At 34.5% G+C, this 44459-nt stretch carries 41 protein-coding genes and 1 pseudogene; 11 read left to right on the top strand and 31 right to left on the bottom strand.

What is annotated here, in order from left to right:
• The 7 genes and pseudogenes from BDW31_RS10345 to BDW31_RS10315 form a co-directional block, all read right to left on the bottom strand.
• A partial coding sequence (locus BDW31_RS10345) for a poly(glycerol-phosphate) alpha-glucosyltransferase (RefSeq protein ID WP_110709621.1) occupies window positions 1-1067 on the bottom strand: 1067 nt, incomplete at its 3' end.
• Between the two features lie 114 nt (window positions 1068-1181).
• A pseudogene (locus BDW31_RS13015) lies at window positions 1182-4904 on the bottom strand (E domain-containing protein); the annotation flags it as partial.
• A gap of 344 nt (window positions 4905-5248) precedes the next feature.
• On the bottom strand, window positions 5249-5785 hold the full coding sequence (locus BDW31_RS10335; RefSeq protein ID WP_162838998.1) for a YwhD family protein: 537 nt from the start codon (window positions 5783-5785) through the stop codon (window positions 5249-5251).
• Window positions 5786-5825: 40 nt separating this feature from the next.
• Window positions 5826-7142, bottom strand: a complete 1317-nt coding sequence (locus BDW31_RS10330; RefSeq protein WP_172592541.1) for an HD domain-containing protein — start codon at window positions 7140-7142, stop codon at window positions 5826-5828.
• A 19-nt stretch (window positions 7143-7161) separates the two neighbouring features.
• Window positions 7162-7638, bottom strand: a complete 477-nt coding sequence (locus BDW31_RS10325) for a GNAT family N-acetyltransferase (protein ID WP_037552452.1) — start codon at window positions 7636-7638, stop codon at window positions 7162-7164.
• Between the two features lie 115 nt (window positions 7639-7753).
• Window positions 7754-8290: a flavodoxin family protein gene (locus tag BDW31_RS10320; RefSeq protein WP_037537391.1), complete on the bottom strand. Its 537-nt coding sequence runs from the start codon at window positions 8288-8290 to the stop codon at window positions 7754-7756.
• A gap of 244 nt (window positions 8291-8534) precedes the next feature.
• Window positions 8535-9470 carry an aldo/keto reductase gene (locus tag BDW31_RS10315; protein WP_053025363.1) on the bottom strand — a complete coding sequence of 312 codons (936 nt, stop codon included), beginning with the start codon at window positions 9468-9470 and terminating at the stop codon, window positions 8535-8537.
• Window positions 9471-9599: 129 nt separating this feature from the next.
• Here BDW31_RS10315 and hypR point away from each other — a divergent pair, with 129 nt between their 5' ends.
• The 3 genes from hypR (at window position 9600) to BDW31_RS10300 (ending at window position 11785) form a co-directional block, all read left to right on the top strand.
• The gene (gene hypR / locus BDW31_RS10310) at window positions 9600-10040 is read left to right on the top strand and encodes a redox-sensitive transcriptional regulator HypR (protein WP_037537387.1); all 441 of its coding nucleotides are present in this window, start codon (window positions 9600-9602) and stop codon (window positions 10038-10040) included.
• Window positions 10027-11349: a hypothiocyanous acid reductase MerA gene (gene merA, locus BDW31_RS10305; RefSeq protein WP_110709618.1), complete on the top strand. Its 1323-nt coding sequence runs from the start codon at window positions 10027-10029 to the stop codon at window positions 11347-11349. The genes hypR and merA overlap by 14 nt, the downstream gene beginning before the upstream one ends.
• Before the next feature lie 232 nt (window positions 11350-11581).
• On the top strand, window positions 11582-11785 hold the full coding sequence (locus BDW31_RS10300) for a cold-shock protein (RefSeq protein WP_011276653.1): 204 nt from the start codon (window positions 11582-11584) through the stop codon (window positions 11783-11785).
• Window positions 11786-11915: 130 nt separating this feature from the next.
• Here the strand turns inward: BDW31_RS10300 and BDW31_RS10295 are convergent, their stop codons facing one another.
• From BDW31_RS10295 to pta, 6 genes are all read right to left on the bottom strand, one after another.
• The gene (locus BDW31_RS10295; RefSeq protein ID WP_011276654.1) at window positions 11916-12257 is read right to left on the bottom strand and encodes a YuzB family protein; all 342 of its coding nucleotides are present in this window, start codon (window positions 12255-12257) and stop codon (window positions 11916-11918) included.
• Between the two features lie 207 nt (window positions 12258-12464).
• Window positions 12465-13541 (bottom strand): phosphomevalonate kinase, encoded by a 1077-nt coding sequence (locus tag BDW31_RS10290; protein WP_016930864.1) that lies wholly within the window; start codon window positions 13539-13541, stop codon window positions 12465-12467.
• 12 nt (window positions 13542-13553) lie between these two features.
• Window positions 13554-14537: a diphosphomevalonate decarboxylase gene (gene mvaD, locus BDW31_RS10285; protein WP_011276656.1), complete on the bottom strand. Its 984-nt coding sequence runs from the start codon at window positions 14535-14537 to the stop codon at window positions 13554-13556.
• 4 nt (window positions 14538-14541) lie between these two features.
• Entirely contained in the window at window positions 14542-15465 is a 924-nt protein-coding gene (mvk, locus tag BDW31_RS10280; RefSeq protein WP_011276657.1) for a mevalonate kinase, read from the bottom strand.
• Between the two features lie 809 nt (window positions 15466-16274).
• Entirely contained in the window at window positions 16275-17117 is an 843-nt protein-coding gene (locus tag BDW31_RS10275) for a lipoate--protein ligase family protein (protein ID WP_016930863.1), read from the bottom strand.
• Window positions 17117-18106, bottom strand: a complete 990-nt coding sequence (gene pta / locus BDW31_RS10270; RefSeq protein WP_011276659.1) for a phosphate acetyltransferase — start codon at window positions 18104-18106, stop codon at window positions 17117-17119. The genes BDW31_RS10275 and pta overlap by 1 nt, the downstream gene beginning before the upstream one ends.
• Window positions 18107-18279: 173 nt before the next feature.
• On the opposite strand from pta, the gene hemQ reads away from it, so the two are divergent.
• The 3 genes from hemQ (at window position 18280) to BDW31_RS10255 (ending at window position 21011) form a co-directional block, all read left to right on the top strand.
• On the top strand, window positions 18280-19029 hold the full coding sequence (hemQ, locus tag BDW31_RS10265) for a hydrogen peroxide-dependent heme synthase (RefSeq protein WP_016930862.1): 750 nt from the start codon (window positions 18280-18282) through the stop codon (window positions 19027-19029).
• A 749-nt stretch (window positions 19030-19778) separates the two neighbouring features.
• Window positions 19779-20546 (top strand): threonine/serine exporter family protein, encoded by a 768-nt coding sequence (locus BDW31_RS10260; protein WP_011276661.1) that lies wholly within the window; start codon window positions 19779-19781, stop codon window positions 20544-20546.
• A 12-nt stretch (window positions 20547-20558) separates the two neighbouring features.
• Window positions 20559-21011, top strand: coding sequence for a threonine/serine exporter family protein (locus BDW31_RS10255; protein ID WP_011276662.1), 453 nt, complete (start codon window positions 20559-20561; stop codon window positions 21009-21011).
• A gap of 70 nt (window positions 21012-21081) precedes the next feature.
• Here BDW31_RS10255 and BDW31_RS10250 read toward each other — a convergent pair whose 3' ends face one another.
• From BDW31_RS10250 to BDW31_RS10235, 4 genes are all read right to left on the bottom strand, one after another.
• Window positions 21082-22560 (bottom strand): APC family permease, encoded by a 1479-nt coding sequence (locus BDW31_RS10250; protein WP_011276663.1) that lies wholly within the window; start codon window positions 22558-22560, stop codon window positions 21082-21084.
• Between the two features lie 126 nt (window positions 22561-22686).
• Window positions 22687-23055, bottom strand: coding sequence for a DUF423 domain-containing protein (locus BDW31_RS10245; protein WP_160380486.1), 369 nt, complete (start codon window positions 23053-23055; stop codon window positions 22687-22689).
• 27 nt (window positions 23056-23082) lie between these two features.
• Window positions 23083-23466: a DUF5327 family protein gene (locus BDW31_RS10240; protein ID WP_011276665.1), complete on the bottom strand. Its 384-nt coding sequence runs from the start codon at window positions 23464-23466 to the stop codon at window positions 23083-23085.
• Window positions 23467-24126, bottom strand: a complete 660-nt coding sequence (locus BDW31_RS10235; RefSeq protein WP_011276666.1) for a uracil-DNA glycosylase — start codon at window positions 24124-24126, stop codon at window positions 23467-23469.
• Between the two features lie 141 nt (window positions 24127-24267).
• Between BDW31_RS10235 and thiD the strand changes: the two genes are divergently transcribed.
• Window positions 24268-25098 (top strand): bifunctional hydroxymethylpyrimidine kinase/phosphomethylpyrimidine kinase, encoded by an 831-nt coding sequence (thiD, locus tag BDW31_RS10230; protein WP_053026379.1) that lies wholly within the window; start codon window positions 24268-24270, stop codon window positions 25096-25098.
• Between the two features lie 859 nt (window positions 25099-25957).
• Window positions 25958-26119, top strand: a complete 162-nt coding sequence (vraX, locus tag BDW31_RS12530; RefSeq protein WP_016931404.1) for a C1q-binding complement inhibitor VraX — start codon at window positions 25958-25960, stop codon at window positions 26117-26119.
• A gap of 292 nt (window positions 26120-26411) precedes the next feature.
• Here vraX and BDW31_RS10225 read toward each other — a convergent pair whose 3' ends face one another.
• The 12 genes from BDW31_RS10225 to hxlA all read right to left on the bottom strand — a co-directional run bounded on the left by BDW31_RS10225 (window position 26412) and on the right by hxlA (window position 37703).
• Window positions 26412-26690 carry a hypothetical protein gene (locus tag BDW31_RS10225; RefSeq protein WP_002488040.1) on the bottom strand — a complete coding sequence of 93 codons (279 nt, stop codon included), beginning with the start codon at window positions 26688-26690 and terminating at the stop codon, window positions 26412-26414.
• 338 nt (window positions 26691-27028) lie between these two features.
• Window positions 27029-28174: a thiolase family protein gene (locus tag BDW31_RS10215; RefSeq protein ID WP_069723781.1), complete on the bottom strand. Its 1146-nt coding sequence runs from the start codon at window positions 28172-28174 to the stop codon at window positions 27029-27031.
• Window positions 28171-29556: an AMP-binding protein gene (locus BDW31_RS10210; protein ID WP_110709617.1), complete on the bottom strand. Its 1386-nt coding sequence runs from the start codon at window positions 29554-29556 to the stop codon at window positions 28171-28173. The genes BDW31_RS10215 and BDW31_RS10210 overlap by 4 nt, the downstream gene beginning before the upstream one ends.
• A 119-nt stretch (window positions 29557-29675) precedes the next feature.
• Window positions 29676-32966, bottom strand: coding sequence for a CapA family protein (locus BDW31_RS10205; protein WP_019834872.1), 3291 nt, complete (start codon window positions 32964-32966; stop codon window positions 29676-29678).
• 557 nt (window positions 32967-33523) lie between these two features.
• Window positions 33524-33718: a hypothetical protein gene (locus tag BDW31_RS12960; protein WP_353956384.1), complete on the bottom strand. Its 195-nt coding sequence runs from the start codon at window positions 33716-33718 to the stop codon at window positions 33524-33526.
• Between the two features lie 44 nt (window positions 33719-33762).
• Entirely contained in the window at window positions 33763-34542 is a 780-nt protein-coding gene (locus tag BDW31_RS10195; protein ID WP_053026382.1) for a hypothetical protein, read from the bottom strand.
• Window positions 34491-35297 carry a hypothetical protein gene (locus tag BDW31_RS12785; protein WP_240557274.1) on the bottom strand — a complete coding sequence of 269 codons (807 nt, stop codon included), beginning with the start codon at window positions 35295-35297 and terminating at the stop codon, window positions 34491-34493. The genes BDW31_RS10195 and BDW31_RS12785 overlap by 52 nt, the downstream gene beginning before the upstream one ends.
• A gap of 77 nt (window positions 35298-35374) precedes the next feature.
• Entirely contained in the window at window positions 35375-35593 is a 219-nt protein-coding gene (locus BDW31_RS10180; RefSeq protein ID WP_053026383.1) for a hypothetical protein, read from the bottom strand.
• Window positions 35594-35605: 12 nt separating this feature from the next.
• A complete protein-coding gene (locus BDW31_RS10175; protein ID WP_131566080.1) occupies window positions 35606-35980 on the bottom strand; it encodes a hypothetical protein in 375 nt (124 codons plus the stop codon).
• Window positions 35981-36079: 99 nt separating this feature from the next.
• Entirely contained in the window at window positions 36080-36280 is a 201-nt protein-coding gene (locus tag BDW31_RS10170; RefSeq protein ID WP_053026385.1) for a hypothetical protein, read from the bottom strand.
• Between the two features lie 240 nt (window positions 36281-36520).
• On the bottom strand, window positions 36521-37069 hold the full coding sequence (gene hxlB, locus BDW31_RS10165; RefSeq protein WP_066032103.1) for a 6-phospho-3-hexuloisomerase: 549 nt from the start codon (window positions 37067-37069) through the stop codon (window positions 36521-36523).
• A gap of 1 nt (window position 37070) precedes the next feature.
• A complete protein-coding gene (gene hxlA / locus BDW31_RS10160; protein WP_019834869.1) occupies window positions 37071-37703 on the bottom strand; it encodes a 3-hexulose-6-phosphate synthase in 633 nt (210 codons plus the stop codon).
• A gap of 185 nt (window positions 37704-37888) precedes the next feature.
• On the opposite strand from hxlA, the gene BDW31_RS10155 reads away from it, so the two are divergent.
• The 3 genes from BDW31_RS10155 to folE2 are packed head-to-tail and all read left to right on the top strand — an operon-like array spanning window position 37889 to window position 39836.
• Complete coding sequence (locus BDW31_RS10155; protein WP_002488035.1) at window positions 37889-38251, top strand: YojF family protein; 363 nt, start codon at window positions 37889-37891, stop codon at window positions 38249-38251.
• Between the two features lie 13 nt (window positions 38252-38264).
• Window positions 38265-38930, top strand: a complete 666-nt coding sequence (gene bshB2, locus BDW31_RS10150) for a bacillithiol biosynthesis deacetylase BshB2 (RefSeq protein WP_066032102.1) — start codon at window positions 38265-38267, stop codon at window positions 38928-38930.
• A gap of 27 nt (window positions 38931-38957) precedes the next feature.
• Window positions 38958-39836, top strand: a complete 879-nt coding sequence (gene folE2, locus BDW31_RS10145) for a GTP cyclohydrolase FolE2 (RefSeq protein WP_019834867.1) — start codon at window positions 38958-38960, stop codon at window positions 39834-39836.
• Window positions 39837-39888: 52 nt separating this feature from the next.
• Here the strand turns inward: folE2 and BDW31_RS10140 are convergent, their stop codons facing one another.
• Together BDW31_RS10140 and BDW31_RS12780 are read right to left on the bottom strand one after the other, a co-directional pair.
• Entirely contained in the window at window positions 39889-41505 is a 1617-nt protein-coding gene (locus BDW31_RS10140; protein WP_053026388.1) for a hypothetical protein, read from the bottom strand.
• Window positions 41506-41629: 124 nt separating this feature from the next.
• Window positions 41630-44459, bottom strand: a 2830-nt coding sequence (locus BDW31_RS12780) for an E domain-containing protein (RefSeq protein WP_181414824.1), incomplete at its 5' end; no start/stop codon positions are given.

Below are 44459 nucleotides of genomic sequence, written 5' to 3'. Positions count from 1 at the left end.
TAAATAATTCTGAATTTCTCTTTTACGCTTAAATCAGGATAATTCAATAAGTGCGTCGTTTCATACGTATCTTCATCAATCATTGAAAGAATACCGTTCGCCACTTTTTGAGCAGCTTCAAGATATTTAGGATTATTCTCATGTTTTAAATATTCACATATAGCGAATATAAATGAAGCATTTTGTCCTAATTTAATTTCATTAGCATCTTCCGTATCATCATAGATATATGCTTTATCTTCAACTTCAAGTAATTGATTTGAAATAACATAATCAATTGCCTTTTCAACAGGTTGTAAACTTGTGCCTAAATAGGCTAATCCTTCTATTAAAGCATATGTAGAAGATGAATGTCTTAAAATATTATAAAATCCAATTTCATTATCAAAATGTGGGAAATATCCATAAATATACTTACCATTATCTAACAACATATTCTGTAAAAAATGAGTGCTACTTTCAATTAATTGATCAATTTCATTCTCTAAATGAGCTACTTTTCTTAAACCTTTTCTATAACCATTACTATATAGTTCATATACTTTCTCATTACCTATGAAGAAACCATGTGTATAAAATTTAACAACTTCTTTTTCATTATAAAATTCACTAGAAAATGCCTTTTTATTAGTCGTATATTTACGTAAATAATTATTAATATTTTTTTCAGAAAGAAATAATTCTTTAGTAGAATTATCTGGTCGAACAAAAGCATTCGCATTAATTTCTTCAGGTAACACTGCTAAATTCCATTGACTATCAAATGCTATACCAAAATCCACATAATTACGTCTTGTATTAATCAATTCTTTTCTTAATTCTTTAAATAGAACTTTTTCTGTTGACGTAATAATATCTAATTTAATCCACTCTGGAAACTGACCTGTCTTCTTTTTAAATTTAAGTGCTAATTTCGAAATATCTTGCTTAAGATAATTAGTTTTTTTGATTAATTTAACTTGGGCTTTGATATTAGGTTTACCCAAACTTATAAAAACATAATTATTAATTTCGGATTTATTGTTTACTTCGGTTAATAATTTATCTAATTTATAGTCAAAATCCATAGTTTTCTCCTTATTAATTCTATTTATATCAATCTATATCATAGTATTTAAAAGAAAACCAGGCCTTTCATGGCCTGGTTTTAAATTTCATTGAGCAAATATAAAGACTACCTATTATTTTTCTTCATTATTTTTGTTTTTACGACGGCTGCCCACTAAGAATAGTCCTCCAAGTGCAGCAAATAATGAACCAAATAATGTGCCATTATTTTGAGTGTTATTACCAGTATCAGGTAATTCGTTATCATTTGATTTATCTGCTGTGTCATTATGATATTTGTCAGCATCTGCGTCAGCATCTGCGTCTGCGTCTGCATCTGAATCAGCATCTGAATCAGCATCTGAGTCTGCATCTGAATCAGCATCTGAATCAGCATCTGAGTCTGCATCTGCATCTGCGTCTGAGTCTGCATCTGAGTCAGCATCTGCGTCTGAGTCTGCATCTGCGTCTGCGTCTGCATCTGAATCAGCATCTGAATCAGCATCTGCGTCTGAGTCAGCATCTGCGTCTGAGTCAGCATCTGCGTCTGCATCTGCGTCTGCGTCTGCATCTGCGTCTGAGTCTGCATCTGCGTCTGAGTCTGCATCTGAATCAGCATCTGAGTCTGCATCTGAATCAGCATCTGCGTCTGCATCTGCGTCTGCATCTGAATCAGCATCTGAGTCTGCATCTGCGTCTGCATCTGAATCAGCATCTGCGTCTGCATCTGCGTCTGCATCTGAATCAGCATCTGCGTCTGCATCTGCGTCTGCATCTGAATCAGCATCTGAGTCTGCATCTGAGTCTGCATCTGAATCAGCATCTGCGTCTGCATCTGCGTCTGCATCTGCGTCTGCATCTGCGTCTGCGTCTGCATCTGCGTCTGAGTCTGCATCTGCGTCTGCGTCTGCATCTGCATCTGCGTCTGCATCTGAATCAGCATCTGCGTCTGAGTCTGCATCTGAATCAGCATCTGAATCAGCATCTGAGTCTGCATCTGCGTCTGCATCTGCGTCTGCGTCTGCATCTGCGTCTGCATCTGAATCAGCATCTGCGTCTGCGTCTGCATCTGAATCAGCATCTGAATCAGCATCTGCGTCTGAGTCTGCATCTGAGTCAGCATCTGAGTCTGCATCTGCGTCTGCGTCTGCATCTGAATCAGCATCTGAGTCAGCATCTGCGTCTGCATCTGAGTCAGCATCTGCGTCTGCATCTGCGTCTGCATCTGAATCAGCATCTGCGTCTGCATCTGCGTCTGCGTCTGCATCTGCGTCTGAGTCTGCATCTGCGTCTGCGTCAGCATCTGCATCTGCGTCTGCATCTGAATCAGCATCTGCGTCTGAGTCTGCATCTGAATCAGCATCTGAGTCTGCATCTGAATCAGCATCTGAGTCTGCATCTGAGTCTGCATCTGAATCAGCATCTGAATCAGCATCTGCGTCTGAGTCTGCATCTGAGTCAGCATCTGAATCTGCGTCTGCATCTGCGTCTGAGTCTGCATCTGCGTCTGAGTCTGCATCTGCGTCTGCATCTGAATCAGCATCTGAGTCAGCATCTGCATCTGCGTCTGAGTCTGCATCTGAATCAGCATCTGCGTCTGCATCTGCGTCTGAGTCTGCATCTGCGTCTGCATCTGCGTCTGCATCTGAATCAGCATCTGCGTCTGCATCTGCGTCTGCGTCTGCATCTGCGTCTGCATCTGCGTCTGCATCTGAATCAGCATCTGAATCAGCATCTGAATCAGCATCTGCGTCTGCGTCTGCATCTGCGTCTGCATCTGCGTCTGCGTCTGCATCTGCGTCTGCATCTGCGTCTGAGTCTGCATCTGCGTCTGCGTCTGCATCTGCATCTGCGTCTGCGTCTGCATCTGCGTCTGCATCTGCGTCTGCATCTGCGTCTGCGTCTGCATCTGAATCAGCATCTGAATCTGAATCAGCATCTGAGTCAGCATCTGCATCTGCATCTGCGTCTGCATCTGAATCTGCATCTGCATCTGAATCAGCATCTGCGTCTGCATCTGAGTCAGCATCTGCATCTGCGTCTGCATCTGAGTCAGCATCTGCGTCTGCATCTGCGTCTGCGTCAGCATCTGCATCTGAATCTGAATCTGCGTCTGCATCTGAATCTGAATCAGCATCTGCGTCTGAGTCTGCGTCTGAGTCTGCATCTGAGTCTGCATCTGAATCTGCGTCTGCATCTGAATCAGCATCTGAGTCTGCATCTGCGTCTGCATCTGACTCTGCGTCTGCATCTGCGTCTGCATCTGAATCAGCATCTGAGTCAGCATCTGCATCTGCGTCTGCGTCTGCATCTGCGTCTGCGTCTGCATCTGAATCAGCATCTGCGTCTGCATCTGCATCTGCGTCTGCATCTGCGTCTGCATCTGAATCAGCATCTGAGTCTGCATCTGCATCTGCGTCTGCGTCTGCATCTGAGTCAGCATCTGCATCTGAATCTGAGTCATCTTTAGCACCATGGATGATTACTTCATCTTGTGGTTCTTCAATGATTTCTCCAGTTTCAGGATCTTTCAAGCCATCTTTACCTGGGATAACTTTAGTTTCACCTTCTGGTAAGTTTGGATCAATTTCTTCACGAGTACCATGAGGAATAATTTCAGGTGCATAGTTAACAATTTCGTCTGTTGGTTCTTTCGTTACTTCCGCTGTTGGATCGCCTTCGCCTACTTTTTCTCCTGTTAATGGATTAATTGTAGTTGGTGTTGTTGTTGTTTTTTCACCATTTTCACCTTTTTGAGCTACTTTATCAGGGCTACCAGGTTCCATTGTTGGATCTAATACACGCTTAGTTTCATATGGAATTTCTTCTTTAGTAACCTCTGGTTCACCTGCTTTTGGTCCATGTTTTGTGACATCGTCAACTGGCGGTGTTACCACTTCACCTGTTTCTGGGTTCTTAATTCCTGGTTTACCTGGTACTTCTTCTGTACCATCGATTGGTAAGTTTGGATCGAACTCATCTTTATGACCTTGTGGTACTTCTTCTCCACCGAATTCAATAATTTCATCTGTAGGTGGTGTAGTAATTTCAGTTGTTGGCTTACCTTCACTTACTTTTTCACCTGTTAATGGATTTTTCGTTGTTGGTGTAGTTGTCGTTTTCTCTCCTGGTTTACCTGGTTGTTTCACATTCTCTGTACCTGGTGGTAAATCTGGATTGAATTCACGTTTTGTTTCATAAGGTATTTCTTCTTTTGTTACTTCAGGGTCTCCAGCTACTGGACCATGTTTCGTTACATCGTCTACTGGTGGTGTTACTACTTCACCTGTTTCAGGGTTCTTGATTCCTGGTTTACCTGGCACTTCTTCTGTACTATCAATTGGTAAGTTTGGATCGAATTCATCTTGGTGTCCTTGAGGCACTGCTTCAGGTGCAAAGTGTACAATCTCATCAACTGGATTTTTTGTTACTTCTGTTGTTGGTTCACCACGTTCAACTACATCTCCTGTATCAGGGTCAACTTTAGTTGGTGTAGTTGTTGTTGATTCTCCATCTTCACCTTTTTGTACAATAACGTCAGGTGATCCTGGTTCTAGAGTTGGATCAAACTCACGAATAGTTTTATGAGAAATTGGTTCTTTCGTTACTTCCACATCATCAATTAAATCAGCTTGAGGCGTTGTAATTGTTACACCTTCAAGATTTGTTCTCATAATTCCATCAGAATATCTATTTTGCATATGACTTGAAGTAATTGAAAAATTATATTTTTGAGATTTATCGATTCCTAAATCATCTGTAGTAGCTGTCCAAGTCTTACCTGCATATGTAGCATTTATTGTACTTGTTGCTGCATCATAATTTAATACTACATCATTTAATCTTTGGCCATGGAAATTACGGTTCTGTTGCAAAATTAAAAATCATGTAATATTTATACTGAAAAAAGAAAAATAATTAATACTAACAAAACTCTTTACTGTTAAAACAATATTTGCTTTTATAGTTTTGTATAGATGTGCATATAATTTTAACTTTGCAACAGAATCGTAATGAGCATGATAGATAGTGAATATCATATTGGTGAACCTTTAAAATAATTACTGAGTATTCATAGCCAGATTTGATTGGAACAAAAGATTTTAATACTATTGAAATTAAATAAGCCATTAAGTGTATTTATACAAATGCACTTAATGGCTGTTTTAAGCGTAGTGTCCTACTCCTAATACTGTTTATATTATTCAAAAGCTTTGAATAATTCCTCACTAGAATTATTCCACATCTCTTCATTATGAGATTTTAAAAAGTCTGCTAAAACTTTTTTATTTTCCTCACCAATGTGGTCAATGATAATTTTATGTTTCATAGATTTATCCATCATATTAACATGTTCAGGCATACTTTTATAACCACGTCGTATACTTTTGTTAACTAATAAATAACATGCAGTAACACCAGCATAATATGGGCCACTCTCACTACGTTCAGTAGTCACCCAGCAAAGCCAATATTCTTTAGCTTCTTCGCCTTCAACTTCCGATTTGTCATTTATCCATTTAACACCTTTTTCAACTTGAGCACGTGCATGCATACCACCTATATCTATAAACGCCTCTTTATTCGCAACATCTATAAATACTGGTGCAATATTATCTAAACTAATTGAGCCAATATTCGTCCCTTTATGCCCATCAAGCGGGTCATTCTTGATAATATTAAATTTAAAACCTTTGTTCTCAGACACACATGACACCTCCGAAAAACTTGAATTCATAATCTCTATATTATGCGTTATATATTAAAGTTTCAATGGCTTAATTCAATTCATTAAGTAGATTAATAATAGAACCCTTAGTTTGTGGATTCTCAATATTAAGAATCATTTCTTTAGGATAGTATAATTTATAATCTTCACGATTAATACCTGTAATACTTGAAATAACGAGTGATTGACTACTAATTTCTCTAATACTACCATTACGTCTTAATAAATGTATTGGTTGTCTATTAGAACCAGGTCGATCATAATCATATGGTAAATCAGAGAAAGCCTCACTAACAAAATAATAGTTCGGATCAATATTACCTTCTATGAACAACTCTTGTAGCTCAGTAATAGTAATAATTGAACCATCAAATGGAATATATTTAAATAAGTCTCTATTTATAAAACGACGTGCTAAATCACTGAGAATTGCATCATCTTCTTGTATCCATTTCTTCAAATAATAAAGTACGACGACTTCATCTAAATCAACGTATTGCTCAATTGTAACCTTCTCTTCAAAAAAAGGAACAAAATCTTCTGGGTACATCTTAAAATGGTACCCCTCATTGTACAATTGTTTAACACGTTTCAAACAATTATTTAACAATACTTCTCCGCCTCTACTAACAGGATGAAAGTATATTTGCCAATACATTTGATAGCGACTCATTATAAAGTTCTCAACGGCATGCATTCCACTCTCTTTAATAAGAACTTCATCTTTAGATGGTCTCATTAAACGTAAAATACGTTCCATATCAAATGTGCCATAAGAGACGCCCGTAAAATAAGCATCTCTTTGTAAATAGTCCATTCGATCAGCATCAATTTGCGATGAAATCATAGAAATTACAAGTTTATTTTGATGCGTTTTGTTAATTACTTCTGCAACTTCTTTAGGAAAAGTACTCGATACGCGACTTAAAACTTCATTAACTTCAGTAGGTCCAGTAATAATTGCTTGCGTAAAGGCTTCATGGTCTGTATTGAATATCTTTTCAAAACTATGTGAAAATGGACCATGACCTAAATCATGTAATAATGCTGCACATAATGCCAATGGTCTATCTTCATTGTTCCAAGCGTCTCGTCCCACAAATGATTCGTCAATCATGCGTCGCACGATTTCATATACACCTAAAGAATGGCCAAAACGACTATGCTCTGCAGTATGAAAAGAAAGATATAATGTGCCTAGTTGCTTAATACGACGTAAACGTTGAAACTCTTTTGTCTTAATAAGATCCCAAATAAGTTGATCTTTGACGTGAATATATTTATGAATAGGGTCTTTGAATACCTTCTCTTCAGCTAATTTCTGTTCAACATAAGGTGTTTGCGTCAAATAAATCCTTCCTCTCATTACAGTATAGTCATAGCGTTTATATACTTCTCTTCATTAAAGCTAAATCCATTTGTTCTCCATACATTTCTGGTTGATAAGAACGTACGATTTCAAAATCATTATTTTGATAGTATTGAATTGCATCTTTATTTTTATTATCAACTTCTAAAAATACTGCATCATATTTACCGTCAAATTGTTCTAATCCTTTCTTAAGTAAACTAGAACCATAACCTTTATGTTGAGATTCTGGATGTACATAATGCGCAGACAAATACAATTCTTTACCATAAATGAAATTAGCAAAGCCAATAATTTCATCATTATCTTCGGCTACTAAAAATAGTTGTTCTTCTAAACGTTTCTTTAAATGTTGCTCATTATAAGAAGCAGCTAATAACTCATTTATTGTTGATGCTGCATAAATATTTAAATATGTGTTATACCATGCCTTAGTAGCAACATCTCTAATTGCTACGACGTCATTTGGTGTAGCTTCTCTGACTTTAAACATACTTGATTCTCCTGACTTTACTATGGAATTAATAATGAAATTATATCACAGTACTTATACAATCGCTTAATATAGAATATTTATCGGCGTAGTTTAATATACTTTTGAATTAGGCTTACGCTAATGTTTCATTCCATTCTTTAGCTCTTTCTAGTGCAAACGTATCTTTCGAAATATCACCTGGACGTTCAGCGGTACCAATTATATATCCATTAAGTTCAGCACCAATAAAATCTAATGTATATTTCATTTGAGTAATACCTGGCTTAGCTTTCACTTTAGGGCAATCTCCACCAACTAAAATAAGTCGAAAATCTTTCTTTGCCATTTTTTCTTTAAAGTCCTTGTAGTTGTTGTCTATTAAAGTTTCAGACCAATGATCGATAAATGCCTTTAAAGATGCAGAAACACTATACCAATACACCGGTGATGCAAATATGACTGTATCACTTTCTAAAACTTGATCAATGACCTGTTTATAATCATCGTTATAGCTTGTAATATCTCTATTATCGTGACGAAAGTCTCTTACAGGATTGAATTGATAATCGGTTAAGTCAATCCATTTATAATCTAATCCCTCAACTGCTAACTTAGTAAGTTGTGCTGTATTCCCCTCTGGACGACTTCCTCCAAATAAAACTGTAATCATTTTTATCACTCTCTCTTAATTTATATAAAAAAACTATTTCCTTTTTCATTGTTAACAACATAAACACTTCATACTTACTTAATATTTTACATATTTGCACAGTACCCTTATTTCACGTAATATATGTGTATTTTTAAAAATAAAAAAGAATAATTACTATTTATTTCAGTTATAAAAAACTCTTACACACATATAAACGGTGTAAGAGCATCAATTACTTTATTTAATTTTACCTTAACTTATTTTATTCAATCGGAAATAATTCATCAATTTTGTTCAGTTCATCATCTGTTAATTGAATATTTGCCGCTTCAATATTTTGCACAACTTGTTTAGCACGTTTCGCACCAGGAATCACCACATCTAACGCTGGACGCGTTAAGTAGAATGCTAGAACCACATTAGCAATAGATGTGTTATGAGCTTCCGCAATGCCTTGTAATTGTTTCACTCGTCGAACATTATCATTAAATACTTCCGGTTGGAAATCACGACGAGGTGCACGATGATCATCAAACGTTTGATTTTCCTCATACTTACCAGCTAAGATGCCTGATGCTAATGGGAAGTATGGTATAAATGTAATATTGTTTTCAGCTGCATATTTCATGACTTCTTCATTTTCACGATGTAATAAGTTGTATTCTAATTGCACTACATCGACATAACCATCTTTATTCGCTTCCTTAAGTTGTTCTAATGAGAAGTTAGACACGCCTATCGCTTTAATCTTGCCTTCATCTTTAAGTTCTTTTAATGCAGCAACTGCTTTATCTTTCGGTGTATTTTCATCTGGAAAATGAATATAGTATAAATCAATATAATCTACTTGAAGGCGTTTCAAGCTATTCTCAACTTGCTGTTTTAAATAATCTGGATCATTATTTTGTACGACTTCATCATTTTCTTTAATAACATGTGAACCTTTCGTTGCAATTTGAACTTGTTCACGAGGATACTCTTGAACTACTTGGCCAACTAATTCTTCAGAACGTTCAGGTCCATAAATATAAGCTGTATCTAGTAACGTAATACCGTTGTCAATTGCTTTACGTACAACATCTTTACCCTGTTCTTCATCTAAATTTGGGTATAAATTGTGACCACCTACTGCGTTTGTACCTAATGCAATTGGAAATACGTGAACATCTGATTTACCTAATTGTACTAAATCTGCCATCTATAATCGCTCCTTTATTCTATATAACTACATATAGTTTACCCATTTCTTATTATGACATTCATATTGACTTTTGATGAGCAATGCATTTTAATGTAACTAATCAAGTTACATTAAAGGCGGTATCCTATGAATTTAGAATTCAACATTGCAGTACACGTGCTAAGCTTTCTTACTAAGCATTCCGAAGAACAATTCAATAGCCAGGATTTAGCAGAACTTACCTGTCTTAATCCTGTGCAACTAAGGCGCGTTACCACTACACTTAATAATCAACAATATATAGATTCAATTCGTGGAAAAGGTGGTGGCTATCGAGCTAATGCGCACACTCCAACCATTACCTTAGATACACTGTATCAACTTTTCGTGTTAGATAAATTACCAACACAACGTATTTTTACTGGTAGCGAAGAAAGCCATTGTACAATCTCTAGAAATATCGCAATCACTATGAATAAATACAAAGAGCAAGAAACTGCACTAGCGCTCAACTTTTATCGTAACTTGACAATTAACGACGTAATTAAAGAAACACTTCAGGAGGACACATCAAATGACACATTTTAATTTATTAGTTATTGGTTTCGGTAAAGCAGGAAAAACACTTGCCAAGTACGTGGCATCACAAGGTCAACACGTCGCTTTAGTAGAACAATCCTCAGACAACTTTGGCGGCACATGCATAAACCACGGCTGTATACCCTCTAAAGTACTCGTACATGATGGGATTGACAGCATCGATTTTGACACTGCCTTTTCAAGAAAAAAAGACGTAGTCAGCGCACTAAATAAGAAAAACTATGATAACTTAGCAAATGATACAAACATTGAAGTATTCAATTACAAAGCGCAATTCAAATCTAATACTGAAGTTAATCTACTAGACGAGGATGGTGCTATTGTACATACTTTAACTGCGGATAGAATTGTTATTAATACAGGCGCAAAATCGAATATTCCATCTATCCCGGGTATCGAAAGTGCTAAACATTTATTTGATTCACAAGGTTTATTGAATATTTCATATCAACCTAAGTATTTAGTAATCATTGGTGGAGGCTATATCGCCTTAGAATTTGCTTCAATGTTTGCTAATTTTGGCTCAAAAGTCACAGTTATAGAACACGGCGAACATATCATGCCACGTGAAGATCAAGACGTGGTTGCACATGCAATTAAAGATTTAGAGGACAAAGGGATTACCTTTGTCACAAATGCAGATACGCTAGAATTTAAAAATAACAACAACCAAACGACAATTGTAACTTCTAAAGGCAATTTCTCAGCTGACGCTGTATTGATAGCTACAGGTCGTATACCTAATACTGATTTAGCGCTTGAAGAAACTGGTGTTGAACTTGGTGAACGTGGTGAAATCAAAGTGAATGAGCATCTTCAAACTTCAGTCGAACATATTTATGCTGTTGGAGATGTCAAAGGCGGGCTACAATTCACTTATATCTCTCTGGACGACTTTAGAATTCTAAAATCTACACTATATGGTGACCAATCGCGTACTACACTTAACCGCGGTACAATTCCTTACACTGTCTTTATTGATCCACCATTTTCTCGAGTAGGTTTAACAGCGAAAGAAGCTCAATCTCAAGGCTATAATTATAATGAAAATACATTACTTGTCGCTCAAATTCCGAGACATAAGATTAATAATGACGCTCGCGGCATTTTCAAAGTTGTTATCGATAAAGATACTGATTTGATTTTAGGTGCTACACTTTATGGAAAAGAATCAGAAGAAATTATTAATTTAATTAAGTTAGCAATTGATCAACATATACCTTACCAAGTTCTAAGAGATACTATTTATACTCACCCAACTATAGTAGAATCCTTTAATGATTTGTTTAATATTTAAAAAATTTTAATTTATTAAAATACTGTCATACTAGTACTTCAAGAGATATAAATTCAACTTATCAATATTTTTAAAAATAAAAAGCTTTACTTATTAATAAATAACAGTTATAGTTAATCTAACGTAATAAAAGCTCGTGAATTTAAATGTAGTGTGTTTGTTTAGAATACTCTCTTTTTTATAAATGAATTTGTTACAAATATTCGTGCAAAAGCACATGGAGGTATTCTATATGAATAACGGTACAGTAAAATGGTTTAACGCAGAAAAAGGTTTTGGTTTCATCGAAAGAGAAGACGGAAGTGACGTATTCGTACACTTCAGCGGTATAGCTGGTGAAGGTTACAAAACTTTAGAAGAAGGTCAAAAAGTTGACTTCGATATTACTGAAGGTCAACGCGGCGAACAAGCAACTAACGTTGTTGTACTGTCATAGGATTAGACCTAATTAAGCGCTTAGAAGATAAATATCTTCTAAGTGCTTTTTTTATTACAATAAAAAAGCTACGACAATATTCAGGTTAGAATACACTCATAGCTTAAGTTTATAATATAACTTGATTCCTCTATTTTATCGCCTTACGTTTAGCTAATTTCTCTTTTAGCTTTCGATCTTGTTCTTCTTTACGGCGTTTACGTTCCTCATTACGCTTTCTTAATCGTTCTTCTTCTTCCGGATCTCTTGGTTTTTTTAGCTGAGCTGTGACTTTTTCTAACAATTCGTCTTCAGTAAGCGCAGCAAGTGGTCGATTATTGACGAAGGCAAACGTTTTTCGACGTCCAGGGCCACAATAAGATTGACAGCCGATTTCAATTTCTGCTTCTGGATCTAATTTTTCTAATTTTCTTTTCAAAGTTTTGATATTTACCGCCTGACATTCATCACATATTAAAAATTTATTTTTCACCTTGCCACCTACCTTTCTATATTGTCGTTTCTATCCTAAATTTTGAAGCATATTAATACGAATCAATGAATTTAACTCTAATTATTTTACTCCTTTTACAAGAAAATTCAAGCCTATCATTAAAAGTCATTCTCTTCCATAATAAAAAAGAGCAAGACGCTGATTCAACATTTGAATTTAGTCCTACTCATTTATTAGTTTATATTATTATTGTCCATGATAAATTTTAAATTTTAACGGTTTAATACCATGTGATGCCCATTCATTATAAATACGATTTTTATCAATGCGATTATCAATAATGGCGATTCCGCAATCACCACCGCCAGCACCTGATGTCTTGGCAGCAGCACCATAACGTTCTCCAATATCACATAACATTTTTAAATTTTCAGTTTCAATGTCGACTGTCGCTTCATTATCCATTTGTTGAATAATCATACGATTTTGTCGAATCATTTTCTGAACACCTTTAATATTATTTGTTTTAAACGCATAGATAAGATTTTCAACACATGTATGAGATTGATCAAGGAATCTTCCATAAAAAGAAGGATCTGATTTTAAGCGCTTCACTTCACTGACTAAATGAGGTGATGAAGCAGGCGAACCTGTCCAACCGATTAAGACTTCCATATTCTCTGGGGCCTGTAAAGGTTCAATATGAAGACCCGGCCAATTTTTTTCTAATACTTCATTAACTGATGTTTCTTCCATCTGTTGTTTGACCCAATCGTGATCGAAAGTACTATAAGCTAGCCAGCCACTGTATACACTTACAGCTATATCACCACATGAGCTTAAACTTTGTAATCGCATATTAGAAATGACTGCAAGTTTATAAATATATAGGTTAGATAATTGCATATCGTAAAACTCATTTAATGCTTTGACGACTGACACTAAAACTGCCGCACTAGAACCAAGCCCATATTTATTACCTGAAGCATCATCTAAATTACTATCGATTTCTAAATGAAAATGCTTCAATTTGACGTTGCAACTTCTCGCATATTGTTCGAAAACTTCAATTGCAGTTACAACATACTTTAATTGACTAGCAGCATTAGCATCGGAGATATCAATTTTATCTTCATTGCGATTAAACGTTACAGGTTCATAATGTAATGTCTTGGAATGAATCGTACTTGTTACTGCATTAGAAGCTTCAATTGAAGCTGTAACAAATCGATCGACCGCAATTAAGACAGACTTATATCCTGGCTCAGTCACTGCATATTCACCTGCTACATAAAGCTTTCCTGGTGCTTTCACCTGAATCATTATATCTCTTCCTTACTTAATTATTTCGACTCCTGATTGGGTAATGTCACTTGTGATGATTTGTGATTGATCAAATTCTTGTAAGAATTTATCTACGATAGCTTGTTGATTTTTCTTTTCAATCAATACTTTAACGTTAGGACCCGCGTCCATTGTAAAGTAGCAAGGTAACCCCGCTTCTCTACATTCATGAACGATGCGCATAGCATCATAACTTTCTGGTACTAAATATGTAAATGGAGGTTGTGCTCCCAAATTAGTTGCATGCATGCGTAAACCATTAGCTTCAATAACTTCACCCATACGCTTGAAATCTTTTTGAGCAATGGCTTCTTTAATCTCTTTCAAATCTGGTTCAACGTTATCTAACCAATATTGATAAAAACGTGATGTATCACGTGTAAGTGACATGCCTGAACGACTGGATACCTTTTTAGATTTGTTATTAATAACAACAAAAACCATAGCCAATTCATTTTCCCAGCCATCCGCTTCAACACGGTGTGCAAAGGAAGTTTCATCGTCATTTCCTTTTTCCCATTCAGCAAATCCACCATAAATACTGCGAGATGCTGAACCAGACCCACGACGCGCTAATCGTGAAAGATCTTTATCAGACAAACCTAATTGTAGAGCTTCATTACACGCACCGGCTAATGCAGCATATGCACTTGCTGACGAAGCTAAACCTGCAGCTGTTGGAACAAAATTCTCACTTTCAATAAGCGCATGTTCTGAAATCCCAGCTTCTTTACGAATCATTTCCATATAACGTTGAATCTTAGCGCTTTCCTTAGCATTTACAGCTTCCCCGTTAAGAATTAACTGATCTTCTGTTAATGTTTCATCAAATGTTACACGTGTTTCAGTGTAAAAACGGTCTAGTGTAACTGACAAACTATTATTCATTGGTATGATTAATGCCTCATCGGCTTTACCCCAATATTTAATCAGTGCAATATTCGTATGTGCGCGTGCTTTACCATTCTTTTTCAATGGTTTATCCTCCTAACTTCTCAATCCATGTATGTTGTGCACCAGCTTTTTCAACTGCAGCGACAATATTCTTAGCTGTTTGCAATTCTTTAGCTAAGATAAGCATACTACCACCACGGCCGCCACCTGTTAATTTGCCAGCGACTGAACCATTCTCTTCTCCTAAGCGAAGAAACATTTCTATTTTGTCGTGACTCACCGTCAATGTTCTTAAGTCATCTTGACATTGATTAAAGATTGTAGCTAATTGATCAAAACTATGATGCTCAATCGCTTCACTAGCTGAATACACTAAAGAACCAATATGTTTAACAACTTGCATATAATTCTTATCATTATCACACAATTGATGCACATCTTCGACTGCTTGTTTAGTAGAACCTTTAACACCTGTATCGATAACTACCATATAACCATCTAAATCTAAGGTCTTTAATATTTCAACTTCGCCCTTTTGATACCAAACAGGTTGATTCGTAACGATAGTCTTAGTATCTATACCACTTGGTTTACCATGAGCTATACGTTCTGCCCAGTCTGCATTTTCTAATAATTCTTTATCAGTTAGTGGTAAACCTAAATAATCATAGCTTGCTCTTATGAAAGCGACAGCAACGGCTGCACTTGATCCTAAACCTCTAGATGGTGGTAAATTTGCTTGAATTTTTATTAATAATGGCTCTTCTACCTTTTTATTCTCTACGAAATGGCCAATTAAAGATTTCAAATGTTCTGGCGCATCATAAAGTGGTCCATCATAGACATCACTTTGTATCGCTGAGTAATTACCTTTTTCTAAACTTTCGATTAAGACTTTTACTTTTCCTGAAGTAAACGGAATCGCAATTGCAGGTTCACCAAATGTTACCGCATGCTCCCCGATTAATATTATTTTGCCGTTAGACTCCCCATAGCCACGTTGTACCATGATATCTCACCTTTAATATTCTTTCTGAAAAATTATTTTCGAGGTCAGTGGATATACTTATCATGCATATATCCTAAATCTTTCAACTCTATAAATGCCTATGTCAATTTGTATTTAAATTACTGACCTTTTATCGTAGCGTGTACGCAAATTAACTTTATAATTGCATGTCATAGTCTATCCACATTTTTGTAACCTTCTTCGACTTGAATAAAAGATAGACTCAGTTAATTTAACTTTAAAACTTAAAAATATTTATACCCTAAAATTAAAATCTCTAACATACTGTCATGTTAGTCTTTTAATTAAGATGGCCTTCGTTCTTGATTAATCTCCACCATCAATATATTAAAATGATACACAATCTACATCGTTTTTATATTAATCCACCTAAACTATATTACTATAAAAAGTAATAGGAATATAGCAATTTATAATAAATTTGATATATAATTCCACCTAAAATTACATTATTCCAAATGAAAAGGGAGTAGAACAGAAATAATATTTTCTCAGAATTTATTTCGTTGTATCCCCAGCTTGCTTAGCCTGTAGAATTTCTTTAGGAAATTCTCTTTGCTGGGGCCCCGAACCCCAACTTGCTTATCTTGTAGTATTTCTTTAGGAAATTCTCTTTGTTAGCGCCCCGCTTACGAGGCAAGGATGACTAGGTTTGAAAAAACGCTTGACGCAAGCGCATTTTCAAACCAGTCAGCTACTGACAACATGATAAAGTAGGCTGAGACATTTTATTTTGTCCCAGCCTATTTAACTGTATCAAATTTTCAATTTTAAAAGTTGTTTCACGCTTAATCAGCTTCTATTGAACGATTCATCTTCTCATTACGATCTATCATCTTGTCGAAGTAACCTTCATAACGTGTCCATTCATCTTCAGTGATTGGATCCATATTCAGATTACCACCTAAATCTTTAATAGCGTGTAATAATTGGAACATCACATCTTGGACTTTAATCTCTCGCCCAAACAACGTTTCCAGTGATGCCATACATTCAGGTTGTATATCCGGATATTTAAATTTAGTCACTTCGCCTTTAAGTGCATGTTCATAGAAGACACGCATCATTTCCGCGCGTTCTGAACCTGATCCTTCAACACAAAGATATATTTGCACTGCAATACCACCACGTACACGACGTTGTGAAATGCCGGCAAACTTTTTACCATCAATGCTTAAATCAAATTTTCCTGGGCAATATGAGTGCTCAATCTCTCGTGTATCAATCTCTACATCTTCATTTTCAAACATTTTGCAAATCAATAAATACATTACTGTAAATGCTTCATCAATTGTCGTTTCCGTTTGACCTTTGAAAATAAGTGAGATATTTAATACTCCTTGATCTAACACGACACCAAGACCACCCGAATTCCTCACAATTGCGTTATAACCTATTTCATCAGTTAAATATCGAATACCATCTTTAAGGAATGGTAAGCGCGAATCATGAATACCGAGAATAACGGTATGTTGGTGAATCCATGTTCTGACCACATTGCATGATAAATCTTTACCTACGCTTTCTGAAAACGTATCGTCAAAAGCAAATGATTGCATTGGCGCTAAACCAGACGAATGGTCTACATAGCGCCAATCGATATCATTAAAGTATTTACTCGCTAAGTCCATTATTGTAATGTTTGAGCAGCTGTAATGATTGATAATTTATAAACGTCTTCAGTTGAGCAACCGCGTGATAAGTCGTTAACAGGTGAGTTTAAACCTTGTAATACAGGACCAACTGCGTCAAAACCACCTAAACGTTGAGCAATTTTGTATCCAATATTACCTGCTTCTAAACTTGGGAATACAAAGACATTTGCATTACCTTGAATTTTAGCGCCTGGCGCTTTTTTCTCAGCTACTGAAGGTACAATAGCAGCATCAAATTGGAATTCACCATCAATTACAACGTCTGTTAAGCCTTCAGATTCTACTTTTTCTTGAGCTAATTTAACTGCATTTGCTACTTTATCAACATCGTCAGATTTAGCTGAACCTTTAGTTGAGAAGCTTAACATAGCAACACGTGGGTCCATGCCGAAGCTTTTAGCTGATTTCGCACTTTCAACTGCGATTTCTGCTAAATCAGATGATTCTAATGTTGGGTTAATTGCACAGTCACCGAATACATATTGTTGATCATCTTTAATCATAAAGAAGATACCAGAAGTTTTAGATACGCCTGGTTTCGTTTTAATGATTTGTAATGCAGGGCGAACAGTATCTCCAGTTGAATGTGCTGCACCACTTACTAACCCGTCAGCATGACCAGCGTAAACTAACATCGTACCGAAATAGTTAACGTTATTTAATAATTCATCAGCTTGTTCTTCAGTTGCTTTACCTTTACGGCGTTCAACGAATGATTTAACTAATTCTGGTTTTAATTCGCTTGTAGATGGATTAATGATTTCGATGTCTGAAACATCTAATCCTTTATCTTTAGCTAATAAGTTAATTTTGTCATAGTCACCTAAAACTACAGGTGTTACATAGTCAGTTGCTTGTAATTGTGTAGCAGCTGTTAACACACGCTCATCTTCACCCTCAGGTAATACGATTTTGACATTTTTTCCTGAAAGTTTTTCTTGTAATACATCTAATAAACTAGACATAATGCCCTCCTAAATAATTTCATAATAATATTTTGCACTCTAATTATACTGTATTTATAGTGATATTTCCATTTCACTAATTTGTAATCATTTAAGTATGTTTACTAATTCTCTTTATGATAAAATTTAATCTGTAATAAATAATAATAATCAATTTTGAAGGAGCGATCCACATGAGTGAAGCAGCTGAAACTTTAGATGGTTGGTACAGTCTTCATTTATTTTATGCTGTAGATTGGACAACATTTAGACTAGTACCTGAGGATGAACGTGAAGCTATGATCAATGAATTCAAGACATTCATTAACGATAAAGCTAGTGCTAGAGAACAACAAGCTGGCGACTATGCGCTATATAATATTACAGGTCAAAAAGCTGACATTCTATTATGGTACTTACGTCCAGAAATGAAAGAACTTAATGAAATTGAAAATGAACTCAATAAACTTCGTATTGCTGATTTCTTTATTCAAACATACTCATACGTATCAGTGATTGAATTAGGTAATTACTTAGCAGGTAAGTCTGATGAAGATCCATATCAAAACCCACATGTTAGAGTGAGACTATATCCTGAATTACCTAGAACAGAGTATATTTGTTTCTATCCAATGGATAAACGTCGTAATGAGACTTATAACTGGTATATGTTACCAATGGAAGAACGTAAGAAATTAATGTATAACCATGGTATGATTGGTCGACAATATGCAGGTAAGATCAAACAATTCATCACAGGGTCAGTTGGTTTTGATGACTTTGAATGGGGCGTAACTTTATTCTCTGATGATGTACTACAATTCAAGAAAATTGTATACGAAATGCGTTTTGATGAGACAACTGCTAGATATGGAGAATTTGGTGGTTTCTATATTGGTCACATCTTAAAAACAGATGATTTCGAACACTTTTTTGCTATCTAAACTTGTTATTATATAAATCTATTTTGTGATATTCATAACTTGTTCCCTTCTAAGCTTGCTTGAACATGGCTTTGAAGGGAACTTTTTATTTATAGAAATAAATTGATAATGGAACTCTAATGTATCTCTAACAAAGATGACGTGCCAAACTTTATAAATGCCCACAATATCTTATTTTGATAATAGTTTAATAGACGAATATTTAGGGAATAGCTATTAATCGCCACATTTAAATAGGTTTTAAAACAACGATAACCTGAGGCACTTACTATGCCTCAGGCTATTATAGTGTAGTATATGTTTTGGGAGAACTTAATTACTACTCTGAACATTAACAACTATGAAAATATTGTCGCTACTCAATATTATTCATAAATTGCTAACTAATTATTATTTAACCAAATTGTAATATTTTGAAACATTATAGAATGAGTTTGTATATATTTTTTATTTTAAATGTATTGCAACATTATACTATAACGATTAATGTACACTCTTTTTAATTTTTTAACATTTAATTGTTATATTTTCTTCATTTTAAAGCGCGAATTTTCTAGGCATTTGTTATAAACAAACATACTTAATGTGTGAGATTCTTTTTATAAGAGTGAATCAGAGCTTAGAAACTTTTAATATAAGCGTGCTTACTTCAATTAGCTACTTTAATTTTGTATCATAAACCTAAAAGGCTTTTATATCTTAGACTCATTGACTATAATTATGAGTACATCTTAACGAATGGTGATGAAATGGATAATACACAAATACACGAAAATGCAGATGAAAAATTAATTAAAGACGTTGTCATGATGGCTGGACGCATATTATTGGAGTCCGGTGCTGAAGGTACACGTGTTGAAGATACAATGACACGTATTGCACGTAAATTAGGCTATCCTGAGAGTAATAGCTTTGTTACCAATACTGTTATTCAATTTACATTACATAATGAATCTTATCCTCGAATTTTTAGAATTAATTCACGTGATACGAATCTCATTAAAATTTCTCAAACCAATGAAATCTCACGCTTAATCACAAAAGGTGCAATTACGCTAGAAGAAGCTAAATTAAAACTTGAGAATATATATGTCGCTAAACGTGATAGTAGTTTACTATTCAAGGGAATTGCTGCTGCCATTATTGCCATTAGTTTCCTATATTTACAGGATGGCAAACTTGTCGATGTTATCACCGCATTGTTAGCGGGTGGCTTAGGTTATCTTGTAGTTGAAATACTAGATAGACGTTTACATGCGCAATTTATTCCAGAATTTTTAGGGTCACTCGTTATAGGAATTATTTCAGTACTTGGTCATTATTTATTACCCACAGGTGATCTTGCAACAATTATTATTGCCTCTGTAATGCCTATTGTTCCTGGAGTACTTATAACAAATGCCATTCAAGATCTATTTGGTGGACACATGCTTATGTTTACAACGAAGTCCTTAGAAGCACTCGTCACTGCTTTTGGTATTGGCGCTGGCGTTGGTTCAGTTTTAATCTTAGTTTAGGAGTGGGAATGAATGTTTTGGATATTAAACTTAATTTTTAGTTATACCGCTTCACTTTTTTTCTGTGTGATCTTCGATGCGCCTAGGAAACTCTATCTCTCTTGTGGATTTGTAGGAGCATGTGGTTGGATGGTTTACATTCTTTTTTATCAAGGTTTAAACACACATACGATCTACTCAAGCTTCTTCGGAAGTTTAGCGTTAGGTTTAATTAGTCACTATATGGCTCGTACAAAGAGGGAACCAGCAATTATCTTCATGGTACCTGGAATTATTCCTCTTGTACCTGGTGGTCTAGCGTTCGATGCTACTAAGAATTTAGTACTATTAGACTTCAGTAAAGCGATTAATACAATGCTTGAAGTAACACTCATTGCTGGCGCCATTGCGCTCGGCTTATTATTTGCAGACCAAATTTCTAAAATTATATTATCTGGTTTTGCAAGAACACGAAAAAGAATATAACATCATTTATACTATTGTTGATAATAGAAAAGCGCGTGGCTCCCTAGAGCCCGCGCTTTTTAAAGTTAAACTATTTATAAGTATCATCTACCATATCTTCAACTTCTTTTTCAGAACGATTTAAAATTAATCGACTTAATTCATCATTATCCATTCGCTTCAATTTAGGATAACGGATAACGAAGAAAATCAGTCCAATTACTAACCATCCACCTAAAGCAATATATGACGGCATTGAGAGCGATGCTGGTGATCCAGGCACTAACAATAACAGAAGGAAAATAAATGATACAATCGAACCAAAAATGGCAAATGTCTTATAAACAGGTCCGTACGTATTACTTTCTTTATTAAAACTGAACAACTTAGCTGCAGATAAACATGTAATAAAATAAGCAATTGATACGCCAGTTGATGACATATCAACAATCCATGTTAATGCAGTACGACCTAACCAAGGCGCAATTAATGTAACAGCTACTAAAAAGATAATTGCTACATACGGTGTTTTATATTTAGAATGCAATTTACTAAACGCAGTTGGCATAATGCCTGAACGACCCATCGAGAATAACAATCGACTTGCACTCATTAAAAATCCATTTAAACCTGTAAATATACCCATAATAATTGCTATGGCTAATACACCTAAACCAATATAACCGAATGCTGACTGTGTTTCAGCACCTGTTACCCATAAGTTACCATTTAAACTTGCATTATTAGTACTTAACCAACCTGCGTATAAAATCATTACGACATACGTCAGTGACGCTGCCAACAAACTATACACTATCAATTTAAATGTCTTATTAGGTGAAAAGTTAAATTCTTCTGCAGTTTGAGGAATGTTGTCAAAGCCAACATACGCCCAAGGCGCTACTGCCACAATCATAATTATAGATGTGAACCAACCTGATTTAGGATTAGCTAATGGTTGTAAATTCTCAAATGCAAAATTATTTCCAAAGAACGAACCGAAAAACATAAGCAACACAACAATAACCATAGCTACGCAAAAGTAATATTGCAATGAACCTGATACACTTGCACCACGGATTGCTACTAGCATAAAGACAAGCAATAATACAGTGGCAATAATGATTTCAGTTATATAAACGTCCCATCCTGCAATCGTGTATAACTTCCCATTATTCAACAAATCTGGAAGTAGGAATTTTACTAATAAACTAAATGCCGTTGCATTAAGTGCAACAACACATACATAACCAAATGTTAAAAACCATGATGAGAAAAAACTAACGTATCTACCAAAACTTAAGTAACTAAATGCAAAGGCGCCACCTGAAACTGGAAATTTTTCTACCAAGGCCCCATAACTTACTGCAATGAGTATCATTAATAATGCACCAATTACGATACCTATAGAAGCAGCAATTGGACCAGATTGCTTAATCCAATCTCCAGGTAAAATAAAAGCACCCCAACCTATACATGAGCCATAAGCAATAGCCCAAACAAACTTTTCAGAGAGGTTCTGTTTCAAATCGCCTCTATCTATATCCTGATTTTGATTATTTTTACTCATAAAATAAACTCACCTCAAGTATGCTATATACCCAAAAGGTGAGTTGTTTAATCTATACTATTGGCACAATATAAGTGCTTTACAATTTTAAATAAAACTAATAAATTTGATAAATTATGTTAAAATTTATCCTACAAATTTAAATGTAGAGATAATAAGCATTAACCAACCCGCGATGAATAATAAACCACCAATTGGCGTAATCGCTCCTAAGATACGGATTTGTGTTAAAGCTAATATATATAACGAACCACTAAAAAACACCACACCTAGGAAGAGGAGCCAACCTGCCCAATTCACATTAATAGATGTTGTACCACTAATAACACCAATAATGATTAATCCTAATCCATGGTACATTTGATAATTCACTGCTTTTTCCCATACTGACATATATTTGTCCGATAGTTTACCTTCAAGACCATGTGCACCAAATGCCCCAGTACCAACTGACATCATTGTACATAGCGCACCTAGTATTATAAATAATTTCATCATATACATTCATTCTCCTCATTCAGTTTAAAAATCAAATATTGATTCTCCATTACCAATTTCATCATCCGTTACCATTGTATTAGATGGCAAACTATTATTCTGTGACGATTTCATTGAATCTGGAACTTTTCCACCCATCGCCTCAATTTCTGCAGCAGTCACTTTGGATTTACCTTGTAACGATGATATGTTTGAACTTTGATTTACTTTTGAAAATGACGTAGCCACAGTATTTGTGAAATCCTGACCTTGTGATTTTGATGACGCTGTCTTACTTTCGTTATTAGCATATATCGATGTTAATGTATGAATCGCATACATATGTTTTTCGAATTGTTGCTCGTTAGTGGCTTCATCAGCTTGCACTAACTCATGTTCAATTAGTTGAATCACTTGCGCTCTATTCATTTAATCCTCCCCATTCTCGCACCAATTGATAGGTGATTTACCTTTAGATACTAAATAATCATTAGTTTTAGAATATGGTTTAGAACCAAAGAACCCACGATAAGCCGATAACGGACTTGGATGTGGCGATTTAATAATATAGTGTTTTGATGTATCAATTAATTTAATTTTCTGTTGTGCAGGCTTACCCCATAATATGAATACAACATCATCACGATATTTCGAAATAGCTTGGATCACTTCATCTGTAAATGTTTCCCATCCAATATCCTTATGCGAGTGTGCTTGTCCTTGTCGAACCGTCAGAACAGTATTTAATAACAAGACACCTTCACGAGCCCAATCTTGTAAATGTGGTGATGTCCGATGACACCCGATATCATCTTCCAATTCCTGATACATATTTCTCAAAGAAGGTGGAAATTTAGCACTAGGTTGCACAGAAAACGCTAAACCATGAGCTTGATTCGGTCCATGATAAGGGTCTTGACCTAATATAACCACTTTCACATCTTCAAAAGGTGTTAAATCAAAGGCTTGATAAATATTGTCTCTATCTGGATAAATGGTTTGTGTTGTATATTCTTTTTCTAAAAAATCGTGCATCTCTTTGAAATCGTGTCGTTCCGTTATATCATGAAATATTTCTGACCATTCCATCGTTTTCACCTCACTTCTATTTTAACATAGGACCCCTCTGGAACGTGATATAAATCGCCTTACCATCTTCATGCTAGAACAATAGTTGAGTTACATGATATGATAAATAAAGATGTAAATAATTGACAGGAGTGATAATACATGGCATTAAAAAAAGTATTAACAATTGCCGGTTCTGATACAAGTGCTGGGGCAGGTATGCAAGCCGACCTTAAAACATTTCAAGAACTAAACACTTACGGTATGGTAGCTTTAACAGCTGTTGTAACAATGGATAAAGAAACTTGGTCCCATGATGTGACACCACTTCCAATGGATGTATTCGAAAAACAATTAGAAACAGTCATTTCAATTGGTCCAGATGCTGTTAAAACTGGCATGCTAGGTACTCAAGAAATCATTAAACGTGCTGGAGAAGCATTTGAAGAGTCAGGCGCACAATATTTCGTAGTAGATCCTGTTATGGTATGTAAGGGTGAAGATGAAGTACTTAACCCAGGAAATACTGATGCAATGATTGAATATTTATTACCAAAAGCAACTGTTGTGACACCTAACTTATTTGAAGCAGGCCAACTTTCTGGTTTAGGTAAATTAACTTCAATCGAAAACATGAAGAAAGCAGCAGACATCATCTTTAATCAAGGCGCTCAAAACGTCATTATTAAAGGTGGTAAAGCGTTAGATCAAGATAAATCTTACGACTTATACTATGACGGTAATACGTTCTACCAATTAACAACAGATATGTTCCAACAAAGCTACAACCACGGTGCCGGTTGTACATTCGCAGCCGCTACAACAGCATACTTAGCTAATGGTAAATCACCTAAAGAAGCTGTTATTAGTGCCAAAGCATTTGTGGCATCAGCAATTAAAAATGGTTGGAAAATGAATGACTTTGTAGGCCCAGTTGATCACGGCGCATACAACCGCGTAGAACACATCGACGTCGACGTCAAAGAAGTTTAAAGAAGTACTGCATTTTTGAAAAAAATGCTAGTACTTCTTATGCAAAAGACACTAGTCTTTTGTAATCCTTAATTAGATTTCATTGTCCTTCCCCGACGCCCCAACTCGCGTTCATCGTTGACTTTCTTTTTGAAAGTCTCTTTGTCGGGGCCCCAGCATTAGAGTTGAAAGAAGCTAATCAGCGCACTTTCAATTCAATCAGCTACTGTCTGTACTGCATTTTTGAAAAAAATGCTAGTACTTCTTATGCAAAAGACACTAGTCTTTTGTAATCCTTAATTAGATTTCATTGTCCTTCCCCGACGCCCCAACTCGCGTTCATCGTTGACTTTCTTTTTGAAAGTCTCTTTGTCGGGGCCCTAGCATTAGAGTTGAAAGAAGCTCATCAGCGCACTTTCAATTCAATCAGCTACTGTCTGTACTGCATTTTTGAAAAAAATGCTAGTACTTCTTATGCAAAAGACACTAGTCTTTTGTAGTCCTTAATTAGACGTCATTGTCCTTCCCCGACACCCCAACTCGCGTTGATCGTTGACTTTCTTTTTGAAAGTCTCTTTGTCGGGGCCCCAGCATTAGAGTTGAAAGAAACTCATCAGCATACTTTCAATTCAATCAGCTACTGTCTGTACTGCATTTTTAAAGAAATATAAGCACTTCTAAAGCTTTTAATCTTGTGTATGATAGTTTGGTCACACTAGGATTAAAAGCTTTTCTTATATCTTCATTATCTTCTAGGTATTTAGTCGTAGTATGCTCTACACAGTCCGTTGCAGTAAAAGTTAGTACCATAGACTCATGTTTTTTATAATCAAATCCATTACTATATTAAGTGTAGAGAGACAAAGGAGGAATTAACAACATGATTATCTACAAGCAAAATATAGAAAACGGTATCCCAATATACGAAATCATTACAAAGACCTTCAAGACGATTACGGTAAAATTCGATGAAACGTTTAGTAAAAATGACATCTATAAATTTCTCTCTCTACTAGAAAGTGACGTTGATAACATGAATTAAGTTATTCATCACATTTCAAAAATTAAAAAGTGTTTTTCGTAATTGAATACGAAAACAAACGAATATTTCAAAATCTTTTTTAAAGTTAAGATGCCCCTAATACTCAAAACTTTAAAAAGTCATTAATTATTCAAAAGCTCACCCTAATAAAATAGCGTTAATGTTAGCCAAGAATGTCCCCTTTTGGAAACTTAGAGAGAAACTTTAAGTTATACTAACATTAATGCTATATCTTTATAATATTGTTTCTTTTTTAACACCTATGATGGGTTATCAACGATTAAATAAATAATTATAAATCAGTATGATTACTTTTTTTAGTAATAACTATTTTTTCTTCACCATTTAAACCAAAGACGTTTATTTCATTATGACTCACTTTTTTGAAGGTCACTTCTTCATCTATATCTATAGTCCTTTTATACTTAACATTAAATTGTGTCCACTCTATTTGAAAATACGCTAATACACAATCCACTACCAGTTGACCAGGAACAATGGTTGAATGAAGCTCATTTTTATCATTAACAAGTCGAAGGTAATGACTTACTTTATCATGACTAAACTTCATCATTTACCTCCTTTTTTATAAACGTTTGCCTAATAAATATACATTGTCTATTATCTTTATATATTTTTAACTCGTAGATATATTGGATATATGTTTTAAACTTTTTCGTACTTTTATGTGTTAAGTACGCCTCGTATTTTAGCCTACATTTTAATGGTTCAAATTCTTCACATGTTGTTCGCACAAGAAGAATATGTTCTTGTTCAAACTTTTGAAACAACTTAAATTTTGGCCAGACGTTTGCACACATGAGTAAAGGCACCACACCTTTATACGTTCTTTCAACTACTTCGCAATACGCTCTTACTTCTTGTTCATTAAAATATATTTCTATTTTCTCACAAGCTCCATCGTTCGAAGAGTATCGCATTCCCCATTCCTCCTCCAATCCCCATCGTAGCAACTCCCCGCTTCCAATGTGTCATATTTAATAACCTAGTGATTAACGCTACGCCACTTGCGCTATAAGGATGACCAGACGCAATGGCTCCACCCCACTGATTGACTTGATTAATATTTAATTTTAACTCTTGAATTGAAGCTAAAACTTGTGAACTAAATGCCTCATTAAGTTCTATTGCATCAATGTCACTTATTTTTAAATTTTGTTTTTTAAGTAATTTTGTTACGGCAGGCACTGGTCCAATACCGAGTCGTTTCGGATTGACACCTATTGTCACTGCATCTGTAAACATCATTCCCTCTGATATTCCGTATTGTAATGCCGTTTCTTGATTCATAACGAGTGCAAGCGCAGCGCCGTCATTTTTCATGCAACTATTTCCAACCGTTACTGTTCCGTTAGCTAGTATAGGACGTAATCGATTTAATCGTTGTTCAGTAAGTGTTGGCTTAATACTTTCATCTTTATCAAATAAATGACCTTTGATGTTTAAAGGTACGATTTCATCACTTATACTTCCATTCTCATAATATTGATGTGTGAGATGATGACTACGTATCGCAAAGGCATCTTGTTGTTTACGCGTAATATGATAATATTGCGCAACATTTTCAGCCGCCTCTATCATACTTGGATCTTGACCTTTTGGTGCAAAAGAGGCACGCTCATAAAATTCTGGTAATTGGGTATCATACACTGATTGAGGGCGTTTAATCTTCCAAGGAGCACGACTTGTACTTTCTACTCCTCCAGCTATATAAATATGACCTGCACCCGCTTGAATCATTCGACATGCATATATAATACTTTCTAACCCTGAGCCACATTGACGGTCCATTGTAACACCTGGAATGCTCTCAGCTAGACCTGCTTCTAATAAGGCTTTACGGGCAATATTTCCACCATTGCCTACGATATTTCCAATCACTACATCATCTATATGAGGTATTATTTTAGGAAAAATTGAATTCATTTCTTCAAATAAGGGCATGAGTAATGTTTCGGGTTCTAAATGTTTCAATTTCCCACCGTATTTGCCAAAAGGTGTACGCTTCGCCCATACAATAACCGGTTGGTTCATAATTTAAAGTCTCCTTTTACATAGGCAGTACACATCTTATTTCGAGCAACTTTGCCACTTTGGGTATATTTCATCCTGTCTACTTTTATCAATTTGGAAGGTACATCATATCGTGATAGAACTTTCATAATATGTTGTCGCACAGTTTGGTACTTAAGTTCTATCGATCCTGTATATAGTAAAACCGCTATTTCACCAAAACGTGGATGCGGTTCTCCTATAACAATTACTTCTTCTACTCCATCAATATTTTTTATCATTTGTTCAATAACTTGAGGATAAACATTTTTACCTCCAATAATTAATCGTTCATTTTGACGACTTACTAAATACAATTGATTATCTTTTATATAAGCGTAATCACCTGTTTTAATCCATGTTTCAGGTAATATGACAGATTGATTTACATACCCAGAGAATATCATATTACTTTTTACATTTAATAACCCTATATGATTATTGTCTTTTTCCTCTAAACCAATCGTTACATTTTGAAATATGTATCCCACTGAATCAACAGAAGCTTTACGGTTAATGTTATAACTAATAAAACTTGCTTCTGACGTTCCAAAAAATTCAATAATATTAGCATGCTGAAATGTTTCGGCTATACGCTTAAACAACGAAGAAGAAAGTTTCGCGCCACTACTTAAAATAGTTGTTAAATGTAGGTGATCGTGATTTATTTTTGTTATTGCATGTAGCATTGTTGGAACGAGAAATAATGCGCTATTTGTTGTTTGTTGTTTCATTTTGCTAACGAGCTTAGTCGCATTAAAACGGGTTTGTCCAATAAATGTTCTCCCTGTATATAACGCATAAATACAAGTGTATAAAGACAATGAATGTGCAAGTGGTCCCGGTGCTACAAGTATGTTTTCTTTATGACGAAGTAGCTTTTCATTTTCTTTGTATGACGCAAGCCAAGATGGCTCATTTCGATAATATGCTTTAGGTAACCCTGTTGTCCCAGATGTAAAACCAATATGTAATAGTTGATGGACTTGTGACTGCTCATTTAAATATGTTGGATATGTTTCAGAAGACTTTGTCTTTGTCAGTCTATGCTGTTCATCAATAAGATAGTCAATATGATACGTTTCAATCAGTTGATGAATTGTTACTTCAGACCATTGGTCATCTAGAAAACATGGAATACTTCCTTGTTCTAATATTGCAAAATAATTCAACATATTATGTAAAGGACTTTTACTTAACAATCCTACTCGGGACCCTTTCGGTAAATGCATGAAGACTGATTTTAATTGCTGTATTTCTGTATAAAGTTGTTGATATGTCAATACATCTTCTTCGAATGATAGTGCAATCATATCTGGTTGTTCTATTGAATAGTGATTTAATTTATTTAGTATTTCTAACATATGACCCTCTCTAAATGTTAACTGGATTAATTATTATATTAACATTATATGAAAAATAACACATAAAAAAATCACTCTAACTATTAGTTCTTTTAACTAATAATTAGAGTGTTGTTTCATCAAAGCGGTATATCGTAATAATAATGTTGGTCATAACCTTTTTTAATAGTTTCAATTGAACCGTATTGTTTAAGCATTTGACTACAATGTTTAAACTCATCTTCAGTTAAAAAACGTGGTTGCCAAAATGTTTCTTTATTATTGCTATAAATTGGATAAAGTTTCAAGGATAAGTCATTTTCAGGAGTGATAGTAAGACGTGCAATAAAACTGTATGGAGGTACAAAACGTTGATCATATTCTCCATTACTATTGAATATTCCGTTGCCGATACTATACACTACAGTAGTTCCATTAATTTTCTCAATACTTTGCATCATATGTGCACCGTGACCAATAATTAAATCTGCTCCCGCTTCTTCTAATAACTGTGCATATTCCCGTTGTTTTATCTGAACTTTACTAAAGTCGACACCCCAGTGAGCAATGACAATCACTTTAGCACCTTCTTCTTTCACTTTAGAAATTTGCTTATACAAAGAAGGATTAATACAAGCAACACCGGGTTTATTTCCTATTGCATAAAAATCGTATTCTCTATACATAGGACGTCGATACCAATATGCATTAAATATTGTATATTTTTGACCATTATAGTTAAGTACAAAAGGCTTTTCTGCTTCTTCTTGAGTATTTCCAGCACCTATTGTATATAGGTTCTCTGCTTCAAACTGTTTAATTGTTCGGTTTAATCCTTCTACGTTACAGTCCATTAAATGATTATTAGCAAGCGTGGCTAAATGAATATATTCTTTTTTTAAAGCACGAGCTGTTTCTTCCTCAGAAGCATGTAAAACATAAGGTTTACGTTGTCTTAAATAAGCATTATCATCATCAGAAATCGCTGCCTCGAAATTACATATATTAAAATCTCCTGTTTTTAAGAAATCACGAATACCATCAAAACTGTAATGTCGACCTTTAGATGTTAATGCATCATCGATATCTTTTGCTTGGCGTTTTTTAGTGTAATACTCACCAAAATAAGTATCCCCGATAATGTTCATTTCAAATGGTGATTTACGTTTCTTACGAATCGAATCACGTTTAGTATGTTTAGGATTTCCCTGTATAACTTGCATAATTGAATTATAAATTAATTCATCTCTATGAAACGCATCTTTAGCACCTAACACGACTGTAATATATTCTTCACCATTTATTTTAGACAATACTGTACCGATAGAGTGATCTTGACCGTAGAAGAAACCATGCGTAATCATTCCATAATTAAACAAATTAGATTCAGATTTATAAAACTTATCTTTGAACACATAATTATTTTTTGTTAGCATATCTTTAATAAAAGGATATTTATTAAATAATAATTTACTTGCTAAATATAAATCATTCAAACTTAATTCTTGTATCTTATTACTTATTCTTCTTCCCGTTATATTCAGTGCACTTCTCGGATTTGCTCCTATTTCTTTAGTAGTTTCTTTTATATATTTCAAACTACCACTATTACTTCCTATAACTGTATTTGCTAGCATTAAAATAGCATTCGGCGAGGCAGTAACAATAGCTGAAGTCAATAGTTGATTTAAAGTAATTTCATCTTTTTCATTTAATGGAATTGACCTTGGCTTTTTACTTTCTCTAATTGCTTGTTTGTCAGGCTTATATATATCACTAAGTGATAATTTTTTTGAGAAAATTAAATCAAGAACATGATGAATAATTAAAATACCACCTAATCCTTGGTTTTGAATTACATCTTGATTCCCGATATAAGCAACTTTCTCATTTGTTTTTACACTAAAAGTTGCTACTCCGTAACCTTTACTAGAACCTTTATGTGCATTAACTTTATGGGTAGTATTTGAATTAGCATATAAAATGAGATGTTTTTTTACATTTTTAAAATTACTATTTCTTACTGATCCTTTAATTAATATTAAATCATCATCTTCTATAATATTAGCAACTTCGTATGCTAGTAGCTCTGCACTTTCATAATATCCACCTATCATACGTTTAGGTAATTTTTTCATAGTATACTTCATTTCTTTACCATGCCCATAAACTAAATCAATATTTGAATTAATTAGTTCTTCCGCAATAAGCTCATGTTGGCGTTTTGCTTCTTTTTCATTCTTATCTAATCCAATTATTCTACCTAAAATCGCAATAGTTTTACCTTTATAAAAACGAGATTTAGTTTTTAAAACTTTAATACCTTCAAGCATTGATATTCCCATTGCATTCCATGAATCATTAATTAACGTATATGTAACACTATTATTTTTTTTGTAATGCTCAAAATTTTGTACACCATTGTTAGGTTGATAATTTTCTAATTTATACATAATACTTTCAAGTGGGATATCTAATAATTTTATTATCGTCAAAACACCAATAATATTCTCAATCATTGCTTTACCAGATAGAAAAGTGTTAAATGATACTGGTTCACCTAATATAGAAGCTTCAACATGAGTATAGTCTTTATACTCCTCAAACCTTTCAATAATCGAGTCTGACTCATTATTAAAACCATAAGTCACTATATTCTTATTATATTTTTCTATCGTACTTTTAACAGTGAAATATTCATTCATATCTCTATTTAATATTACTTTCCCATTATGATGCATACCTTCAGCGATTTTAGACTTTAGAATAGCTGTTTCATATGGTGTTTTATTTTGTCCACCATCTATTGACGTTATTAATGCTAAATCTGGAATATATGTTTTTGCTATTCCTCCGCTTTTCATCCATAAACTCGATATTGCCATTTCAAGAACTAAATAATCAGGGTTGTTAATCGCATTAGCAACCGTAAGAGGCACTCCAGTTCTTGTATTATGATTCCCTCTAGTGGAATTAACTGTATGATTCACTTCTAACAATTCATTTAGTAAAGTTTTACATGTAGATTTACCAGCGGTACCAGTAATTCCTATCATTTTTCCTTTAAATAAGGAAAATGAAAATTCCCCTAGTTTTTTTATTGCACTATAGGTATCTTTCATAATAAATTGTGGAATATCTTCATCTAAATATTCAATCGGTCTACTGGCTATTACGCCACTCATAAAATATTTGTATTCTTCTAAATTGTTATGTGTATCTTCCCATCCAGCATAAACGCCAGTATTTCCAGATCCTTTATGCCATGTTTCTGAATCAATAGCTATAAATAAAGTTTTATAACCTTTTTGACAATATTTCATCATTTGTTGTTTATTAATATCTATATTATCAACGTACCACTCTTCTTTTGGTTCTCGATACCAGTAACCTTCTAGTAATTGTTCAATTCGTTCTTTATCATAAATCATAAGTTCTCTCCTCTCTAAATTTTATAATTTATTTATATAAAAATATTAAAATAGTATTGATTGTCATGTTCATAGATATATTAGGTAACATTCCGTATTTTTTCAGTAGAGTATAACAATGATTAAATCTTTTTTGTCAACAAATCTTGGTTGGCATAGTGTTGCATGATTATTCGTATAAATCGGATAAAGTTTCAATTCAATTGTATGATTAGGATTCACATTAACTTGCGTTATTAAACTATACGGAGGTTGTATAGTTTCTCTTGTATCATCATCACTATTAAAGATACACACACCTATATCATAAAGCACTGTTGTTTGGTTTATTTATTCAATACCTTTCATATCACGACCACCATGTCCAATGATAATATCTGCGCCTGCTTTACTTAATCTTTGAGCAAGAATATGTTGTCTTATATCATTTTCATTAGTCTGGGTTTTTACTCCTCAATGAGCAATAACGATGATTTTGGTTGTTTCATCTTCTCGTTTTGCTATGCTCATCCGCTCATAGATAAATGAATTTAAACATGCAATACCATTCTCATTTATTATAGCATAACGACTAAAAAACAATAATTATCAGACTGATAAAAGTGCGCATTAAAAATCATATACCTTTGATTATTAACATAAATAACGAATGGGTTTTCAGCATCAATCTGTTTATTTTTTGAACTAATATTATAGATATCATATGCTTCTAATAACTCTAACGTACAATCTAATTTTTCTTCACTATCCAGTATATGTGGACTTGCTAATGAAACTAAATCAATATCCTCTTGTTTTAATATTTCAAGCGTATTTTTTCATTAGAATATCTTACATCTTTTAAACGCTGCTCTAAGCATGTGTTTTCAATATTAAATATTGGTGTTTCTAACATACATATATTGAAGTCCGCTCCTTCTAGTAATGGTCTAATCTCCTTAAAACTATGCGATGGAGTCCCATGTATTAAAAAGTTATTTAAGCTTTCATCATTTGTACGATTCACATATGAATCAGTAAAATAAGTATCGTCTAATAAATTTATTTTATAAGTCGATTTTCTTATTTTTCTAATATTTTCTAATTTTGTTTTTTGAATATCAGAATTCATTATTTTAGATAATGTTTGATATATCATAGCATCTCTATGGAATGCACTTCTAATTCCTAAAGCAACAGTAATATAGGTTTCTCCATTAATTTTTGAACGAACAATACCAATAGAATCATTGACACCATAGAATAATCCATGCGTAATTAATCCATAATCATATAAATTACTTTTTGTTCTATATGTGCCATTTTTAAATGTATAACTAGAAAGAGATAGTATATCTCTTACAGCTGGATAATTCGTAAACAATAAGTTACCTATCATAAACAAGTTATCTAAAGTTAATTTTTGAAGTCTACCTTCTACTGGTTCACCAGTAATATTTTCTGCAATAGAACTGTTTATACCTAAATCATTTACTATGCTTTTAACCATTTTCACTAGACCTAATACACTATTTGCCAACATAATTAATGCATTAGAAGCGTCATTAATGATTGCTGCTGATAAAAGGTGTTCCAAAGTAACTTCGTCATTTTTTTAAGAGGAATAGCATTTTTTAGTTGGCTTGCAGTAATTGCTTCATTATCTGGATCTGGTGTGAAGGTTTGACTTCGGTTTAATTTTTCAGTAAATAATAAGTTTAATACACGATGTATAATTAATAAATTACCTGCACTTTGATTTTGAGTCACATATTGATTACCATATTGAGCAACCTTTTCTCCTGTTTTCATATTAAAAGTCGCTGCACCATATCCCTCACTAGGAGGCATAACATCTTTAATATTTAAAGGTTCAATAGGCTGTGTCGCATATTTAATAATTAAATCTTGTAATAATGACCATTCTTTTGAAGACTCATTACCTTTAATTAAAATATTATCCTCATTTTTTAAAATAGCCGCTGTTACTTGTGCCAATTGATTAACAGATGTATATACCCCTACTACTTTTATTTCAGGCAAATATTTTAAGCAGTATGACATTTCCTCCCCAAATCCAATGACTAAATCAATATCAGATTGAAGTATTTCTTCTGCTAATACTTGATATTGACTCTCTTCATTTTCCATAGTTAGTCCGGAAATACCCCCAATAATGACAATAGTTCTCCCATTTGAAATAATACGTTGTTTATGTAACATGCTTAATAAATCAACCATTCCCTCTATAGTTGGTAGAGCATCGCTGTCTACAATATTATAAATATCTCCATTAAATGCGTTGTACTGAGTAGCTTGTTGATGATCTTCTAATGGTATAAAATTTTTCAAATGATTTACTACCATATAAAGAGGTATATGTAATATTTTTAGAGTGGCAAGCCCACTAAGTATGTACCGTAAATTATCTAGACCGTTAGTTTAGTTTGAAAATCTAAATTTTCTCCTATAATCTTTGCTTTAATTTGTGAATATTCTCCTAACTGCCTATTTCTCATAATAAAAACATCTGAATTAGGAATAATTCCATAAGTAATTTTATTTAATTTTAATCTTTCTATTTTAGAATAAATTTTTTCAACACCCTCACTATCACCATCTAAAACAACAATGCTATCAACAAACATATTTTCAAGGAGTCAAGTGTATAATTCTACATTATTATCTATTGTTTGATTTTTTGTTTCTTCTATAGAAGAAATAATAGAAATATCTGGAATATACTTATCAAATTGCTGTGGATTTGATATTAATGCACGATTGCTTGCATTAGAAATAATATACTCTGTGTGTTCAGATGTACTTGCTAAAGCTATTAACATGTTAAGACTTACAAGCTCTTTTTTCTTAATTACTATTTGATTCTTATTTTTTAATAGTAGTTCTTCAAATAATGCATTAATCACATAAATGCCCTTATTATTCGTACCAACAGTAGCGATTAAAGTAGCATCAGACGTATCATATGAAGTAAGTACTAATTTATTTAGTGCATCATAAGTATCTTGTACCACGAATTGAAGAATGTCTTCATTAAGCTGAGGAATTGGAGTTTTTACGATAATACCTGAAATATATGGCAAAACATGTAAAATGGTATTATGCGTATCACTCTAATCTTCTGTATCTTTGATATGCGTATTCCAAGTATCATTATCTATTGCAATAAATAATAATTGTCGTTGATGACGATAATCTTCACGTGCTTGATCATAACTTGCTACAACATTATTAACTTGCCAGCTTTCTGAAGGTTCATTCACCCAATGACCTTCTAATATCTCCTCAATACGCTTTTTATTAAACACCATCATAAAATTCCTACCTTATAAAATTAAAATGTGTCATTAATATTTAATGTAATTGGTATATTTTAACATAATATGTATTATGCATCTTAATCATTAAATTATTACATTTTTACAATTCCATAATTCACTATTTATTATATATCTTTTTTTATTGTATATATATTTATGGTTGATTTTATTAAAATGATACACAAAAATAGGGATTTCTAAATTAGAAATCCCTACTCTCTTAATCATACTAATTTATTCTAAATTAGCATGATTGTCTTGCATTGCTTCTTCATTAATATTAAAGGCATCCATTAATCCAATCACGACACTATCTAAAAAGATGAGTGAAGATTGTTCAAATAGACTACCTAACGGCTGTTCAGAGCCTTCTGCTTCATGTTTAGTTCCTGCAGGTAAAGCAATCACTGTATCAGCGACATCGCCAATTTTAGATTCTTTTTTAGTTGTTATTAAAGCAATTTTAGCACCAACTGAATGTGCCTTTTCAGCCAATAATCTTAGGTGTTCTGTTGATCCAGAACCGGAAATAATCATTAATAAATCATGCTCTTTAATAGATGGCGTTGTTGCTTCACCTATTGCAGATGCATCTTTTCCTAGTTGGTTCAAACGCATTGCAAAGCTATTAGCAACATATCCAGAGCGACCTTTACCAGCTGTAAAGATACGAGATGCGCCAACAACTTCATTTGCAAAACGTCCATAATCATTATCATCTAGATGAGATAACGTATGATTAATCTCTTCTAATATTAAATGGTAATTATTAAAAGTTGGCATTTTATTTACCTTCAATCGCTTCACGACATTGTTTAGCTGCTTCTACAGGATCATCTGCGTTAGCAATACCGCCACCAACAATAACTAAGTCAGGTTCTTCTGCTACAATGTCTTTAATTGTTTCAGGTTTAATACCACCAGCTACGGCTACTTTAGAATTTTTAATGACTGATTTAACTGTACGTAAGCTTTCTAATGGAGATTGTCCTTCAGCTTGTAAATCATAACCAGTATGAACAGCGATATAATCAGCGCCCATTTCATCTAATTCTTTCGCACGTTTTTCTAAATCTTGTACAGCAATCATATCAACTAACAATTGTTTACCATGTTTATGTGCTTCTTCAACCGCACCTTTAATTGAAGCATCTTCTGCAACACCTAAGATAGTCACAACATCTGCGCCAAATTTAATAGCTTGGCTTACTTCATAGTCTGCTGCATCCATAATTTTTAAATCAGCTAACACTTTCGCATTATTGATATTTTCATTTAAATGTTGAACAGCTGGTAATCCTTCATTAATAACGATAGGTGTACCAATTTCTACGATATCCACATATTCTTCAACTTTTTTAGCTAATTTTGCTGCTTCTTCTTTATTTAATAAATCGATTGCTAATTGTAATTCCATTACAAACATCCTTTCGTATCATATTCATAGTAGTATAGATACCCGTGTTAAATATTTTTAAACATTTAAATCACTTCGAATTATTTTCCTTCATTTATAAATAAATTGAGCATAGATATACAATTCAGTCGTTCTTTTTAGTAAAATAGATAGATACACACATTGTATGGTTGCAAGGAGTGAACGTGTTGGAACCCATTAAAGCTGAAGAAGTACAACGATTATTAACTACATTTGAAAACAAACCTGTCTATTTGCATGTTGAAACGACGAATGGTGCATATGCTAACCATTTTGATCAACGTGTGTTTAATGCAGGTACGTTTTTACGAAATATACAAGTCACATATGAACATGCGCAACTAAAGGGCGGAGACAAAGATCCATTTCGTGTTGGATTGAAACTTCGTGATGGCGGTTGGGTATATGTGCAAGGCCTGACTCACTATGAAATCAATGATAATAATGAATTTTTAATAGCTGGATTTAATTACGAAGGACAATTGGCTGCAACGATTGAAATCAGTGAACAGCCATTCACAGTATAGAGGAGGAAGATTCATGAAAGATGAAAGACATGTACTAATGATATTTCCACATCCCGATGATGAAACCTTCTCATCTGCTGGGACAATCGCAAGTTATATCGAAAACGGGGTGCCTGTCACTTATGCCTGTCTCACATTAGGACAAATGGGACGTAATTTAGGCAATCCCCCTTTTGCTACAAGAGAGTCACTACCTTATATTCGCGAAAAAGAATTAGAAGATGCTATGAAAGTGATTGGTATTACTGATTTACGTAAAATGGGTTTAAGAGATAAAACAGTAGAATTTGAGCCACATGAGCAAATGGATGATATGGTAAAAACATTGATTGAGGAGACAAATCCATCAGTGATTATTTCATTTTATCCAAAATTTGCTGTACATCCAGACCATGAAGCAACAGCTGAAGCTGTCGTAAGAACAGTAGGACGTATGCCTAAAGAAGAGCGTCCAAGACTTCAACTCGTAGCATTCAGTAATGATGCACCGGATATTTTAGGAGAACCTGATATATTAAATGACATTAGTCAATATAAAGAGATTAAATTAAAGGCGTTTGAAGCTCATAAATCTCAAACAGGTCCTTTCTTAAAACAATTAGCTAGCCCTGAAGTTGACGGAGAAACACAAAGTTTTCTAGAAGTCGAACCTTATTGGACGTATCGTTTCGACAATTAAAATAATTAGAGGAGGTACAATAAACGAATGACTGAATTTGATTTATCTACTCGAGAAGGTCGCTGGAAACATTTTGGTTCAGTAGACCCTATCAAAGGTACAAAACCTACAACTAAAAATGAAATGACTGACTTACAAAGTACACATAAAAACTTCTTGTTTGAAATTGAAGAAGTGGGTATTAAAAATTTAGTATATCCTGTTAAAATTGATCAATTTCAAACAGCAGGTACATTTAGTTTCTCAACAAGCTTAAATAAAGATGAAAAAGGTATTAACATGAGTCGTATCTTAGAAAGTGTTGAGAAACATTATAATAATGGTTTAGAACTTGATTTCGATACACTATATCAAGTATTACGTACATTACAAGACAATATGAAACAAAATGCTGCGGGGGTAGACGTTTCAGGTAAATGGTTCTTTGATCGTTATAGTCCTGTAACTCATATCAAAGCAGTAGGTAATGCTGATGTTACTTACGGTTTAGCAATTCATAAAGATCAAGTAACGCGTAAAGAACTTACCATCACAGCTACTGTAACGACACTTTGTCCTTGCTCTAAAGAAATTAGCGAATACTCTGCTCATAATCAACGCGGTGTTGTAACAGTAAAAGTGTATTTAGATAAAAATTCTGAAATGATAGATGATTACAAAGAAAAGATTTTAGATGCAATGGAAGCAAATGCAAGCTCTATTCTTTATCCAATTTTAAAACGTCCAGATGAAAAACGCGTAACAGAACGTGCATATGAAAATCCACGTTTCGTTGAAGATTTAATTCGTTTAATTGCTGCAGATTTAGTAGATTTTGACTGGATTGATGGCTTTGACATTGAATGTCGAAACGAAGAATCCATTCACCAACACGATGCTTTCGCAAGACTAAAATATAGAAAATAAATAATACCCCTTATATTTAGTGTATGTGTTCACTAAATATAAGGGGTATATTTTATTTTTTAAAAGCTTTTTGAAATTGAACATAACCTGAAACATAATGTTCAATATCATCAATTCTGACTCGATATCCATGATGTTTGATAAAGAAACTACCCAAAATACGACTTGGATTTTTAAAATACATTGCTACTTCTGGATAGAAAAATCCAACACGTTGATACTCTGCCCTTGTATAAATCACATCAATCAGTCGTTGCTCATCTATTAAATGATGAACGATATGTTCGAAACCTGTTGCCTTAGCTTTCTGTATTAATTTATAAGTTGCCATTAACATTTCCAAGAATGTTGGGAAAGTAGTTTCCCGATTTTTAATATAATCTAGATACGTATTCACATTTTTTATTCCAAATTCAAAATATTTTTCTTGAGGGTTAATTTGAACTAATTCATTTGTACAATAACCTAACCAGTGATCATGATATTGCCAATATTTTTTTTCAATGAAACGATCCATTAAATTTTCTACAGTTTTCAACCATAAATCATTTTTATCTCTTTGATATAGTCTCAACAAAGCAAGAGCTGCTTCGCCATCATAATAAATGATTCTGAATTTTTCTTTAACACTTAAATCAGGATAATTCAATAAGTGCGTCGTTTCATATGTATCTTCATCAATCATTGAAAGAATACCGTTCGCTACTTTTTGAGCAGCTTCAAGATATTTAGGGTTATTCTCATATTTCAAATATTCACATACAGCGAATATAAATGAAGCATTTTGTCCCAATTTAATTTCATTAGTGTCTTCCGTATCATCATAGACATACGCTTTATCTTCAACTTCAAGTAATTGATTTGAAATAACATAATCAATTGCTTTTTCAACAGGTTGCAAACTTTCACCTAAATATGCTAGTCCCTCTATTAAGGCATATGTAGAAGATGAATGTCTTAGTATATTATAGAACCCAATTTCATTATCAAAATGTGGGAAATACCCATAAATATATTTACCATTATCTAACAACATATTTTGTAAGAAATGAGTGCTGCTTTCAATTAATTGATCAATTTCACTCTCCAAATGAGCTACTTTTCTTAAACCTTTTCTATAACCATTGTCGTATAGTTCATATACTTCTTCATTATCTATAAAGAAGCCTTGTGTATAAAATTTAACAACTTCTTTTCCGTTATAAAATTCACTTGAAAACGCCTTTTTGTTAGTCGTGTATTTACGTAAATAATTATTAATATTTTTATCAGAAAGAAATAGTTCTTTAGTTGTATTATCTGGTCGAATAAAAGCATTCGCATTAATTTCTTCAGGTAAAACGACTAAATTCCATAGACTATCAAATGCGATACCAAAATCCACATAATTTCGTCGTGTATTAATCAACGCTTTTTTCAATTCATTAAATTGAACCTTTTCAGTGGATGTAACAATATCTAATTTAATCCATTCTGGAAACTGACCTGTTTTCTTTTTAAATTTAAGTGCTAATTTCGAAATATTTTGTTTAAGATAATTCGTTTTTTTGAATAGTTTAACTTGGGCTTTGATATTAGGGGCACCCAAACTTAAAAAAACATAATTATTAATTTTCGTTTTATTATTTACTTTAGTTAATAATTTTTCTAGTTTATATTCAAATTCCATAGTTTCCTCCTTATTTATAACTATTTATCTTATTTCTATCAATCCATATCATAGTATTTAAAATAAAACCAGGCCATGAAGGGCCTGGTTTTAAATTTCATTGTGTAAATATGAAGTCTAACTATTATTTTTCTTCATTATTTTCGTTTTTACGACGTCTGCCAACTAAGAGTAATCCTCCAAGTGCAGCAAATAATGAACCAAATAATGTGCCATTATTTTGATCATTATTACCAGTATTAGGTAATTCGTTATTATTTGATTTATCTGCTTTGTTATTATGACCTTTGTCTGCATCTGCATCTGCATCTGAGTCAGCATCTGCATCTGAGTCAGCATCTGCATCTGAATCAGCGTCTGCATCTGAATCTGCATCTGCGTCTGCATCTGAGTCAGCGTCTGCATCTGAGTCAGCGTCTGCATCTGAGTCAGCGTCTGCATCTGCATCTGCATCTGAGTCAGCGTCTGCATCTGAATCTGCATCTGCATCTGAATCTGCATCTGAATCAGCATCTGAATCAGCATCTGAATCTGCGTCTGCATCTGAATCTGCGTCTGCATCTGAGTCAGCGTCTGCATCTGAATCAGCATCTGCATCTGAATCAGCGTCTGCATCTGAATCTGCGTCTGCATCTGAGTCAGCGTCTGCATCTGAGTCAGCATCTGCATCTGAATCTGCATCTGAGTCAGCATCTGCATCTGAATCAGCGTCTGCATCTGAATCTGCGTCTGCATCTGAGTCAGCGTCTGCATCTGAATCTGCGTCTGCATCTGAGTCAGCGTCTGCATCTGAGTCAGCGTCTGCATCTGAATCTGCGTCTGCATCTGAATCTGCGTCTGCATCTGAATCTGCGTCTGCATCTGCGTCTGCATCTGAGTCAGCGTCTGCATCTGAGTCAGCGTCTGCATCTGAATCTGCATCTGAGTCAGCGTCTGCATCTGAGTCAGCATCTGCATCTGAATCAGCGTCTGCATCTGAGTCAGCATCTGCATCTGAATCAGCGTCTGCATCTGAGTCTGCATCTGAGTCTGCATCTGAGTCAGCATCTGCATCTGAATCAGCATCTGCATCTGAGTCAGCGTCTGCATCTGAATCTGAATCAGCGTCTGCATCTGAGTCAGCATCTGCATCTGAATCAGCATCTGCATCTGCATCTGAATCAGCATCTGCATCTGAATCAGCATCTGCATCTGAGTCAGCATCTGCATCTGAATCAGCATCTGAATCAGCATCTGCATCTGAATCTGCGTCTGCATCTGAATCAGCGTCTGCATCTGAGTCTGCATCTGCATCTGAGTCTGCATCTGAATCTGAGTCAGCGTCTGCATCTGAATCAGCATCTGCATCTGAGTCAGCGTCTGCATCTGAGTCTGCATCTGCATCTGAGTCTGCATCTGAATCTGCGTCTGCATCTGAATCTGAATCTGCGTCTGCATCTGAGTCAGCGTCTGCATCTGAATCTGCATCTGCATCTGAGTCAGCGTCTGCATCTGAATCTGCATCTGAGTCAGCGTCTGCATCTGAGTCAGCGTCTGCATCTGAGTCAGCATCTGCATCTGAATCAGCGTCTGCATCTGAATCAGCGTCTGCATCTGAATCTGCATCTGCATCTGAATCTGCGTCTGCATCTGAGTCAGCGTCTGCATCTGAGTCAGCATCTGCATCTGAGTCTGCATCTGAATCAGCGTCTGCATCTGAGTCAGCGTCTGCATCTGCATCTGCATCTGAATCTGAATCTGAATCAGCATCTGAGTCAGCGTCTGCATCTGAATCTGCATCTGCGTCTGCATCTGAGTCTGCATCTGAGTCAGCGTCTGCATCTGAGTCAGCGTCTGCATCTGCATCTGCGTCTGCATCTGAATCAGCATCTGCATCTGCGTCAGCGTCTGCATCTGAATCAGCATCTGCATCTGCGTCAGCGTCTGCGTCTGGACCATACTCAATTATTTCATCAATTGGTTCTTTTGTGATTTCTTCTGTTGGTTCACCTTCGCCTACTTTTTCTCCTGTTAATGGATTTTTCGTAGTTGGTGTTGTAATTGTTTTTTCTCCATTTTCACCTTTTTGTACGACTTCTTCTGTACCAGGTGCTAAATCTGGATTAAATTTACGTTTTGTTTCATACGGAATCTCTTCTTTATCTACAATCGGATTGCCATCGACTGGACCGTATTTTGTTACGTCATCCACCGGAGGTGTTACCTCTTCTTTTGTATCTGGATTTTTAACTCCAGGTTTACCAGGAATTTCTTCTACGCTATCTTTAGGTGCTTCTGGATCGAATACATCTTTATGGCCTTGTGGTACTTCTTCGCCACCATAATGTACGATTTCATCCACTGCTTCTTTTGTGATTTCTTCTGTTGGTGTACCTTTATCCACTATTTCGTTTGTTAATGGATTTTTCGTTGTTGGTGTTGTGATTGTTTTTTCTCCATTTTCACCTTTTTGTACAACTTTCTCTGTACCAGGCGCTAGATCTTTATCAAATTCACGTTTTGTTTCATACGGAATCTCTTCTTTATCTACAATCGGATCGCCATCGACTGGACCGTATTTTGTTACGCCATCCACTGGAGGTGTTACAGTTTCTCCTGTTTCTGGATTTTTGATACCTGGTTTACCTGGTACATCCTCTTTGCTACCTTTCGGTGCGTTTGGATCAAATTCATCTTTATGGCCTGGTTTAATTTCTTCGCCACCATAATGTACGATTTCATCCACTGCTTCTTTTGTGATTTCTTCTGTTGGTGTACCTTTATCCACTATTTCGTTTGTTAATGGATTTTTCGTTGTTGGTGTTGTGATTGTTTTTTCTCCATTTTCACCTTTTTGTACAACTTTCTCTGTACCAGGCGCTAGATCTTTATCAAATTCACGTTTTGTTTCATACGGAATCTCTTCTTTATCTACAATCGGATCGCCATCGACTGGACCGTATTTTGTTACGTCA

This window comes from Staphylococcus sp. AtHG25, assembly GCF_003217445.1.
GTDB classification, from domain to species: Bacteria; Bacillota; Bacilli; order Staphylococcales; family Staphylococcaceae; genus Staphylococcus; species Staphylococcus haemolyticus.
The sequence above is the reverse complement of the archived record's forward strand: the minus strand, read 5'-3'. Positions and strand labels throughout refer to the sequence as shown.

What these genes read in the sequence shown, in the direction of transcription:
- BDW31_RS10290 (WP_016930864.1), bottom strand. Translation starts at nt 13,541, where the DNA reads ATGATTCAGGTGAAAGCACCAGGAAAGCTTTATGTAGCAGGTGAATAT.
- BDW31_RS10210 (WP_110709617.1), bottom strand. Translation starts at nt 29,556, where the DNA reads ATGTTAGAAATACTAAATAAATTAAATCACTATTCAATAGAACAACCA.
- bshB2 (WP_066032102.1), top strand. Translation starts at nt 38,265, where the DNA reads ATGAAAGATGAAAGACATGTACTAATGATATTTCCACATCCCGATGAT.
- vraX (WP_016931404.1), top strand. Translation starts at nt 25,958, where the DNA reads ATGATTATCTACAAGCAAAATATAGAAAACGGTATCCCAATATACGAA.
- BDW31_RS10170 (WP_053026385.1), bottom strand. Translation starts at nt 36,280, where the DNA reads ATGATGGTGTTTAATAAAAAGCGTATTGAGGAGATATTAGAAGGTCAT.
- BDW31_RS10330 (WP_172592541.1), bottom strand. Translation starts at nt 7,142, where the DNA reads ATGAGAGGAAGGATTTATTTGACGCAAACACCTTATGTTGAACAGAAA.
- hxlA (WP_019834869.1), bottom strand. Translation starts at nt 37,703, where the DNA reads ATGGAATTACAATTAGCAATCGATTTATTAAATAAAGAAGAAGCAGCA.
- BDW31_RS10255 (WP_011276662.1), top strand. Translation starts at nt 20,559, where the DNA reads ATGTTTTGGATATTAAACTTAATTTTTAGTTATACCGCTTCACTTTTT.
- hxlB (WP_066032103.1), bottom strand. Translation starts at nt 37,069, where the DNA reads ATGCCAACTTTTAATAATTACCATTTAATATTAGAAGAGATTAATCAT.
- BDW31_RS10300 (WP_011276653.1), top strand. Translation starts at nt 11,582, where the DNA reads ATGAATAACGGTACAGTAAAATGGTTTAACGCAGAAAAAGGTTTTGGT.
- mvk (WP_011276657.1), bottom strand. Translation starts at nt 15,465, where the DNA reads ATGGTACAACGTGGCTATGGGGAGTCTAACGGCAAAATAATATTAATC.
- hemQ (WP_016930862.1), top strand. Translation starts at nt 18,280, where the DNA reads ATGAGTGAAGCAGCTGAAACTTTAGATGGTTGGTACAGTCTTCATTTA.
- BDW31_RS10225 (WP_002488040.1), bottom strand. Translation starts at nt 26,690, where the DNA reads ATGAAGTTTAGTCATGATAAAGTAAGTCATTACCTTCGACTTGTTAAT.
- BDW31_RS10325 (WP_037552452.1), bottom strand. Translation starts at nt 7,638, where the DNA reads ATGTTTAAAGTCAGAGAAGCTACACCAAATGACGTCGTAGCAATTAGA.
- BDW31_RS10240 (WP_011276665.1), bottom strand. Translation starts at nt 23,466, where the DNA reads ATGAATAGAGCGCAAGTGATTCAACTAATTGAACATGAGTTAGTGCAA.
- BDW31_RS10180 (WP_053026383.1), bottom strand. Translation starts at nt 35,593, where the DNA reads ATGTTTGTTGATAGCATTGTTGTTTTAGATGGTGATAGTGAGGGTGTT.
- BDW31_RS10315 (WP_053025363.1), bottom strand. Translation starts at nt 9,470, where the DNA reads ATGGCAGATTTAGTACAATTAGGTAAATCAGATGTTCACGTATTTCCA.
- BDW31_RS10250 (WP_011276663.1), bottom strand. Translation starts at nt 22,560, where the DNA reads ATGAGTAAAAATAATCAAAATCAGGATATAGATAGAGGCGATTTGAAA.
- BDW31_RS10335 (WP_162838998.1), bottom strand. Translation starts at nt 5,785, where the DNA reads ATGAATTCAAGTTTTTCGGAGGTGTCATGTGTGTCTGAGAACAAAGGT.
- BDW31_RS10235 (WP_011276666.1), bottom strand. Translation starts at nt 24,126, where the DNA reads ATGGAATGGTCAGAAATATTTCATGATATAACGGAACGACACGATTTC.
- BDW31_RS10205 (WP_019834872.1), bottom strand. Translation starts at nt 32,966, where the DNA reads ATGATTTATGATAAAGAACGAATTGAACAATTACTAGAAGGTTACTGG.
- thiD (WP_053026379.1), top strand. Translation starts at nt 24,268, where the DNA reads ATGGCATTAAAAAAAGTATTAACAATTGCCGGTTCTGATACAAGTGCT.
- BDW31_RS10140 (WP_053026388.1), bottom strand. Translation starts at nt 41,505, where the DNA reads ATGGAATTTGAATATAAACTAGAAAAATTATTAACTAAAGTAAATAAT.
- BDW31_RS10320 (WP_037537391.1), bottom strand. Translation starts at nt 8,290, where the DNA reads ATGATTACAGTTTTATTTGGAGGAAGTCGTCCAGAGGGGAATACAGCA.
- BDW31_RS10260 (WP_011276661.1), top strand. Translation starts at nt 19,779, where the DNA reads ATGGATAATACACAAATACACGAAAATGCAGATGAAAAATTAATTAAA.
- pta (WP_011276659.1), bottom strand. Translation starts at nt 18,106, where the DNA reads ATGTCTAGTTTATTAGATGTATTACAAGAAAAACTTTCAGGAAAAAAT.
- folE2 (WP_019834867.1), top strand. Translation starts at nt 38,958, where the DNA reads ATGACTGAATTTGATTTATCTACTCGAGAAGGTCGCTGGAAACATTTT.
- BDW31_RS10245 (WP_160380486.1), bottom strand. Translation starts at nt 23,055, where the DNA reads ATGAAATTATTTATAATACTAGGTGCGCTATGTACAATGATGTCAGTT.
- BDW31_RS10215 (WP_069723781.1), bottom strand. Translation starts at nt 28,174, where the DNA reads ATGAACCAACCGGTTATTGTATGGGCGAAGCGTACACCTTTTGGCAAA.
- hypR (WP_037537387.1), top strand. Translation starts at nt 9,600, where the DNA reads ATGAATTTAGAATTCAACATTGCAGTACACGTGCTAAGCTTTCTTACT.
- merA (WP_110709618.1), top strand. Translation starts at nt 10,027, where the DNA reads ATGACACATTTTAATTTATTAGTTATTGGTTTCGGTAAAGCAGGAAAA.
- BDW31_RS10275 (WP_016930863.1), bottom strand. Translation starts at nt 17,117, where the DNA reads ATGGACTTAGCGAGTAAATACTTTAATGATATCGATTGGCGCTATGTA.